Annotated in this window: 48 protein-coding genes (1 of these 48 only partly in view); 17 read left to right on the top strand and 31 right to left on the bottom strand. The window is 44.8% G+C overall.

Going from position 1 to position 43,043, the window contains the following annotated elements; genetic code table 11:
- The first annotated feature begins 164 nt into the window (after window positions 1–164).
- Window positions 165–929 (top strand): ferredoxin--NADP reductase, encoded by a 765-nt coding sequence (locus R7E00_RS15060; protein ID WP_005374935.1) that lies wholly within the window; start codon window positions 165–167, stop codon window positions 927–929.
- Window positions 930–1,109: 180 nt separating this feature from the next.
- The gene (locus tag R7E00_RS15055) at window positions 1,110–1,556 is read left to right on the top strand and encodes an RDD family protein (RefSeq protein WP_005374936.1); all 447 of its coding nucleotides are present in this window, start codon (window positions 1,110–1,112) and stop codon (window positions 1,554–1,556) included.
- A gap of 59 nt (window positions 1,557–1,615) precedes the next feature.
- Here the strand turns inward: R7E00_RS15055 and R7E00_RS15050 are convergent, their stop codons facing one another.
- From R7E00_RS15050 to R7E00_RS15005, 10 genes are all read right to left on the bottom strand, one after another.
- The gene (locus R7E00_RS15050; RefSeq protein WP_017634411.1) at window positions 1,616–2,287 is read right to left on the bottom strand and encodes a DUF2057 domain-containing protein; all 672 of its coding nucleotides are present in this window, start codon (window positions 2,285–2,287) and stop codon (window positions 1,616–1,618) included.
- 216 nt (window positions 2,288–2,503) lie between these two features.
- Window positions 2,504–3,652: an AI-2E family transporter gene (locus tag R7E00_RS15045; protein ID WP_054730104.1), complete on the bottom strand. Its 1,149-nt coding sequence runs from the start codon at window positions 3,650–3,652 to the stop codon at window positions 2,504–2,506.
- A complete protein-coding gene (locus tag R7E00_RS15040) occupies window positions 3,645–4,331 on the bottom strand; it encodes a potassium channel family protein (RefSeq protein WP_017634413.1) in 687 nt (228 codons plus the stop codon). Before R7E00_RS15040 ends, R7E00_RS15045 begins: the two co-directional genes overlap by 8 nt.
- Before the next feature lie 16 nt (window positions 4,332–4,347).
- Window positions 4,348–5,238, bottom strand: coding sequence for an HlyD family secretion protein (locus tag R7E00_RS15035; RefSeq protein ID WP_033906681.1), 891 nt, complete (start codon window positions 5,236–5,238; stop codon window positions 4,348–4,350).
- A 12-nt stretch (window positions 5,239–5,250) separates the two neighbouring features.
- On the bottom strand, window positions 5,251–5,454 hold the full coding sequence (locus R7E00_RS15030; protein ID WP_005374946.1) for a DUF1656 domain-containing protein: 204 nt from the start codon (window positions 5,452–5,454) through the stop codon (window positions 5,251–5,253).
- Window positions 5,454–7,097, bottom strand: coding sequence for a TolC family protein (locus R7E00_RS15025; RefSeq protein ID WP_054730103.1), 1,644 nt, complete (start codon window positions 7,095–7,097; stop codon window positions 5,454–5,456). The genes R7E00_RS15030 and R7E00_RS15025 overlap by 1 nt, the downstream gene beginning before the upstream one ends.
- Before the next feature lie 10 nt (window positions 7,098–7,107).
- Complete coding sequence (locus R7E00_RS15020; RefSeq protein ID WP_161440751.1) at window positions 7,108–9,282, bottom strand: FUSC family protein; 2,175 nt, start codon at window positions 9,280–9,282, stop codon at window positions 7,108–7,110.
- A gap of 388 nt (window positions 9,283–9,670) precedes the next feature.
- Entirely contained in the window at window positions 9,671–10,540 is an 870-nt protein-coding gene (locus R7E00_RS15015) for a DMT family transporter (RefSeq protein ID WP_161440752.1), read from the bottom strand.
- A 141-nt stretch (window positions 10,541–10,681) separates the two neighbouring features.
- Window positions 10,682–11,650 (bottom strand): HTH-type transcriptional regulator YidZ, encoded by a 969-nt coding sequence (gene yidZ / locus R7E00_RS15010; RefSeq protein WP_258458243.1) that lies wholly within the window; start codon window positions 11,648–11,650, stop codon window positions 10,682–10,684.
- Window positions 11,625–12,815, bottom strand: a complete 1,191-nt coding sequence (locus R7E00_RS15005) for an MFS transporter (protein ID WP_005374959.1) — start codon at window positions 12,813–12,815, stop codon at window positions 11,625–11,627. Before R7E00_RS15005 ends, yidZ begins: the two co-directional genes overlap by 26 nt.
- A 132-nt stretch (window positions 12,816–12,947) precedes the next feature.
- Between R7E00_RS15005 and R7E00_RS15000 the strand changes: the two genes are divergently transcribed.
- Together R7E00_RS15000 and R7E00_RS14995 are read left to right on the top strand one after the other, a co-directional pair.
- Window positions 12,948–13,418, top strand: a complete 471-nt coding sequence (locus R7E00_RS15000; RefSeq protein ID WP_064354947.1) for a GNAT family N-acetyltransferase — start codon at window positions 12,948–12,950, stop codon at window positions 13,416–13,418.
- Between the two features lie 80 nt (window positions 13,419–13,498).
- Complete coding sequence (locus tag R7E00_RS14995; protein ID WP_064354946.1) at window positions 13,499–13,957, top strand: GNAT family N-acetyltransferase; 459 nt, start codon at window positions 13,499–13,501, stop codon at window positions 13,955–13,957.
- A 34-nt stretch (window positions 13,958–13,991) separates the two neighbouring features.
- On the opposite strand, the gene R7E00_RS14990 is transcribed toward R7E00_RS14995, so the two are convergent.
- Window positions 13,992–14,504: a DUF2799 domain-containing protein gene (locus R7E00_RS14990; protein ID WP_064354945.1), complete on the bottom strand. Its 513-nt coding sequence runs from the start codon at window positions 14,502–14,504 to the stop codon at window positions 13,992–13,994.
- Window positions 14,505–14,764: 260 nt separating this feature from the next.
- Between R7E00_RS14990 and R7E00_RS14985 the strand changes: the two genes are divergently transcribed.
- The 4 genes from R7E00_RS14985 (at window position 14,765) to R7E00_RS25440 (ending at window position 18,481) form a co-directional block, all read left to right on the top strand.
- Complete coding sequence (locus R7E00_RS14985) at window positions 14,765–15,475, top strand: response regulator (protein ID WP_064354944.1); 711 nt, start codon at window positions 14,765–14,767, stop codon at window positions 15,473–15,475.
- On the top strand, window positions 15,475–16,917 hold the full coding sequence (gene creC / locus R7E00_RS14980) for a two-component system sensor histidine kinase CreC (RefSeq protein WP_258660363.1): 1,443 nt from the start codon (window positions 15,475–15,477) through the stop codon (window positions 16,915–16,917). The genes R7E00_RS14985 and creC overlap by 1 nt, the downstream gene beginning before the upstream one ends.
- A gap of 75 nt (window positions 16,918–16,992) precedes the next feature.
- Window positions 16,993–18,333: a cell envelope integrity protein CreD gene (creD, locus tag R7E00_RS14975; RefSeq protein WP_064369610.1), complete on the top strand. Its 1,341-nt coding sequence runs from the start codon at window positions 16,993–16,995 to the stop codon at window positions 18,331–18,333.
- Window positions 18,320–18,481 carry a hypothetical protein gene (locus R7E00_RS25440; protein WP_230818680.1) on the top strand — a complete coding sequence of 54 codons (162 nt, stop codon included), beginning with the start codon at window positions 18,320–18,322 and terminating at the stop codon, window positions 18,479–18,481. The genes creD and R7E00_RS25440 overlap by 14 nt, the downstream gene beginning before the upstream one ends.
- A 129-nt stretch (window positions 18,482–18,610) precedes the next feature.
- Here the strand turns inward: R7E00_RS25440 and R7E00_RS14965 are convergent, their stop codons facing one another.
- On the bottom strand, window positions 18,611–19,285 hold the full coding sequence (locus R7E00_RS14965) for a fructose-6-phosphate aldolase (protein WP_053304029.1): 675 nt from the start codon (window positions 19,283–19,285) through the stop codon (window positions 18,611–18,613).
- Window positions 19,286–19,539: 254 nt separating this feature from the next.
- On the opposite strand from R7E00_RS14965, the gene R7E00_RS14960 reads away from it, so the two are divergent.
- Together R7E00_RS14960 and R7E00_RS14955 are read left to right on the top strand one after the other, a co-directional pair.
- Window positions 19,540–20,481 (top strand): glycyl-radical enzyme activating protein, encoded by a 942-nt coding sequence (locus R7E00_RS14960; protein WP_064369611.1) that lies wholly within the window; start codon window positions 19,540–19,542, stop codon window positions 20,479–20,481.
- 2 nt (window positions 20,482–20,483) lie between these two features.
- Window positions 20,484–22,922 (top strand): formate C-acetyltransferase/glycerol dehydratase family glycyl radical enzyme, encoded by a 2,439-nt coding sequence (locus R7E00_RS14955; protein ID WP_213905478.1) that lies wholly within the window; start codon window positions 20,484–20,486, stop codon window positions 22,920–22,922.
- An 84-nt stretch (window positions 22,923–23,006) separates the two neighbouring features.
- Here the strand turns inward: R7E00_RS14955 and R7E00_RS14950 are convergent, their stop codons facing one another.
- The gene (locus R7E00_RS14950; protein WP_064369613.1) at window positions 23,007–23,552 is read right to left on the bottom strand and encodes a TetR/AcrR family transcriptional regulator; all 546 of its coding nucleotides are present in this window, start codon (window positions 23,550–23,552) and stop codon (window positions 23,007–23,009) included.
- A gap of 99 nt (window positions 23,553–23,651) precedes the next feature.
- Here R7E00_RS14950 and R7E00_RS14945 point away from each other — a divergent pair, with 99 nt between their 5' ends.
- From R7E00_RS14945 to R7E00_RS14930, 4 genes are all read left to right on the top strand, one after another.
- Complete coding sequence (locus R7E00_RS14945; protein ID WP_064369614.1) at window positions 23,652–24,125, top strand: HPP family protein; 474 nt, start codon at window positions 23,652–23,654, stop codon at window positions 24,123–24,125.
- Between the two features lie 138 nt (window positions 24,126–24,263).
- Window positions 24,264–24,479, top strand: a complete 216-nt coding sequence (locus tag R7E00_RS14940; RefSeq protein WP_054576599.1) for a TIGR02450 family Trp-rich protein — start codon at window positions 24,264–24,266, stop codon at window positions 24,477–24,479.
- A gap of 112 nt (window positions 24,480–24,591) precedes the next feature.
- Complete coding sequence (locus R7E00_RS14935) at window positions 24,592–24,969, top strand: PH domain-containing protein (protein WP_005386881.1); 378 nt, start codon at window positions 24,592–24,594, stop codon at window positions 24,967–24,969.
- A gap of 10 nt (window positions 24,970–24,979) precedes the next feature.
- Complete coding sequence (locus tag R7E00_RS14930; RefSeq protein ID WP_017634431.1) at window positions 24,980–25,198, top strand: DUF6500 family protein; 219 nt, start codon at window positions 24,980–24,982, stop codon at window positions 25,196–25,198.
- Here R7E00_RS14930 and R7E00_RS14925 read toward each other — a convergent pair.
- From R7E00_RS14925 to fliD, 9 genes are all read right to left on the bottom strand, one after another.
- Complete coding sequence (locus tag R7E00_RS14925) at window positions 25,195–25,482, bottom strand: hypothetical protein (protein WP_005375002.1); 288 nt, start codon at window positions 25,480–25,482, stop codon at window positions 25,195–25,197. The two genes, R7E00_RS14930 and R7E00_RS14925, sit on opposite strands and share 4 nt — an antisense overlap.
- A 77-nt stretch (window positions 25,483–25,559) precedes the next feature.
- A complete protein-coding gene (locus R7E00_RS14920) occupies window positions 25,560–26,555 on the bottom strand; it encodes a flagellar motor protein MotB (protein WP_005375003.1) in 996 nt (331 codons plus the stop codon).
- Window positions 26,555–27,412, bottom strand: a complete 858-nt coding sequence (gene motA / locus R7E00_RS14915) for a flagellar motor stator protein MotA (protein ID WP_005375006.1) — start codon at window positions 27,410–27,412, stop codon at window positions 26,555–26,557. Before motA ends, R7E00_RS14920 begins: the two co-directional genes overlap by 1 nt.
- A gap of 10 nt (window positions 27,413–27,422) precedes the next feature.
- On the bottom strand, window positions 27,423–28,151 hold the full coding sequence (locus R7E00_RS14910; RefSeq protein ID WP_005375008.1) for a FliA/WhiG family RNA polymerase sigma factor: 729 nt from the start codon (window positions 28,149–28,151) through the stop codon (window positions 27,423–27,425).
- Between the two features lie 12 nt (window positions 28,152–28,163).
- Window positions 28,164–28,664 carry a flagellar basal body-associated protein FliL gene (gene fliL, locus R7E00_RS14905; protein WP_005375011.1) on the bottom strand — a complete coding sequence of 167 codons (501 nt, stop codon included), beginning with the start codon at window positions 28,662–28,664 and terminating at the stop codon, window positions 28,164–28,166.
- Between the two features lie 22 nt (window positions 28,665–28,686).
- Window positions 28,687–29,760: a flagellar hook-length control protein FliK gene (locus tag R7E00_RS14900; RefSeq protein ID WP_213905476.1), complete on the bottom strand. Its 1,074-nt coding sequence runs from the start codon at window positions 29,758–29,760 to the stop codon at window positions 28,687–28,689.
- Window positions 29,757–30,077 (bottom strand): hypothetical protein, encoded by a 321-nt coding sequence (locus tag R7E00_RS14895; RefSeq protein ID WP_005375013.1) that lies wholly within the window; start codon window positions 30,075–30,077, stop codon window positions 29,757–29,759. The genes R7E00_RS14900 and R7E00_RS14895 overlap by 4 nt, the downstream gene beginning before the upstream one ends.
- Window positions 30,061–30,447 (bottom strand): flagellar export chaperone FliS, encoded by a 387-nt coding sequence (fliS, locus tag R7E00_RS14890; RefSeq protein WP_005375014.1) that lies wholly within the window; start codon window positions 30,445–30,447, stop codon window positions 30,061–30,063. Before fliS ends, R7E00_RS14895 begins: the two co-directional genes overlap by 17 nt.
- Before the next feature lie 32 nt (window positions 30,448–30,479).
- Entirely contained in the window at window positions 30,480–31,826 is a 1,347-nt protein-coding gene (fliD, locus tag R7E00_RS14885; protein ID WP_213905475.1) for a flagellar filament capping protein FliD, read from the bottom strand.
- A gap of 416 nt (window positions 31,827–32,242) precedes the next feature.
- Between fliD and R7E00_RS14880 the strand changes: the two genes are divergently transcribed.
- Window positions 32,243–32,530: a hypothetical protein gene (locus tag R7E00_RS14880; protein ID WP_005375016.1), complete on the top strand. Its 288-nt coding sequence runs from the start codon at window positions 32,243–32,245 to the stop codon at window positions 32,528–32,530.
- A gap of 70 nt (window positions 32,531–32,600) precedes the next feature.
- Here the strand turns inward: R7E00_RS14880 and lafA are convergent, their stop codons facing one another.
- The 9 genes from lafA to R7E00_RS14835 all read right to left on the bottom strand — a co-directional run bounded on the left by lafA (window position 32,601) and on the right by R7E00_RS14835 (window position 40,811).
- The gene (gene lafA / locus R7E00_RS14875) at window positions 32,601–33,452 is read right to left on the bottom strand and encodes a lateral flagellin LafA (RefSeq protein ID WP_005375019.1); all 852 of its coding nucleotides are present in this window, start codon (window positions 33,450–33,452) and stop codon (window positions 32,601–32,603) included.
- Between the two features lie 301 nt (window positions 33,453–33,753).
- Window positions 33,754–34,524, bottom strand: a complete 771-nt coding sequence (locus R7E00_RS14870; protein ID WP_005375023.1) for an EAL domain-containing protein — start codon at window positions 34,522–34,524, stop codon at window positions 33,754–33,756.
- A gap of 19 nt (window positions 34,525–34,543) precedes the next feature.
- Window positions 34,544–36,634: a flagellar biosynthesis protein FlhA gene (gene flhA / locus R7E00_RS14865; RefSeq protein ID WP_005375024.1), complete on the bottom strand. Its 2,091-nt coding sequence runs from the start codon at window positions 36,632–36,634 to the stop codon at window positions 34,544–34,546.
- 31 nt (window positions 36,635–36,665) lie between these two features.
- A complete protein-coding gene (flhB, locus tag R7E00_RS14860; RefSeq protein WP_005375025.1) occupies window positions 36,666–37,793 on the bottom strand; it encodes a flagellar biosynthesis protein FlhB in 1,128 nt (375 codons plus the stop codon).
- Window positions 37,790–38,566 carry a flagellar biosynthetic protein FliR gene (gene fliR / locus R7E00_RS14855; protein ID WP_005375027.1) on the bottom strand — a complete coding sequence of 259 codons (777 nt, stop codon included), beginning with the start codon at window positions 38,564–38,566 and terminating at the stop codon, window positions 37,790–37,792. Before fliR ends, flhB begins: the two co-directional genes overlap by 4 nt.
- Complete coding sequence (fliQ, locus tag R7E00_RS14850) at window positions 38,566–38,835, bottom strand: flagellar biosynthesis protein FliQ (protein WP_005375036.1); 270 nt, start codon at window positions 38,833–38,835, stop codon at window positions 38,566–38,568. The genes fliR and fliQ overlap by 1 nt, the downstream gene beginning before the upstream one ends.
- A 12-nt stretch (window positions 38,836–38,847) precedes the next feature.
- Window positions 38,848–39,606 carry a flagellar type III secretion system pore protein FliP gene (gene fliP, locus R7E00_RS14845; RefSeq protein ID WP_005375037.1) on the bottom strand — a complete coding sequence of 253 codons (759 nt, stop codon included), beginning with the start codon at window positions 39,604–39,606 and terminating at the stop codon, window positions 38,848–38,850.
- An 18-nt stretch (window positions 39,607–39,624) separates the two neighbouring features.
- Window positions 39,625–39,996, bottom strand: coding sequence for a flagellar motor switch protein FliN (gene fliN, locus R7E00_RS14840; protein WP_005375038.1), 372 nt, complete (start codon window positions 39,994–39,996; stop codon window positions 39,625–39,627).
- Entirely contained in the window at window positions 39,993–40,811 is an 819-nt protein-coding gene (locus R7E00_RS14835; RefSeq protein ID WP_005375039.1) for a FliM/FliN family flagellar motor switch protein, read from the bottom strand. Before R7E00_RS14835 ends, fliN begins: the two co-directional genes overlap by 4 nt.
- Window positions 40,812–41,190: 379 nt before the next feature.
- Between R7E00_RS14835 and R7E00_RS14830 the strand changes: the two genes are divergently transcribed.
- Together R7E00_RS14830 and R7E00_RS14825 are read left to right on the top strand one after the other, a co-directional pair.
- Window positions 41,191–42,210, top strand: a complete 1,020-nt coding sequence (locus tag R7E00_RS14830) for an OmpA family protein (RefSeq protein WP_238952459.1) — start codon at window positions 41,191–41,193, stop codon at window positions 42,208–42,210.
- Window positions 42,210–43,043 carry the 5' portion of a sigma-54 interaction domain-containing protein gene (locus R7E00_RS14825; RefSeq protein WP_031778880.1) on the top strand. 498 nt of this gene lie beyond the right edge of the window, so 834 of the gene's 1,332 nt are visible here — the first part of the coding sequence; the start codon lies at window positions 42,210–42,212; its stop codon lies beyond the right edge, outside the window. The genes R7E00_RS14830 and R7E00_RS14825 overlap by 1 nt, the downstream gene beginning before the upstream one ends.

Here is a 43,043-nt window from a genome sequence, read left to right as displayed (position 1 = left end):
CTTATCACTTTGAGCATTTATTCTAGATGTAATCATTTAATATGTAATAAAATTGTTTTTAAAATGTGAAATGAAATAGTGGTTTGATTATGTAAACTAGAAACTTTACATAATCGAGTTGAAGGCGTAAGTTTAACTAAGAGTAACCAGATAGGAGGTGTCTCATGATTGAACTCAAAGGTTTCAACCTCGCAAGAGTTGAGAAACGCATTGATTGGACAGGTGAGCTGTTCAGTTTGAGAATATCTGGCGCGCCTCTTTCATTTAAAGCTGGCCAATTCACCAAGCTTGCTTTGCTTGATGATGAAGGTAAGCCGATCAGCCGTGCTTACTCTGTGGTTAATGCGCCAAGCGAGCAATTCGATTGGTTGGAATTTCTAATAGTAGCCGACCCTCAAGGACAACTTTCTCCACGGCTCCAAAAGCTTAAATCTGGTGATAGCATTTATGTCGGTGCCACCGCACATGGCGATTTAATCCATGACTCTATTCCTAAACAGGCTCATGACCTGTGGCTGCTATCTACAGGTACGGGGATTGGACCGTTTTTGTCGCTGCTGGATGATATAAACCTACCGCCTCACAATGAGCGCATTGTGCTGGTTCATGCCGTTCGTTTCGAAAAAGATCTGGTTTATAAATACCTTATTGAACAGCTTCAGCAACGATATGAAGGCCGATTAAAGTATATACCGATAGTCAGCAGGGAAGTGGTTGACGGTAAATTACAAGGCCGAATTCCTGAACTCATCGAATCGGGTTTACTGTCCAACGCCGCTGATGCGCCATTCTCAGCTCAGCGTAGCTTTGTCATGATGTGTGGGAATCCACAAATGATCAAAGATACCGTGCCCGTTTTACAAGAGCTAGGCTTGGAAAAGTATCGCCATCAAACTGGGGGAAATATCATTTACGAACGTTACTGGTAGCGTTTTGTTAAATTGATACGGTTATGCTCAAGATGTAATGATTACTTTTGAGATACGATCGCGATTTAGTATGTTCTTAGTTGAATATTATGTTGGCAATACCTAAACTGCGCTCACCATTGCGCGTCTGTACACTCAGTCATTCTCGCTTAACCAATTACATTGAGGTGACTGAAGTCCATGTATGCTTTTATCGCGAGCAAGCAACAGAGAATCATTGCTGGTTTTATCGACCTGCTCTTTGCGATGGTGGTCGTGTTAATCATCGCATTGAGTATTAACTCTTTTCTTAACGACTTTCAGCTCTCTTTAGCAGATAACCTCACGCTTGTTCGTGAAACTCAGGCGTTTTACTTGCTTTCTTTACCAACGGTTTTAATGATCAACTGGAATGCATTGAGTCATGGGCAAACCATTGGTATGCGCATGATTGGTATTAAAGTTGTAATGAAAAATGATAGTAAGGCAACGAAAGTTACAGCAGGGTTAAGGCTTGTTATTAGCTACTTGCTGGAGATGCTCATTCCGGGGATCCCGTTGGTAAATTTGGCATTGTTGTTCTTTCATCCGGAGCGACGATTGTTGCATGACTTGATCGCCAATACTAAAGTTGTCCAAGCTTCCTAATTTTTGATCAAAAAAGCCACGTGAAGTGGCTTTTATAATATCGATAAAGTTAACCAGATTTACTGTTGATTAACATATTTCTTAAAGCGAGCTTTGGTTTCTGCGTCTGCTTTTTGGTACCAGAAGTGCAGCATCTCTTCAGCTGTCGAATCCGCTTTAACCGCAGTTGCTCTCACTTGCTTCATATCCGCAGGAACCTTTGCAGGAAGCGTGACTGGCTGCATGGTTGCTGCGCCAGCAAAAGCCACGGCTGCTGCACCGCCAGCTTGGTTATAATCTTCGATTTCACGTACGTAATCACGACCGATTTGCATACCCGGTTTGAGCAACTTGTCCTGGTCAACCGCGATTGCGTTGCCAGAATCATCAACCAGTTTCCAATCTAAGTCTTTGATCTTCTCTTCCGCATCACGTAGGTTGCGGTATTCTGGCATTTGTAGAGTGAGTTCGGCATTGGTCGCGTCAAATCGTGTAACGATAACATCGCTTTCAACACTTAAACGGTCATTACCTTGGTTGAAGTAAGGGGCGAAACGAAATACGACTTGGTTAAGGCCATCAGGTAACGTCAGTGTTCTTTCAGAGGCGAAAAAACCACCCGAAAGATCTGCTTTTTCACCGTTAGCCGCTAATACTGAAACGTTGTCAGGAACACTCACGGTTACATCTGCGAATGCCATGCCACTCATTGCGAGAGCAAGCGCACAAGTTAAAGGCTTGATCAATTTCATTGTTTTTATCCTAAGCAAATTAGTGGTCATCGAGAGTGCATCGTTCATTGCCCGATTGCAACTCCCAAGTGTAATAAGTATGAAAATTTAACAAGAACGTCATTTTTATCGCATTTATTACGACGAAACTGTGATCCAAATAGAATCAAACCGCTGAAATTCAGCGGTTTGATATTATAAGTTATAGATTAAATTTCTTTCTAACTTATTGATTTATTATATGCCTGCACCATGTCCAGATTCTGATTGGTCATCAGAAGCGTCTTGTTGTTCTGCCATTTCTTCTTGCTGTTGTGCTTTCTCAATGCTCAACCACCAAACAAATAACTCATACCAAATTGCTAGGATAACGGCACCTAAGAACAGACCAACGATGCCGTAGAAAAGCATACCACCGATGGCACCGAGCAGAATCACAGGCATTGGCACGTCGACGCCACGTCCCATCAACATTGGTTTGAACAGGTTTTCAGAAAGAGCCGCAACTACGACCCAAACAGTAAACATGGTTGCTGTTGAGGTGTCTTGGGTCATGTACATGAAGCCAATCACAGGTAGCACAGCGAGCAACGCCGGGAGCTGAGCGATACATAAGATCATTAGAAGCAGTGTGAGTAAACCTGCTGCCGGAACGCCAAATACGAAGAAACCAGCACCGATCAACAGTGCTTGAATCGCCGCTACACCGACTACGCCAAGCAGTACGCTTTTAATTGTCGCTGCGATAAGCGTGGTCCAGCTTTTTGCGTTTTCACCTGCGGTTCGAATCGCGATGGTTCTTAAGCCTGATGCCGCAGATTCAGAGTACGTCATGAAACCTGCTGCAATCGCAAGTGACAAGATTGAAAGCAGTAAACTTCCCAATACGCCCCCCAGTGTACCCAGTAAAGATGTGAGTCCTGCCTTTATTTGTGGCATAAAGGTTTGAATCGCTTGCTCAAGATTAGTAGCGAATAGGGTCCACACTTCGTAGAGCTTATCACCCACGATAGGCCAATCCGCTACGGAAGCTTTTGGCCCTGGTATTTTCACTTGTCCATTTTGTAGTACTTCAAGCGCGTGCGTTGCACCATCCACAATGGAGCCTGATACCATAACAAGTGGCGTGACAAGGAGGGCAATACCAAGTAAAGCAATGGTTGTGGCTGCCAAGCCTCTACGACCACCATATACACGCTGCAATTTTTGGGTAAGCGGCATTAAAGCGACGGCTATAATAGCGCCCCAAATAACCGGAAGGATGAAGGGTTTGATGATGTCGTACGTAAACATCAGCAAGACAAAGATCAAGCCAATGCGTATTGCCGATTCCACCATATTACTGATGAAAAGCTTACTGTCGATTTTTACCGATTGTTTATCCATTTTTGTTTACCTGATGATCAATGTTAGAACTGACGAGACTTGAAACAACAATCGCCATATAAAAAACACCTGTGATGGCCTCTAAATACACCACGACTTGAGCCAGTGGTGTTAGAGGACTAATGTCGCCATAACCGAGCGTGGTTAAGGTAACGAAACTGAAATACGCTGCATTGGAGAAGTTCTGCCCCCAAGAAATCGCTTCCATACCGGTAAAGGCTTCAGGCGAAAACTCAAGCAGAATGAGGTAGGCAATCGCCCACATCAGACCAAGCAGCAAGAAAAGCGCGACCGAGCCAATGACTTTGTTGCTGTTGACATGGCCGGTGAAAAGAATCTGTCTTGCGATGGATTTAAAAGTGCCGAAAAAGAACGCAAAGGTGAGGGCAAGCATCACCACATTCATCTCTCTGATGTCGAAAACGGTCTTGATCACAATCACAAGAACCCAAACACCAAACAGGCTATAGAGGAAACGAGACCAGGTTTTGTCAAAGCGAAGGCTCGCAAAACAGACGATAAACGTCAGAACCGTGAAAGCCTGAAGTATGTGTTCAATCGTCCCTTCACCTACGACTTGTGCCATCGCACTCCCTAGCAACAAAATCACTAGTGCTAAGGTTAGATAGAAGAAGTTGTTTTCTTCATTAATATTTTTGAGGTTTTTACCAATGACCATGGCTCTTCTCACTTAGTTATTGTTCACTTTCTGCGGATGACTCTTTCATCACCATGATGGACGCAGAAAGCCCGAATCGAAGATCAACATCTTCAGGAAGTTCTTGTAGGGAGATTCGCACCGGAATACGTTGTGCTAGGCGAATCCACTGAAAAACAGGGTTTACGTTTGGAAGAAGGTTGTAGCCGACCGTGCCGTCTTTGGGCGCAATCCCCCAACCAATCGAGTCAACCGTCGCGTCAATTGGCGTGTCTGGGTGTGACATCAAAGTGACACGCGCTTGGCTGCCAGGTTCGATTTGCGCAAGTTGGTTTTCACGGAAGAAACCAAATACCCAAAAGCTGTTTTTGTCGATCAGTGCGAGCAGTGGTTGGTTTGCGACCGCTTGCGTACCGTTTCTAATATCGAGGTTAGATACAAAACCATCGACGGTCGCATAAACTTTGGTAAAGCTGAGATTAAGGCGTGCTGATTTTAGTTGCTCTTCTGCAGATTTGATTTGCAGTAGCGACTCTTCGTAAGCGATTTCACGACGAATCAGATCCTTGTGAGAAACCGCGCCACGGTCTTTGGCACGAATGTCTTTTAAGCGGTCATATTCGATTTTTTTACCGCGAGAGCTAACAATGGAGCGCTCCAGTGCTACTTCGGCTTGAGATAACGCAACCTGGTAAGTCGCAGGGTCGATTTCAAACAGTAAATCCCCCGTTTTTACTTCTTGGTTGTCTTGCACCGCGACATTTACAATTGGGCCTGATACGCGAGGAGCCACTTTGATGACGTTAGCACGCACTTGCCCATCTCGTGTCCATGGGTTATTAAAGTATTCCTCAAACTTTTGATAGCCGAGCCAAGCTGCGCCACCAAGAATGACAAGATTGAGTGCGATTACGAATAGTTTTTTCATCTTGTTTGGCACCTAAAATTGAATATAAAAGCTGTCGATGGCCACCACATAACCGACCATGATGGCAATAAACGTCAGAGACGGAAAAGCGATGAAGCGAGACAAACGTGTCTTGTTCAATATCATCACCGTTATCCACGTGGCCGTGACGGCGAGAAAGAGCACGAGTAGCGTAGGAGAAAAGTAAACGTCTCCCCAAGAAAGTTCATGAGGCATTAGAGATCCTCCGTTTTGTTCTTATCGCCGTTTTCCGTCGGTGTTTCGATAGGCAAAGGCGGCAATACGCGGTTTTCTTCATTTAAATAACTTCCCCAGTCAGTGCGCTCTGTCATCTGCGTGGCAATCGATTCACTGATGAAAGGTTTGCCTGTTTGGGTTTGCCAGCCTCCACCGAGGGCTTTGTAGAGCGCGACAACTTGGTTCGCAACATTACCTTTGATCGTTGCGTAGCTGTCTTCTGCGCGGGTCATTTTTTCTACCGAGTTAAGCAGACGTTCGAATGAAATTTGTCCGTTTTCGTACTGTGTCATGGATATGTTGAACGCACGAATGGAAGAGTTGACCGATTGCAAGCGTAAATCTTTTTGCTGCAAATACAGGTCATATGCTTCGATTGCATTGGTGACTTCATTAACGGCTTGCAGTACCTTTTTGTTGTAGTTCGTCAGCGTTTCTTGGAAGCGAGCATCTTCGAAACGAATGTTATTTTTCACGCGTCCGTATTGGAAAATGTTCCAACTGAACGTTGGGCCAATCACCATGGTGAGCGAATCGCTAAAACTGAAACTGCTGCCATCGGGAACCGTACTGTCGATACCGATGGAACCGAACAACGAAAAGCTTGGGTACAGAGCGGTTTCTGCCACGCCAATCTGCGCACTTTGCGCGCGAGCTTGCATCTCAGAGACTTGCAAATCCGGACGTCGCATCACTAAGTTAGCATCCACTAATGTATCCAAAAGCGGTGGACGTGGCACAATGGAACGCTCGTCGGTGCCCGATAGCGCCGATTTTCTGCCCGTCGCTTTGAACTGGGCTTCGTACTCAGCGATTTGCTTGTGCATCCCATCCGACTGTAGCAGTCGATCTACTTCTTCTGGTAACAGACCCAGTAGCAAAGCCAACACAGTACGTGATTGCTTCATTGCCACTTCGAGGCTCGGTAACGCTGCTTTGGTGGTGTAGAGTTGGTTTTTAGCTTGTTGAACGTCCAATTCTGTAACGTTGCCAGAGTCGAACTGCACCTGAGTAATACGTACGACACGCTCTTGAATCTCGATATTGCGGCGAGACAGCAAAATACGTTCTTGGAATGTGCGATAGTTGATGTAATTGCGCGCCACTTCGGCGGTTATGGTGACCATGATGTCGTGATACGATGCGATGGATGCGTAGTAACCCGCTTCTGCCGACTCAATACCGCGAGCATACTTGCCCCAAACATCCATTTCCCAAGCAGCATCAAACGACAAAGTGGCGTTATTCACGCCCTGATCATTTACGTAGGCACGCGCTAGGTTTCCTGACACGCTTTGAACTTGTGGGTATTGCAAGCCAGTCGAAATACCAAGCAATGAACGTGCTTGGACAATTCGTAGCCCTGCGGCTTCTAAATCGAGGTTTTGTTTGCTCGCCAACTCAACTAGCTGATTAAGAGTTGAGTCATTAAATTGCTGCCACCATTGTTGTAGCTGTTGCTCTGATTGCTGCGTATCTTTGGCTGCTTTTTGCACCGACCAGTCACTTGGCAGTGGCGCCTGCTTTGGATGAACATAATCTGGTCCTACCGTGGTACACGCACTGAGTCCGAGCAAAGAAAGTATGGCGAGGCTTGGTTTGGTTAGTTTTGGAAGCATCATATCCCCACCTTTAAAAACGCTTCTGTTGTAAGTTCACCCAATCGATATCCTCGTAGGTTTGCTTGCAATGCTTGATTGCTTCGAACACGTTCCGTTTTAAATTCAGCAAGATATAAAAACCGGCTATCTCTGAATAAGCGTAGTCAGATAAATCCAACTCACTAAAAAAATCTTCCAGTTTATCTTCGAATGTTTGGTAATCCTGACTGTATTGGTCGAATACGGAGTCGAGTTCTTGTGTTGCTTGATGGCTGGCTAAAGCGCCTGCCATCAAAGGAATGATGGAATCGCGGTGTTGTTGACGAAGCTGAGTAATCAGCGGATTGGCCATCAACTTTTTCTCGGCGGCCATTAAGATGTTGATGTGATTACTGAGTACATCACACGCTTTGCTAAACGCGCCAATCGCTTCTGGCGTGGTTTTATCAAAGTGTTTGTGGTTGATTTTCGAACCCCAGACTTTGAGCTTTTTCGATGAGACATTGAGCGTCACCAAGTGCAAGGCCCGTTTGAGCGGCGTAATAACCGAGCTGGACTGCTGTTGATAGGTAGTGAACAGCTCTCGGGTATGTCGGAAGTAGCGTTCTTTTATGGTCAAAAAGAGGTGTTCTGGTCGTGAGCTAAACGGGAAGTAGTGCGCGAAAATAATCATGAACACCACCATGTAGAACAACAGCATGATCGTCATGAGGATCCCGAAGTGATAAAACATGTTGTTGTCTAAACCAAGAACAAACAAGCCAATCATATAGAAAATCGTCACTGGCCCGTTAAACAGATAAAAGCCGATAAAGGTGTAGATAAAGATGAACAGGCCAAGTTCTAACCCGAGATCCAATTGCGGAAGAATGAAGACGTAAGAAGGCACCGCGAACAAGAAGCCGAAAGTGAACAGCACAAGCAACAAAATTGGGTGCACAGGCACGAACGACAGCAAAGACATAAACATGGTCGAGAAGACCACGAATGAATAGCCGCCTGGTGGATTGAAATAAATCCAAATCAGTCCAGCAACCCAATAAGTGACAAAGGTTTTGACCGCGGTTTTAAAGTTTTCTGCGTCCCACCATAGAAACTTGCCTTTCGGTTTCGGCAGTGGCACGTCAAAGGAGACATTGTTCGTCACAGAGTCAATACAGCTAATGCTCTCCGCTAAACGCGACAAGTTTTGATGCATCAGTTCCAATAGGTGACCAAGCGTAAGCGCAGAGCCTTTCTCTAGGTGAGCTGCGTCTTCAAGCAACGCTTGGTTGTATTTGACTTTGAGTTCCTGGGCACGATAAGCGGGTTCTTTTTCGTCCCAGACTTGTTGGCAGGTATCAAATAGCGCGTCAATTTCCGCCACGGCTTGATCAAAGTTGCTGATGCTTTCACGGTCTTGCTGGTGGCTAAAGTGGCTGTGCGCCGCGACGGTCAATTGTTGCGTTACCTGCTTGTTCAAATGAACTGCCAAGCGCCACTCTTTCATGTAGGCCGACACGTCACTGCATTCCACACTGACCGTGGCAAAACGCTGTTCGAGCGCATTTTGAGCGGCAAACATCTGTTCGATGAGAGTGTCCACGCTAGGTTGTGGCTCTTCCGCTTCTGGATTTTCTTCTCCGCCTTCTTGAGGAGAGATTTGCCCTGCCGATTTTTGCTCGAAATTTTGCAAGATAGCGGTGAACAACGCGCGTTGTGCTTGGTTGAGTTGTTCGATGGGCTGTCTTAGGTTTTGTTCTGTTTTGGTCGGGAATAAGAAAGTTCCCACGAGTGTGTAAACCACCACCCCAAACACCGTCATATAGGCGCGGTCAACGCCATAAAGGAACGCACCTTCTGCGTCACCGCCATTGGACATCATCAACGTCATCACACCGGTCAGCATGAGTAGCGTAGGATCTTTTTGATAGGCATTACGGAAGTAAAAAATGAATGAGACCACAACCGACACGCTCAGCATGTACAGCAAGCGATCTTGAGCAAACAACCCCACCAGTAACAAGCCAACCACGGCACCAACCAATGTACCTAACACGCGTAAGGTACCTTTGGCGAGGGATTCACGACGACTGCCTGTGGATGCAATCAGCATCACTGTGGTTGCGGCCGTCGATGCTTGCGGCCAACCCATGGCAAACGGGATCAGATAAGCCAGAGTTAGGCTAAGCGATACTTTAATAGCGAATTTTATTTTGTCGTTCATAGTGTCAAAGTTTGCTCAGGCTTATCGTTATAAGTTGATGAATTTCTTATATGAATAATCAGAATCTTGTTCTGAATAAATTCGGGGGGCGGAATATAGCGGGTGAAAAAGTGTGCTTTGTAAACCCTTTGTCAAAACAAAAAGTGCGTATTTGGCTTGATCTCGTGCTAGCCCTTGGCGTTATTGGTGAAACGCCTAAAACGAGCAAATTCGCGATCTGTGATGATTCTCACTTTTGAAACAAAATCGCTGCATTGTGTGAGCCAATTCTCACCTTATATTCTTCGCCTGGTACCAAAGCAGACCACTTGTACCATCTGCAATGAGCTTTACTGCTTTAAAAAGCATAGATGATGAATGGGTATTTGAGAGGGAAAGTTATTACTTTTTATCGGCTTGCCGATTGTTCGTTTGTTTTTTTGGATCGAGATAAAAAAACCAAAGCGATCCCACCAAGAATGATGCCGCTGGTTAAAAGAGTATGCAGTGAAAGAGGCTCGTGGAGTACGATGCTGCCGAGTAGTAAAGCAATGGCTGGCACGGAAAGTTGGCTGACGGCGGCTTGAAGTAAAGAGAGCTTACGTACGACTTGGTACCAAAGTGTATAACCAAGGCCAGAGGCAATGGCACCAGATGCGATAGCGAGCAACACTCCGCTCAAAGAAAGGTGGATTGAGGACAAGATTAATGGCGAAAGGAGCACGCCAATTATTGATGCTGCGATGAATCCCCACGTGATTCCACTACTTGGAGAAGGCGCTTGTTTACCGAGCGCAGTAAACGCAGCCCAACAAACGCCAGAAATCAACATGAGAAGTGCAGAGCTAATATCGGGGCGCGTGGCAGATGGCAACATCAACCAAACAAATCCAACAATTGAAAGGCCGATACCGATGATTTCGAGAAACTGAAAGCGCTCACCTTGCCACCAATAGATTGCCAGTAACGTAAGTTGCACGGCACCAAACAAAAGCAAAGCACCTGTTCCTGTCGCCAGTTGTAAGTACGCGAAAGAGAAAAGGGCAGCGTAACCAAATAACGCCACGCCAGCAAAAAAGCGAAAGCGAGACGTTGGCCGATCGGTTTTCCACTGACCTCTCACGACAAGCAATGCGATTAAGATAACAGCGCCAGATATCAATCGAACGAGAGTGAAGCTTCCTGCATCAATTAACCCTTCGGCCAATGCAAGTCGGCACAATAATGAATTGGCAGCGAACGCCAGCATTGCAATGGCAGTGAGTAAAAAGGTCGACATCCTTGATCCTTAGCGTGTAAATGAACAGCTAGTGTAGATCCAAAAGAACATTTTTATTAGTTGATAAAGTGATTAGTTATAGCTATCAGAGCAAGAAAGTCATTAAAAATAACCAGAGAAAACCTGACCTTAGCCTGAGTCTTACTGTGGTTGGGAAGGTTGTTTGTACAATGACTTAATGGTGTTTTTCAACCATAGCAATTTGGGATTGTACGCATTGCGTTTATGCCAAATCATGGTAAATGGAATCAGTAACTTGTCTTGTTGAACTTGGTCTAATGGAATTGGCAAGCACACCAAATCGAGATGCAGCTTTTCTGTGTAACTTTTGCAATAGTGCGGCGCGGTGGTGATCATGTCATGCGTCGGCTGCGCTGCCATAAAAAGGGATTGCTCAAAGTTGGACATCGTCAGCCCGATAGAGCGCTGTAGCCCTAGTTCCGTTAATACTTCATCCAACGCCCAAGTTTCACTTTTTTCCCAAACAATATTGATGTGTTGGTAGCTCAGAAAGGTCTCGAGATTCCACTCTTGCTGTAATGCCGGGTGATCTTTATGCAAATACACCATCGGCAGGTCATAAAATAGAATCTCAAAATCCAAGAAATACGGCAGAAGATCCAACGACTCTTTCGATCTCGGGTGACTTTCTCGGCCGTTAAAACCGATATCCGCCTCGCCTCGAATGATGGCGTCGAGTGAATCGTAATCCCAGTTACTGGTTTTTACTTTCGCTTCAGGGTATCGCTGGTGGATAGCGACGATGAGTCTGTCCAACACCGTGAGCACTAATGGCGACTCAATCGTGATATCAAAACGCACTCCTTTAGGCGTAATATCGCTGCGTTTTTCTGCAATCTGGCTGCCAATTTGCAGCCATTCTGCAAGATCTTGCTCCATGCTTTGCGCCAAAGGCGTTGGCGCAAGACCTTTAGGTGTTTTGACAAACAAAGGATCATCGAACCAATGACGAAGTTTGTTGAGCGACTTACTTACGGTAGAGGGCGTAACGTTCAGCTTTTTTGAGGCTTTCGAGACGCTTTGTTCTTGCAGCAATAATTGCAGAGTGAACAGTAAGTTTAAGTCAAGTCGCGCTAGGGATTTCTTCATAATGGGTATCGTGAACAGGCTTTGGAATCAATAGTATTAGAGCAAGGCTGATTACGCTACCTAACACTAAGATAAACACCAACATATTCAGAGCACTAACGCCGATGAAACCCATAAACCAAATATAGAACGCTGAACTACAAACTTGAGCAATGCCCAGTAACGAGCTCGCCACGCCAGCTTGTTGAGAGAATGGGCTGAGCGCTTGGCTCATGGCCACGCCAAAGCCACAAGCGAAGCCAGCGCAAATCAGCCCAAGTCCGAATACATAGTAAAGAGATTGTCCATCATGGAAATGGGCAGCACTGAGCACGATGGCTGCGCAAGCGAGCAATACTTGAGAGGTGATCATTAAGGTTCGCTGCTTAAAAATCCCCAATGCCAATGGCGCCGAGAACGAAATCAACATACTGATCGTCGCAGTCCCTGCCATGATGGAAGAATAGCCGCCGCGATCAAAACCAAGCATGCTCATCACGACAATTGGTGAAGCGTTAACAAAGGTCAGAATGGTGGTCACTCCAAGCGCAGTAATGATCAGCCTACTGATAAAAAATCGCTCGAAGAAAGTCTCTTGATGGCTCTCTGGCGCTGTCTGTTCTTCACGTTGTTGGCTGGGTAGTGATTCCTTGAGAACAAAAATGGCCAATACACTGACGAGAATGCCCATTCCTGCCATCGTGGTAAACAAACTCGGCCAAGGAAATTTCAGCATAATCAAGTGACCAATCACGGGGGCGATCACTGGAATGATACAGGTGATGCCATTGAGCATCGACAATACTTTCGCGCGGCGTTCATCGTCTAACGTGTCGCGTAAAATCGCGAATGCGACGACATAGCAAGATCCAGCCCCGATGCCTTGGCAAAAGCGAGCAATCAAAAAAGTGTTTGGGTGCTCAGCCATCCCGCCGAGAAAGGATGCGAGCACGAAGATCATCGCGCCGACGACGGCAACAGGTTTTCGTCCCACAGAGTCTGCAATTTTCCCCGCGAATAACATGGTGGTAGCCATGCCAGCTAAATAGATCGAAAACGCAATATGCAACTGAGATTCACTGGCATTGAGATCTGACGCAATTTGAGGCAAACCAACAAGATACAAATCAATGGCAGTAGGGTAGAGTAAAACGAGTGCAAAACTACAAAGTAAAAAACGGGACATGGAAACCTCTCTATCGAATGGTGAGGATAATAGAGTGCTAAACGTTTGCCTGCGAGTGGGAAATACGACACTAGGTATTTCTATTTACGACATACCCTGTATGAATTGAGCATAAAAACAACAAGGAAGATTATGATTACTATTGAAAAGTATTCGCCTGAGCGACATAAACAAACTTGCGAACTTAGCGTGCTAGAAGAGCAATCGCAGTTTACGGTCGCGGATGTGGGTGAAATGCTTACATGTCTTGAACCTACAGAACTTCCGCATCTGATTTTGGCAGACGATGACGTGGTTGGCTTTTTTCTATTTGATGCAGCTTACAGCGAGAAATACGATTTTTGCCCGAAAAACAGTTTAGGCGTGCGTGCTTTGCTGGTGGATCATCGCCATCAAGGTAAAGGCATCGCCAAGCAAGCAATTCGCTTGTTTGGGGACTTTGTTAAATTGCACTATCCAACGTTTGAGTTTCTCTACCTAACGGTTAACTGCCGAAATGTGCCAGCTTATCAGTGTTACCTCAAAGCTGGTTTTGAAGATACTCATGAGCTCTATCATGGTGGTCCAGTTGGACCCCAACACATCATGCGTCAGGCGCTGTAAAAAGGGCTTAGTAAAGATTGTATCCACTCAGCTTTTGCAATAAATTCGATGCAATTAAATGAATAAATCAAGGAAGATATGTGAAGATTGAAGTCGATAATTTAGAAAGACCAGAAGTCATCGCGCTGTTAGAAGAACACTTACAAGATATGTATGCCACGTCACCGCCAGAGAGCGTACATGCGTTAGACCTGGATAAACTAAAACTACCAGCCGTAACGTTCTGGACTGGATGGAAAGATGAGCAGCTGTTGGGGTGTGCTGCGATTAAAGAGTTGGATGGCCAACACGCGGAGCTGAAATCCATGCGCACCACGCCAGCGGCAAGAAACCAAGGAGTGGCATCTCAATTATTGATTCATGTGATTGAGCAAGCGAAGCAAAAAGGCTTGCAGCGCTTGAGTTTAGAAACGGGCTCGATGGAATTTTTTAAACCTGCGCGCCTGTTGTATGAAAAGCATGGCTTTGTGTACTGCGAGCCGTTTGGGGATTACGAACTCGATCCGAACAGTCAATTCATGACCCTAGAACTGAGCTAGGGCCATGAATTTTTAGAAGCTAAATCCAATCGATTTAGAAATTCAGATTCAAGTTGATGGTTGGCGACAACAGGTCTGAACGCTCGTCAGCCAATCGCTTTCTCTTCTCTTTCAGACGTTTGGCATTGTCTTTGTCTGGGTTGCCATCAAGTTGATTATCGATGACGGAGATTTCAGTATCGATTTCTTGGATGCGTTGCTGGCGTTGATATTCTTGATGACCTAACTGGTAGTTTTCAATGAACTCTTTGCTGCTGCACACGCCGTAATATTCTTTGCCTTCGATACCGACAGTGTAACCATTGTCTGGTGAGCAATATAGGATAGTGCCTTTATCAAAGCCTTCTTTCCATTTCGCTCGGTCTGGTGTCACACCCGCTTCACCACAGTCTTCGGTATAGCTATTGATAACGTTTGGATCGTTGCCGTCTCGGCCATCTTGATAACCTACCTTGTACCAGTTCGCCGTCTTGCACTCATCCGGAGACATGCTGGCGCAACCAGAGAGCAAAGTGAGTAAAGCTAGGGGGATTAGCGCTCTTTTCATCAGTTACTGTCCTTTAAACAAAATCGAATTGATAACTCGAGTGTAAAATGAACACTGTTCATATCAATGGTTGAAATCATTGTATTCACAATTGTAGTGACTCATCAGTGTGAGTGATAAGTCCACCACGCTGAATGAGAGGGTGTTTGATTAATATTATTCACGGATTTTGCCTTTGTGGTATCAATCCGATAGCCTTTGCGCCAAAGTAAGTGAACAAGATGTGCATCTAAACAAGTATCGTCAGTGAGGTTAGAACATTGAGCGACCAATCAACCGTCGTCATTATTGAGGATGAATCTGCCATCGCAGAGAACCTGATTCATGTATTAGAGATGGATGGCTACCACGCAGAGTGGTTTGTAACGGCAGGAGAGGGCTTGGCCTTTTTGCAGCATAACTCTGCAGCGTTACTTGTGTTAGACGTAGGCTTACCGGATGGCAATGGTTTTGAATTATGTAAAACCATCCGTGAGTTTTCTGATATTCCCATTATCTTTCTCACCGCAAGAAGCGATGAAATTGACCGCGTAGTCGGCTTGGAGATTGGCGCGGATGATTACGTGACTAAGCCATTCAGCCCGCGTGAAATGTTGGCTCGCATTAAACTTCGAATCAAAGCTAAAGCGCCAATGATGGAGCACAAACCAGAGCCTGTAGCTGTTCCAGAACAACCTCATTTGAACCATGATTTAGTCGCGCAAAACTTCGATTATGGTGTTGGCGGGCAAATGCTTGGGTTAACTGCGGTGGAGTTCAAGATCCTCGATAAACTGATTTCTGTCTCTTCCAATGTATTGAGCCGAGAGCAGCTCATGGTCGCGGCAGACATGGCGCCAGAGGCCGCATACGAGCGCAATATCGATACTCATATCAAAGCTATTCGCCATAAGTTGAAGCCGTTTGGGATGTCTGAACGCATCTGTACCAAGCGTGGCTTTGGTTACTTCTACTGCATTAAAGGTGAATGATGAATCGCTGGCCGAAGATCCCTCTTGGACTCAGACTGTTTTTTCTCTACTTCATCTTAGTCGGGATGACGGCTTACATGGTGAGCAAAACTGTCGTCCAAGAACTTAAGCCAACCGTGCGTCAAACCACTGAAGAGACGCTGGTGGATATGGCGAACTTGCTCGCGGTATTGGCAGAAGAGGACGTTGCAAACGGAAAGTTGTCTGAGAGTCGCTTCTCCAAACTGCTAGCGGCTTATGGGCAGCGAGAACCTCAAGCGCGCATTTGGGAAATTGGCAAAAAAGCGATTAACCATCGAATTTACATCACCGACAAACAAGGCATTGTGATTGCGGATTCTTGGCAGCAAGATGTTGGCAAAGACTATTCGCAATGGAACGATGTGTATCTCACGTTGCGTGGTCAATACGGTGCGCGCAGTACCATCGAAGACCCGAAAGATCCGCTCTCAACCGTTATGCACGTTGCTGCACCCATTTATCACAAAGGCGAAATCATTGGCAGCGTGACGGTGGCAAAATCCAATCGCTCAGTACAACCCTTCATCGATCTTTCTAAACGCAATGTGCTGTTTTGGATGGTGTGGATGAGTGGTTTAGTGCTATTGGCAGGGGCATTGTTTGCTTGGCGAATTCACTCGGCACTGAACAAGCTGGAAGATTACGCAACCAAAATGGGTGAAGGTGAAAAGGTCTCTAAGCCGACATTTCGTATCTTTTATGAGTACGGCACGCTAAGTGATGCATTAGAGAAAATGCGCAATCAGCTCGATGGTAAACAGTATGTGGAAGAGTACGTACAGACGCTGACTCATGAGCTGAAAAGTCCGTTATCAGCAATTAAAGGCGCGAGTGAAATATTGCAAATGCCATTGCCTGAAGAAAAGGTCACGCGCTTTGCTGGCAACATTGAGCGAGAAAGCGATCGCATGCAGTCATTGATTGATAAGTTGCTAGAACTGGCTCGTCTTGAAAAGCGCCCTGAACTAGAACAAGTCGAAGCTATCTCGCTAAAACAAATGGTCAATGAAGTGGTTGAATCGGCGGATGCGCGTTTGAGTGCTAAGTCTGTGATTGCCAACACTCAAATTGATGAACATTTCACCGTGCTTGGTGATGCCTTCTTGCTGAAACAAGCCGTTTTTAACTTGATGGACAATGCGCTGGATTTTGTTGATTCGGAGGGATGCATTGAATGGAAAGCTGAGGTCGCGAAAGAGAAAGTGTGCTTGTCGATTTTCAATTCAGGTCCTCACATTCCCGACTATGCAATGCCTCGTTTAACCGAGCGCTTCTACTCCCTCGCTCGGGAAAATGGTGTTAAGAGCACTGGGCTCGGGCTGAATTTTGTTGAGCAAGTGATCAAACTGCACAAGGGTAAGTTGCAAGTCGAAAACGTCGATTCTGGCGTGAAAGTGACGCTGGTTTTACCAACTCCATAGAAACTCCACATTAGCTCCATTCGTTCTCCAAATTGCTGATTTAGATTACTCCCATCAGCAAATGGAGAATGAAACATGAAAAAGATCCTCAATAACCAACTCGGCACGAAGTTCGCCTTCGTGCTGTTTTTGTTTGTTTTACTGCAAATCCCGCTTTCAATGGTCACAGGGCTGATCTCAGAACGCTCATATCGCCAAGATGAAGTCAGAAATGACATCGCACGCAGCAGCAGTGGCGAACAGCGCATCATTGGTCCATTCATCATGGTTAACTACACCGAAACCAGTTACCGAGATGACAAAGTACAGATTAAAGAGCGCCGTAAATTCCTTCTACCCAGCACTTTTGATATGAGCGCGAATCTGGACAGTTTTGAAAAGTACCGAGGCATTTACCGTGCGCGTTTATACAAAGCACAAGTGGCACTGAAAGGCACTTTTGATGCAGACGATCTCGCGGCGTTGCAGGGGCTTGATATTGACAACATGAGCCTAGTCGTTGGCATTGAAGACAGCCGTGGATTGATTCGTTTGGATGACATGACCATGGCGAGCTCTGATATCGAAGTCGCACCGGGAACGGGGTTAAATCAGTTACCACAAGGCCTCCACAGTGATCTGACACTTGCAGACCTAAACCCAGCACAACCTTTGGCATTCGATCTTAACTTCTTGCTACAAGGGATGGGGCAGCTTCAAGTCACACCAATTGGCAGTCAAACAAAGGTTGAACTCTCTTCAACTTGGGCACATCCAAGCTTTATCGGTGATTACTTACCGGTGTCATCAGAAGTATCTGAAGATGGATTTAACGCGCAATGGGCGAGCAACAACTTCTCAACCAATATCGCGCAGCTGTTCCAAAGCTGTTTGTCATCGAATCACGCTTGTCACGAGCTTGAACAGCGACAAATGGGCGTAGATTTGATTGACCCCGTTGATCACTATTTGAAGTCTCACCGAGCTGTGAACTATTCACTGTTGGTTATCACATTAGTATTTGCGAGTTTCTTCTTACTGGAGTTGTTCCAAGCGCGTCCGGTGCACCCTGTGCAATACGGCTTTATTGGTCTGGCTTTAGCACTTTTCTATCTGTTGCTGATTTCGATGAGTGAACACCTCGGCTTTAACTGGGCGTATGTGGTGTCAGCAGTTGCATCGACGGGGCTTTTAAGTGTGTACGTGAGCGGTATGTTGAGCAACACCAAGCACGGCGCGATATTCGGAGCGTGTTTGCTCACTCTCTACGGATTACTGTTTGGCTTGCTACAAGCAGAGAGTTACGCATTGGTCATGGGGACATTACTGTGTTTTGCGATTTTGAGCTTCACTATGGTCATTACACGCAACATCGACTGGTACGCACGAAATAAGAAAGCAGAAGAAAGCGCAAAGGCGAATCATGAAGATGTTTAAACGAGCAATTCTCACTGGTCAGCCAAGCGAAATGATGGAAGAGACGTCCGCTATCCACCTGCGATTCTCTGCATCCGCCATTCCAAACGAGGTATTCGTAAGAGGATCAAAATCAGTTTACTCAAGCGCGTGTACCTTTGGTCACTGACTAATAGAGAACTGCTGTAAACCTCACCTCTTTATATGAAATACAAAAGGGAATCTTAAACTCACCGACGCACAGGGTGAGTTAAGATTCCCTTTATTATTCATTGAGACGTCTAGCTGCTACTTTTAATTAGCTTTCAAATGAAAGTTTCTCGCCGAACGTCTCTTTCCAGTCTTTATCGAACTGTTCAACCGCCGGTTTTACTGCTGGATGTGCGAACATTTGTGCCGCCACATCAGTTGGCAATGTAATGGCTTCGATGCCCAGTTTCATCACCTCCATCGCTTGTTGAGTATTCTTGAAACTGGCTGCCAAAATCTTCGCTGGTAGTTGGTTTTGATCGAGCAACAATTGAAGATCCGCGACCACTTCAACACCGTTGCCGTTCATCGTATCAATGCGGTTTACGTAAGGTGCTAGGTAGTCTGCACCGCACAGTGCTGCAAGGAAACCTTGTTGAGCTGAATAGATAGCGGTAGCAAGAACCTGAATTCCCTCTTTTTTCATTAGCTTAATTGCAGCTAAGCCTGTTTCTGTTGCTGGCACTTTTACCACCATGTCGTAAGGCAATTCATTCAATTGGCGTGCTTCTGCCACCATGCCTTCGACGGTTGAACTCACTACTTGAGCGTGAAAGCGAGGTGTCCCGCCAAGTGCTTCTTGCATGCCTGCTAGGGTTTCATTCAGTCCCTGTTTTGACTTCGCCAAAATGCTTGGGTTTGTCGTCACGCCTTTTAGCGGTAGGCACTGGTTAAAGCGTTTTACTTCTGCCACATCAGCAGTATCTAAATAAAGTTCGATCATGGTTTCTACCTTAAACAAAATCTTCGTTTTGATGATGGGATCACTATAGATCTGACAATCGAACGAGATCTTGTTTTTGATCAATTGAAATTTCATTTGAAACTATAATAATTTCATTAAATGAAAGTTAAGTGAAACTTGTAAACGCTCAAATCAAGCTTTCAGTTCGAACAAAGAAAAGCCGCTGATAAAACTTAACCAGCAAGAAACGGATTAAGTACACAGCGGTAGCACAGACCAAGAGGCAAGCAGAGATGTATTTCAATATCCAACGATTCTCTACCCATGATGGCGATGGCATTCGTTCCATTCTTTTTCTTAAAGGATGCAGCTTGTCTTGCCCTTGGTGTCAAAACCCAGAAAGCCGCAGCGAAAAGCATTCACTGTTGTTTGATCAGCGAAGCTGCATGGAAGATTGCCAGCTGTGCGTTTCTGCTTATCAAGCTACAACTCAATCTACTGCGGGTAGTGAAACGGTGAACGATGGTATTCAACGCATCGACAACCAGATCATCATCAATCGCAAAGCCATCAAAGAAGACCAACTGATCGCGCTGCGAAACGTCTGTCCTACGCAAGCACTGACCGTCTGCGGTGAAGAAGCAAAATCAGACATGCTGTTCGACACCTTGATGAAGGACAAACCTTTCTACGACCAAAGCCAAGGTGGCGTGACCTTCTCCGGTGGTGAGCCTCTCATGCAAGCGGATTTGGTGGCAGAACTCGCGCAGCGTCTGCATGACAACCAAGTCTCTACCGCTATTGAATCGTGCATGCATGTGCCGTGGAAGTACGTCGAAAAAGCCGCGCCGCATATTGATTGCTGGTTGGCGGATTTAAAACATACCGACGAAGAAAAGTTTCTTAGCTGGGCGAAAGGTTCACTAAAACGCATCAAAGACAATTTCCGAAAACTGGCACCTATCGCGAAACGCATTGTGATTCGCGTTCCCGTTGTGCCGGGGTTCAATGACACCATCGAAGAGTTGAAAGACATCATCGATTTTGCGGCTTCACTAGAGAGCTGCCAAGAACTTCACTTGCTGCCGTACCACACGCTCGGCATCAATAAATACCGTTTGCTCGATATGCCTTACGAGTGTTCTGACAAGCCATTAAACAAACCAGAACTGCTAGAAAGCGCCATGCAATACGCAAGCGAAAACACCCAACTTAACGTGATTGTAAGAGGTTAACTATGGACCTGAATTACCTTCCTGAGCGTATCAAAGCGCACAAATCGGCACTGGTAAATATCGTAACGCCACCTGTCTGTACCGAGCGTGCAGAGGCATACACTCGTGCTTATCAAGCGAACGAAGACAAACCTGTAATTGTCCAACGTGCGCTAGCACTGCAAGAGCACTTACGCACTCGTACGATTTGGATTAAGCATGATGAGTTAATCGTCGGTAACCAAGCGAGCAAAGTACGCGCTGCGCCTATTTTCCCGGAATACACTGTACGTTGGATTGAAGCGGAAATTGATGAGCTAGCCGACCGTCCTGGTGCAGGCTTTGCGGTCACTGAAGAAGATAAACAAAGCATCCACAGCATCACACCGTACTGGCGTGGCAAAACCGTTCAAGACCGTTGTTATGGCTTGTTTACTGATGAGCAGCAAGAAATCTTAGCCAGCACCATCATTAAAGCCGAAGGCAACATGACTTCGGGTGACGCGCACCTTGCGGTGGACAACGAGAAAATCTTGAAGCTAGGCATGAACGGTTTGTTAGAGGATGTTCGTCAGCACCGTGCTAACAATGATGTTTCGACCTTTGAAGGCTTGAAGAAAGAGCAGTTCTACAAATCGGTCGAAATCGTACTGCTTGCGATTCAAGATCACATAGTGAGCTACGCTGAATTGGCGTCAAAAATGGCGCTAGAAGAGACGCGCCCCCTGCGCAAAGCTGAATTAGAAAGCATTGCTGCAAACTGTTGTCATGTAGCAAGCCACGCACCAGAAAACTTCTGGCAAGCACTGCAATTGAGCTACTTTGTTCAGTTGATGCTACAAATCGAATCGAATGGTCACTCGGTTTCTTTCGGTCGTATGGACCAATTCCTAAACGAATTTTATGTTCGCGATATCGAAAACGGCGCGATTGAAAAAGACTTTGCACTAGAGCTATTACAAAGCTGCTGGTTGAAGCTGCTTGAAGTAAACAAGATTCGCTCTGGCGCGCACTCAAAAGCCTCCGCAGGTTCTCCGTTGTATCAAAACGTGTGTATCGGCGGTCAGAAGTTGAATGACAAGGGTGAGCCTGAAGACGCAGTGAATCCACTTTCTTGGGCGATTCTCGAATCTTGTGGTCAGTTGCGTTCGACGCAACCTAACTTGAGTGTGCGTTACCATGAGGGTTTGAACCAAGAATTCCTGATGGGCTGTATCGAGGTGATTAAGTGCGGCTTCGGTATGCCTGCGTTCAACAACGATGAGATTGTCATCCCTGAATTCATCAAGCTTGGCGTAGAGAAAGAAGACGCTTACAACTACGCATCTATCGGCTGTATCGAGACGGCGGTTCCGGGCAAATGGGGTTACCGTTGTACGGGCATGAGCTTCATTAACTTCGCTCGTATCTTGCTTGCCTCATTGAACGAAGGTGTGGATGCAACAACGGGTAAAGCTTTCTTGCCGCACGATAAGTCATTAGCAAAAGGCAACTTTGAGAACTTTGAGCAAGTGACAGCTTCTTGGGCAGAGCAAATCCGCTACTACACCCGTAAATCGATTGAGATTGATACGGTAGTCGACAGCGTACTTGAACAGCAAGCACAAGACATCTTCTGTTCAACGCTGGTGGATGACTGTTTGGCTCGTGGTAAAACTGTGAAAGAAGGCGGTGCGAAATACGACTGGGTATCTGGCTTGCAAGTCGGTATCGCAAACTTGGGCAACAGCCTAGCCGCCATCAAGCACCTTGTTTTCGATGATGCGCAAATCACCCAGCCCCTTATCTCACAACAACAGCTAGCAAAAGCATTGGCTGAAGATTTCGATGGCATGGAGAACGAACAGCTTCGCCAACGTCTTATCAACTTTGCACCAAAATACGGTAACGATGATGATGCAGTAGACCAACTACTGGCAGACGCTTACCAAGTGTACATTGATGAGCTAGAGCAGTTCGTTAATACGCGTCATGGGCGTGGTCCAATTGGCGGAGGTTACTACGCAGGTACATCAAGTATCTCGGCAAACGTCCCATTCGGTGCTTCAACCATGGCAACGCCAGATGGTCGTAAAGCGAAAACGCCGTTAGCTGAAGGTGCAAGCCCGTCATCTGGCTCAGACCGTTTAGGTCCAACGGCTGTGTACAACTCGGTTGGTAAGATTCAAGCGAATAAGATCCTTGGTGGCGTGCTGCTTAACCAGAAGTTAAGCCCGGCAGCGGTTGAGTCTGAAGGGGATAAGCTCAAGCTTTCTATGTTGATTCGCACCTTCTTCAACCACCACAAAGGTTGGCACGTGCAGTACAACATCGTCTCTCGTGAGACCTTGCTAGCTGCGAAGAAGAACCCTGAACAATATCGTGATCTTGTTGTGCGAGTCGCAGGCTACTCAGCCTTCTTCACTGCACTATCACCAGATGCGCAAGACGACATCATCGCACGTACTGAGCACGAACTGTAAGTACACTCACTAAGTAAAACAAAAGGCACCGATTGGTGCCTTTCGTTTGAATACTTAATCCGCAAATGACTATACCTGACCGCATTACAGCTTGTGCAAAATGGTCACGCATTTTTTCGTGACGTTGTCGTACTCTTTCGTCATGTAAGCGGTAGTGATCGCGCCCTCTTTCATGATGCAAATGGCATCGAGTAATGCAGCGTTGTCTGATTTGAGATAGCGTTGAATTAGCTCTCTGACTTGCTGCTTATGGTAGCGGCAATACGTTGCGATCTCGCCACTGTCGTCACTGAATTCCGCGGACGTATTGATGAAAAAGCAACCGCGAAACTCGCCCAATTTTTCTTCAGAGCCATGAAACCAGCCGTTGAGTGCAGTAAATAACTGATCGATCACCTCCGCGCACGTTTGTGCTGAAGAAAGCTTTTCCTCCAACCATTCCATAAATATTTGGTGGCGTTGTTCTAATGCGGCGATGATAAGCGCTTCTTTGCTCTCAAAATGGTTATATAGCGTGCGTTTAGCCACGCCGGAAACATTGAGAACTTCATTGATGCCAATAGAGTTGATGCCTTGTTTGTAAAACAGTGACAAAGCTGTGTCGATCAATAACTGTTTCTTTTTGTTCATAACTACGTCCTCAAAAAGTTCCATAAACACATATTGACAAAGGTAGACAGGTTTGTCTATTTTATTTTGTAGACAATTTGGTCTACTTTTGAGGTGTTTATGAATAATTTAATTTTATCGTTGGTTGCCGGACTTGGCGCTACGCTGGCTATTGGTGTGTTGTCTTACGCCGAGGTATCTCTTACTGAGGTAGTACTCCTGATGGCACCATTTGGTGCTACCGCAGTACTGGTGTTTGGGGTGCCAGGCAGCCCTCTTGCTCAACCCAAAAACGTGATCATTGGTCACTTCATCACGGCCTCTATCGGTATTGCGTTTAGCCAGTATGTTGACGTCACGCCGGTCACGCTCGCGATTGCGACGGGGCTGGGTGTGTCTGCGATGCTGATTACGAAGACCACTCATCCACCTGCGGGTGCAAATCCAATTTTGATCATGGCGTCTGGGCAGGGATGGAGTTTTCTCTTCACGCCTGTCCTGATTGGCGCGATAGTGATTGTTCTGGTCGGTAAAGGGTTACAGTTGCTACAAAGTCAGTACTTAAATCCTCGATTGAATGGTCAGAAGACCTAGTCGGATTGTAGTTAGAGCCGCGAAAGGGAGTGATCTCTTTTGCGGTTTTATCTTTTGTCGGTTTGCAAAAACAAAATCTGATTCTCTCTTGGTATTCAGTCGTATACATCAACATGGTAGTTAAATTGGTACAATGCGATGAACAGAATCCACCCTAAGAAACTATTGCACAGTAAATGGACGGCAATTTCACCTAAAAACAAAGAGAAGCATTTTGTCGTGACGGAAATGGAACTAGATGAAGATGGTAACGTTGTGAGATGTGTCATCGAGGCAGTCATGAGTAAACGCGACCAAGAGATGAACTGGCAAGACCTAAAAGACTCTGAGCAATGGATGCAAGGGTGGAAGTGAGTGACGCTTCGTTGTTGGGCGAATCAAGCAGAAACGTGCGTTGCGAGTAGGCAAAAGTGGTGCTATCTGATACGTTGATAATTCGTTCTAACGCCCACTCAAAGGATTAATTATGATTGATTTCGACAATTCCTCTGTATTTAAGCTTAAGCCGATTGACGTTTCTAATGCCAGAGAAGACTTCCTTAAGTTCTTGATTGATGGTGAGACTATTTTCGCTGCTTTTAAAACAGTTCGTGACCAAGTGGTGTTTACGAACAAGCGAGTGATAGCGGCAAATGTGCAAGGGATTACCGGCTCAAAAGTGGATTACACTTCTTTGCCTTACAGTAAGATCAATGCATTTTCTATCGAGACCTCTGGTACTTTTGATTTGGATTGTGAAATCGAGTTCTTCATGAGTGAGGTGGGAAGAGTGCGTTTTGAAATTAAAGGCTCGTTTGATTTGATTTCTTTCAACCGTATGGTTAGTGAGTATGTACTAGGTTAAGGGGTTAGAAATGAGAGCTTCGCTGAGAGACAAAATTATAGAGGTCTGTGACAAAAAGATCGCGAGTAAAGGTGAATTGGTTGGTCTCTCATTTTATGCGTTTTTCGCTAATAAAAATGACGACCCAGAGCTGTTGATGGAAGCGGCTACGTGGTGGATTCAGACTCATCAGCTCGACCACTTCGAAAAAGCAGTAAAAATAAAATCAATGGTCGAGTCGGGGAGCTAAATTAAAAAAAAGAAGTAAAGAAAGCAGACAAATGCTAATAACGTTGCGGACAAAACAGGGTAGATAATGTAAGAGTCCTGCTTGTTGGTTCGTTGAAAACATAGCGAAACAAGTAAGACGTTATAAACAACAAGTAACAAGCTGATCATGGTTCCGCTGTTTAGTGTCATACTTGATAGCTGAGTTAAGAAAAACGCCAATAAAAGGTAATCGAAGACAATGAGCCATAAAAAGGCTTTCTTCAGTAAGTCGCTTTTTCTTTTTTCGGATGATGTTATGTGCATATAGAACTCAACTAAAAAGTCACAGTAACAGAGGCTTTGGTTAGAGAGGTCACCATCAGAGTGGTGACCTTTTAAGATTATAATTCTTGAATTTTTACTTCGCTGGTGGCGGTATCGCCGGAGTAATTGATGACTTCTTGACGAATGACTGGTTGGTTAAATTCAGCCTTATCTTTCGCTTTTTGCAGTTCACTTTCTTGGTGGTTGCCAAAAAGGGTTTCAAGCACTTTAGCGGCAGGAGTCGTTAAAACAAACAGCTCAATACGACGGTTTTCGCTAGAATCTGGCTCATCAGGATTAAGCAGCGCTCTATCTGACATACCCGTTACCTGCATTACTCTATCGTCCGGCATACCGCCTTCAACTAACGTATTTCTTGCTACGTCTGCTCGAGAGGCTGATAACGCCCAGTTAGATTGACGACCAAAACGCTTTTTAAATGGAATTGCATCTGTGTGTCCGCTGATGATCAGAGGGTTGTTAACACGATGAAATACAGGTGCTAGTGCGAGCAGTAAATCTTCAAAAAAAGGAGTAAGTTCTGCACCACCACGGCTGAACATATGCTGTTTGTAATCATCTTGAAGGACGATACGCAAACCTTGTGGTGTCACCGTGACGTTTACATTTCCCTGCGCATTAATTTGGGCAGTCATTTGCTCAATTACTTTTGCTAGTGCGGCAAGTTGCTCTTGAGTATCGAAGTTACCAGGAATCAAAGAATCAATTTCTGGTCCATCCCCATCACCTTTAAAGTAAGAGCTTACTACATGGTTGGAGTTGTGTTTACTTGGCACAGAAGAGTCCTGTGCCAAGTCGATAGGAGAAATACTTTGTGACGTATCAAATGGGTTGCCGTAACTCTTGTCGAATACGCTTGAACTATGCAAGTGGGCAACAATCGCTTTACGCTCTTCTTTGTCTACCACCTGCATAACCCAAAGTACAAGAAACAGCGCCATTAGGGCGATCATGAAGTCAGCAAACGCGACTTTCCACGCGCCGCCATGAGACGACTCATCATGGCTGTATACTTTGGCACGTTTGAACACTACATGCTCTTGTTTTTGCATTATCCCTCCTGTTCAGCTAACCACTTCTCCATTTGGTTGAATGTTGGTTTGATGTCTAGCTGAATATGTTTACGACCAGCGTCAATGGCGAGCAATGTCGGCTTTTTCGCTACGTAGGCAACCAAGGTTGCACGAACGCACTCAAAAGCAGTCATATTACGTTTTACTCGCTGAGCCATGGCGTTACTTAGTGGATCTAAGCCACAGTAACAACCGAAAATACCAATGAATGTACCAACGAGAGCTGCCGCAACGTGATAACCAATCATAGCGATTGAGCCATCAATAGCTTGCATGGTGATAATGATGCCACCAACTGCTGCAAGAATACCGAAGCCAGGTAGTGCTTCAGCTGTACGCTGTAGTGAGCGTGAAGGTAAAAGCATTTCGTTCTGTATTGCTTCGATTTCTTGCTCTAGCAGTCCCTCTAATTCATGAGGCGACATCTGTCCCATTGCCATTAAACGTAAATTGTCAGTAATGAAAGAAATTAGGCGATGATCTTCTGCGATCGTCGGGTAAGCGAGGAACATAGAGCTTTGCTCCGGAGCCTCAATATGAGAATCCAGAAACTTGTATCCGCGGTTTCTCGCTGTCTCTAGCAAGTTGTTGAGTAGTGCCATTAATTCCATGTAGTACTCATGCTCTTCTGTTGGACCTTTAATGGTCGCTGGCACTTGGCGACGCATTTCTTTCAGTACATGAGGCGGATTACCGATGATCAAAGAACCAGCAGCGGCGCCAATAATGATAAGGAATTCGGCTGGCTGCCAGATAGCACCTAAGCTACCACCGGCCCACATATATCCACCGAAGACGCACACCAGGATAGTGAGCACTCCAAAAAACTTTTGCATCTTGTGACTCCTAAGAGGACATTAATTGGTTGAGTTGTTTCAGCGCTTGTTTGTGAAGCTGACATATACGAGGTGGTGTCAGATCCAATACCAGAGCTATTTCGTGTAAGTTGAGTTCATGTTGATAGAACAGAGTCAGGAGCAGTTGATCGCGCTTAGGTAACTTACCCAAAGCACTGTCTAAACTACGACGAATATGTTCATGTTCCATGCCATCGTATTGCCCGCCAATGTAGCTATCACCGCTGCTCTCCATCAGTTGGTCAAGGCTTTGCATCTCGCCTGCGAGAGCGGCATTTTGGCGGTTGTAATAATCTTGCTCATTCGTCCCTAAAGCCTGGATGATTTCGGCATCCGTTGGCATTCGACCTAACGTTCGAGTGAGATCTCGAGTCACGTCGTTGAGCTCGTGGGCTTGTTGACGAGTCTTACGTGAACGCCAATCTAGTCGGCGTAATTCGTCTAAAATAGCTCCCCGAACTCGACAAACGGCGAAAGCAGGAAAGTGAGGATCGTCAACATCGCCATATCGGCGTCCAGCCTCGACTAGAGCGATAAGGCCTATCTGCTGCATATCTTCAATACTACAGTGAGAAGTGGCATGAACGCGCAGCTGGTTAACTACGCGTTTTACCATGACCTGATGACGTTGTAGCAATGCGTTTTCATCAATTGGTCGTGACGGTGTTGTCACTTCCTCTTCTGTGGTGTAAGTGTCTTGTACATTCATGTCTAACATGGTTGTGCTCCGTTATTGCACAACATATTTAGTCAACAAAACATCGTCGATTTCTCGGACGATGTCTGTTTTAGCAAAAGCGAGTAGAAGCGTTTGCTTCACTTCGTCTTGCAGAATATCGATGGCACCCGCTTGCTGTAACTGATCAAACGTTTTGTCGCTAAACAGTTTTAATAGAGAGTTTTGTACCATAGGCATGTATTCATCGATCTCTTTGATACGCTCTGGACGGCGTGTCTCAATTGCCAGTTCTAGCATCACAAAGTGAGTCTGTTTCTTGCCTTTAACGGTCAAAACGACTTTGTCCAAAGGATGGAAGCTAGGACCTTTACTTGTCGGTTGTTCTGTGACCAAAAAAGACAGTGGAGAGTCTTCGATCAGTGAACCAGAGTCAGGTGACTCTTGAGCGTGTTTGTTTAAGTACCAGATTCCGCCCATAATTGTGACGGCCGAAACGAGGGCACTGGTGATGATCATGGCGATAAACAGGGCGATCATTTGTTGTTTGGTCATAACCTTTTTCCTCGAAGATTCACTAAGCTTGAGTGCTTAGCCAGTGTTCTGAATAGTTAGTTGTTGTCGTGGTTTGGAATGCACCAGATTCTCGTGCGGCGAAAATATTGGCGTCTTCTTCGTTTGCATGTGGGTCATTTCGACCTTGGTTTTGATCAGAGCCAACATTGACATCGACATGAACGAAGTTTTGCTCTTGTAACTCAGTACGCAATCGTTCCGAAACTTGCATTAAAGCTTCTCGTGTTGCTGCGGCATTGGCGTTGATGTGGACACTCAATCGGTCACCTTCAACACGTACAAGTAAATCCAATTTCCCTAAGTCTGGTGGGTCTAGGCGGATTTTTGCTTCTTGTACATTTTGTTGAGCTTGGAGCGTCACGCGATCATGTAAAACTTGCATCATTTGCTCGCCCCACTTTCCGGCAGTGGTATCAACACGCACTGCTGCCCACTCAGAGCCTTGAGCTTGAACATGACTCGTCGCAACCGGTGAATGTGCAGATTGTGTTGTAGGAGCTTGTGCTTGAAGTAGAGATGCGGTTGGTTGCCCTTGAACAGGTTGATTCAAAAGAGTTTGAAACTCAGCACCGGAGATAGGCAAACGCAAACTCGATGAAGTCGGCAGACTTTGCTTCACATCTTGTTTTGATGATGTGTTTAACATAGCGTTAGACGAATCTTGAGTAACAGACTTAACTTCGCTCGCAGTCATTAAAGATGACGCTTTTCCTAGTTTCTCAGCCTGCTTCTCTGCCATGGTAATCATACCCTGGGTTAAAGCTTGAGCTTGCGCTGCAAGATCAGTCGATTCTGTTAACCCTAGTGTACTGGTCAAGTTGGCATCCGGATCTGAAGCTGAGCGGTCATCAGTATCAAAACCATGACTTTGTACTTTGTTTGCGCTGTTCAAAGTAGAGGCCGTAAGGTGAAAACTCGGTACCGCTGACGCAGAGTTAAAGTCTTGCTCACCATTCTGCTTGTTCCCTGATTTAAAACCATGAGAAAAGCCGTGTACCGAGTTCGCTTGCTTGATGTGACCCTCATTGTTAGCTGGCGAATTACCCGAGTGCTGAGTTGAAGAAGGTATGATCATTGAGTTAGCTCCATGGTCATTGCTAATTGATAGGCCATAGCGCGTTCTTGATGGTCATTGACCATGTTCATCTCTTTTTTCAACTCGTTGGTCGACTTCTCTAATACTGCGAAGGCATTAGCGTGCACTGTTTTCGCTCGCTGGATTTCAGGTGCAAGCTTAGGATCTTTCAAAAAAGGCTTGTGACTGATCAAAAGCTCTCGCAACTGCAAGTCGTACCGCTTGAGCGCATGCCAATCGGCCGTTTTTGCGGCGAACTGGATGAGCTGAGATAAATGACGGAATCGCTCTGGCGATACTTTATGCTTGTTGTCCAAAATTCATCCAACCTTCACGAATGTTACCCATTACACGCTCAACGTTAACCAAGCGATTTGCATCGTTTTGCACGCTAGCGTAATAAAGTTCGACTTGGCAGAAGTCATACAGCTGGCGTAGGTTTTCCGCAATTTCACCGCCGTTTTCATCATCTAAAGCACTTGTTAGTCCAATCAAGATGTTCATGCATTTGTTGATTCCATTCCCTTTCTCGGCCAAACGATTTGCGGCTAGGTGGCCGCGAATACGTTCAACTTCATCGAGTAGGCCATCGATTAACATGATGACCAATTGGTGTGGATTTGCTGCTGCCGCTTGAGCGTCGAGATCGACTTGTTGGTACGAATCGTAACCAGAATCCATAAGCATGAATATTTCTCCTAAATTTGGAACCAAATGTCTTATTTTTGAGCATTAAACATGGACATGGTTTGGTTCATTTGGGTCATAATTGAATTCATTTGAGTGAATTGTTTGAGATAGCGGTTGTACGACATTTCGTACTTACGCTCTAAATTGGTTTGTTTATCTTTGATTCGGTCTAAGCTTGACTGTATTGCGTCTTTACGCGTGCTGAAGGTACCTGATGAGAACTTCAAGAAAGGCTCTACCATCGCGTCAAGAGAATCTAGCAAAGCGTCATCCCCATTAAACAACGCCTCTAAGCCTGCGCTGTTTGTTTGTTGAGCTTCTTTGAACTTTTCTTGATCAACTTTCATTTTACCGTTGCGGTCTAGGCTCACGCCGATTTCGCTTAGGCGCATACCATTGTGTTCACCTCGGATTAACCCCGTTAACTGACTCTCAATAGAACGCAATGTCGAGTCGCTAGCGAGCACGCCGCGTTTCTGATCTTCGCCGCCAATTTGGGTGTACTGATCGATAGTCGAAACAAGGGCATTGTAGGTTTCCACAAACTTATCTAGTTGTTCTTTAGTGCCTTCGCTATCAGCTCCAATTTTTAAACCGATTGGCGCATCTCCCGCGGCTTGCGGTTTAGATACGGTAATGTCAACACCGTCGATGACACCTTCAAAAGTATTACTTGCGTTGGTTAGTTTCAGGCCTGAGTCTTTTGCACCTAGCCACATAACCGCATCTTGTGGAGCGTTAATTTGCTTGAGGTTGGTGAAGGCGTCTTCAAACCACGCTTGGCCAGTACCCGATGCAGATACGTTGATCTTATTTTCGACACCAGTCTCAGTGCTCGATAGCATAAAGTGTGTTTGACCATTCGAGCGAACTAGAGTGGCGTTAACGCCAGGGTTATCCGTGTGATTGTTAATCGCACTGGCTAAATCACTGATCGTTGCAGTTCCGTCACCATTAACATCAACGGAGGACAAGTCTAGAGTCATTGTTTCACCGTTGATGGTGAATTCTAAAGATCCAGTTGTTGGTACTTCTGTCGTTGCCTCAAGGTCTACAGGCATTCCTGTAGATACTTGATGTGCTGTTGCCACTTTTTCTACAAAAATCTGATAGTTACCCGTTAGCGCTTTAGCATCCGCGTTTGCAGTAAAGTTACCTTCTTGAGAGAGTGTCGCACTGTTTTTGATGATGCTGTTTGTGCTGTTATTCATCTCTTTCATTGCAGTACGAAAATCACGTAGTGCGCTTTCAACTTTATTAAAAGCTGACAGTTGTGACTGGTACACATTAGCTTGCGCTTGGTAACGGTTTTTGAATGGGTTTGTGTCCAATTGTGCGAATTGGGTTGCCATTTTTACTGGGTCTAAAGAACTCATGAGGTGTGCTCCTCTCATCTCTTATTGGCTTGAATACTTTGAATGCTACGCCTTAGTTTAATTATCAGTGGCAAGATGCGTGCCGTATATTAAATTCAATTAAAACAAAGGTTTAGAGCTATTTTGTTTTCTTGGGAGGAAGTGGTGTTTCCACCTTGTTTGTTCCGCCTTCCTCCATGGAAAAAGTAATTTCCTTATAAGAAAAGGCGACCTAAACAAAGAAAATATTTAATTGTATTGACGGTTCTAATTAGGAGAGATGTTTTAATTAGACGTTATATTCAGCCTTTACTTCAGCTTGATTCAGATAATTCTTACAGAGTACATTAATTACGTTCTGATATTATTTTTGATAGTGTGACGTGCAAGTGTTCTCACTAAAAATTAAATTTTTTACGTTTCAAAGAATGTCAGTTATGAATGAATTTGCGTTACGATTGATGAAGTGTGCTCGTGCATATGAAGAGTTCATTAACAAAAAACTATTAAGTAAACAGAGCATCAATTCTGATGAGATAGCTAGTATCTTAAAGGAAGCTAAGTTCAATTTCCCTGAACTTAGAGATAGTAAAATAGGAAGCAAATTAGAGACGATAGAATTAGAACTGTTTAATAAGGTTTTATTTAATATTATGTTGAAATTCGGATTCAGAGTGCCTGAATCTCACAAAGATAATACGAGCTCTATTTATATTCGTAGATAAAAATAAAGCCTTCCATAGGAAGGCTTTATAATTAAGACGATTTAAATTAAGCGCACTATTAACTAAGTAATTAGCGTAGTAGTGACATTGCCATGCTTGGAAGCTGGTTAGTTTGAGACAGAACAGTTGTACCTGCTTGCATCAACATTTGGTTCTTAGTCATGTTTGAAGACTCTACTGCAAAGTCTGTATCCATGATACGACCTTTAGATGCTGTAACGTTTTCTACCATGTTACCAAGGTTAGCCATAGTGTGCTCAAGACGGTTGATGTTCGCACCGAAGTCTGCACGAGAGCTACCAATTTTTTCTACTAGACCGTCAGCGCCGCTGATTTTGTCTAGTGCTGCTTTTGCTTTAGTCGCGTCATCGATACCATCTGTAATTGCTGCATCAGCAAGAATAGTAGTGATTTCACCGATACCTGCGCTTGCGCTTACAGTCAATGTTTCAGCAGAAGATGCACCGATTTGGAATGTTACGTCACCTGCACCGAAGCCGCCGCCTTTAAGAAGGTTTTGACCACCGAACTTAGTGTTGTCTACGATGTTGTTTAGTTCTGCAGTAAGCTGTGTGAACTCTTTGTTAAGAGACGCACGGTCTGTTGCACTGTTTGAACCGTTCAACGATTGTGTAGCAAGGTCGTTCATACGGTAAACGATGTTTGTCATTTCATCCATCGCACCTTCAGCAGTTTGCATCATAGAGATGCCGTCTTGTGCGTTACGCATTGCTACTGACATGCCGCGTGTTTGCGCTTCTAGACGGTTAGCAATTTGAAGACCAGCAGCGTCATCAGCAGCTGAGTTCACACGGTAGCCTGTGCTTAGACGTTCCATTGCTGTGTTTAGAAGTCCGCTTGTTGTGTTCATTGTGTTTTGAGTTACAAGCGAAGCGTAGTTAGTGTGCATTGATAAAGCCATCTTAGTCTCCTTAGTTAGTCACTATATCTTTCAGGCCTCGGGATATTCCCTTGTCACTAACTAGAGGCGGTCGGTCGGCTTTAATGATTAATTTGAAAATTAAAAAATTTCTAAAAAAGATAAAAATTGATGATTTTTAGTGATTTGTATTCCATGAAAACCGGGAAAATCATCATATAAGCCTAAATTTTTTAGTTAAGTTAAAGAAACTATTGCCCAATGATCTTGTGGTTATCCGTTATAAATAAAAAAACAGCACGAATAAATCGTGCTGTTTTAAATATAAATGGTTGAGTTTCAACTATTCCTCATCAAAAGACTGAAAGGAGAGAGAGGTTGGGATATCGCTGAAATAACCAAAATAATAACTGGCACCCAATAAACGATAGCGGTTAAGTTCCGTTTGACTCGCTACACGTCCGGCAACCCAAGTATATTTATGCTTTCTTAAGAACTTAGCAATAGGTAGGAAAGCGTGTCTTTCTTCTTTATCCTCTAGTGTGACTGACAATTTGATCATATCGGGACTAAAGTCTGCGACGCGCTCGAAGTTCACTTGCGATGTCGCGACTTCAAACCAAAGTGAATATGCATTCTCTTTTAACTTTTTGGTGAGTGTGGCGACTTTATCACGATCACATAACGTTTCATCAGCTTGAAGAGAAGGAATCACATGTTGAAAAGCAGAAGAGTGGAATTGAATCGTCTGTTCGAGGAAATAAACCCCAGGCTCCCACAGTAATGCATCCACGCGAATCGGCACGACAACATTACTAATCAAGTCGTGATGAAAGGCTTCTAACTGAAATTGTGTTTGTCTTAGTGCAAGGTAAAGACTGAACAAATCCAGGCAGTACTGCATTTGTTCAGAGAGTTTGAATTGATAGACACTTTGTTCTCCACGCATACCAAATCTCAACGTCAGGTGTTGGAATTCTACTTCTCCTGATTGAGCTTCCCTAATTGCTTGGCATGCGTGTTGGACATCATTGTGTTTTAAAGCATCAAAGACTAATTGATCGTCATCCGTGACGATATGTTGTACTGCGAGACCAACCAAATGTTCGTACATCGCATGTGTTGAAATAAGATTAACCAAGGTTTCCTACCACATTGATTTGTTTGTTTTCTGGGATTTCGTTGTAAGACAATACTGCCAGCCCTTGTGTAAATGTACGAGCGTAACGCGCTAGAAGAGGGCGCAGCTGTGGCATAACGAGAAGGATCGGAGGTAGCCCCTGTTGCTTAAGCTGTTGTCTGATCAATGGCAAGTTTTGTTGGAACTGACCAAGAATGTTTGGCTCAATTGGGAAGCTATCTAGTGTTACCGTACCAGAAGATTGTGCTTGTTGCAGTGAAGTTAGTAGCATTTGTTCTAGCTCATCAGACAGTGCGTAGACATTTAACTCGTTCTTTTGTCCTGCAATTAAGTTAACAAGCGTACGCTTTAGTGCACAGCGCACATCAGATGCAAGTAGGATCGGGTCCTTTGTATTTTCCGCGGATTCCAACATTGTGTTGGCAATCGTGCGAATATCTTTTAGTGGCACTTGGTCTAATAAAAGCTGACGATATACTTTCAGCTGCTGCGCTGGATTAAGTGCTGCTGCTAATGCTTCTGCTAGTTTCGGGGCTTGTTGTGTCAAACGCTGGGTTATTGCTTCCACATCGTCGTGCGTAAACAATTCTGCAAGGTTTGTCTTCATGATTTTACTAATATGAGTGGCAATAACAGTGCCATCATCGACAACTTGGTAACCCATATTAAGTGCTTTTGCTTTATCTTGATGCTCAATCCACACAGCTGGCAACTGATAAGCAGGATCGCTACCCAAAATGCCATCTACCTCACCGTAAGTTTCGCCAACCGCTATCGCCATTAAACGCTCTGGTTCAATAAAGCCTTGCTCAATGACTTCGCCATTTAGAGAAATTGTGTATTGGTTTGGCTTAAGGCTCAGGTTGTCACGAATACGAACTTCAGGTAATAAAAAGCCAACTTGTTCAGAAAGGTTTCGACGCACACCGCGAATTCGTTGTGATAAGGGTGCCCCTTGTTCTTTGTTGACTAGATGGACGAGTCGGTAACCAAGCGCAAGTGATAATGTTTGGACGTGAGGAATATCATCCCATGTCAGCGGTGTATCATCGTCTTGCATTGCTTGTGAAAGTGCTTCGACCTCTTCGATCTGGGAGTCTTGCACTGGCTTCTTGGTTTGACGCCACCCTGCGAACGCTAATGCGCCAGCAAACGCAAAAAAGGCTAGGTGTGGCATACCCGGTACCATACCGATTACCGCCATAATACCTGCGACAGTAAATAGCGTTGCAGGAGTTGCCAGTAATTGCTTTTGCATGGTTTCCGACATGCCATTATCGCTATCATTAATTCGCGTAACGATAATCGCGGCAGCCGTTGCCAATAGTAGTGAAGGAATTTGAGCAACTAGACCATCACCGATTGTGAGTAGGGCATAAGTTTTAAAGGCGTCAGACGCAGCGAGTCCATGCTCGAAGACACCAATACTGATACCACCAATGATATTGATAAACAGAATCAACAAACCTGCGATGGCATCGCCACGCACAAACTTTGATGCACCATCCATCGAACCATGAAAATCGGCTTCGTTGGCGACTTCTTTACGGCGTAAGCGAGCCGTTTCCTGATCGATAAGGCCAGCGTTTAAGTCGGCATCAATTGCCATTTGTTTGCCTGGTAAAGCATCCAACGTAAAGCGGGCTGAAACCTCAGAAATACGTTCACCACCTTTGGTGATTACGACGAAGTTGATGATCATCAAGATGACGAAAACCACCATACCAACGACGTAGTTACCGCCAATGACGACTTCACCGAATGCTTGAATGACCTTACCCGCTGCGTCACCACCATTATGTCCTTCTAGGAGTACAATTCGCGTAGAAGCCACGTTCAATGTGAGACGTAATAATGTTGCGACCAGCAAAATAGTTGGAAAAACAGAGAAATCTAATGGTCGCTTTGCGGTTGTGCTGACCAGCAATACTAGGATTGCTAAGACGATATTAAAGGTAAACAGCGCATCCAGTAGCAGAGGAGGCAAAGGAAGAATCACCATTGCTAATATCATTAGCAAGACGATTGGAATGCCAACGTAGCCTTTGGTTGATGTTTGAAGTTGTTTTAACCGGTTAAGCATACTTTCGTGTCCTTGGATAAACGCGGGTTAATCAGTGCTGCAAATGTTTTGGAATCGAAAAATGAGGTAAAGGAATTGGCTCTTTTCCCTCACCTTTACGAAAGGCTTTCAATTGCAAAACGTAAGTAAGAATATGTGCCACTGCGATGTACAGTTGGCTTGGGATTGCTTGTTCAATCGCCGTCGTGTGATAAATCGAACGGGTAAGTGGCGGGGAGTTAATGATTTCCACTTTGTTTTCTCGGGCGATCCGTTGAATGTGCATAGCAGTTTCGTCTACGCCTTTTGCGACGACAAAGGGCGCGTCAGAAAGCGAAGGCTCGTATTTCAGTGCGACTGCGTAGTGCGTTGGGTTTGTGATGATCACGTCAGCCGTCGGCACCATTTTATCGATCTTACGGCGCGCAAACTGTTGCTGTATTTGACGAATACGTTGCTTTACTTCCGGACGACCTTCATTATTTTTAAATTCCTCTTTCAATTCTTGTTTCGTCATGCGGAGTTCTTTTAGGTGTTCCCAACGCTGATAAGGAATGTCGATAACCCCAAATAACAACAATGCAAAGCCCATTAAGAGTAAGCCTTCAAACAGAATTGACATTACTAGAGAAAAACCTTGGCTGAGCGGGAGATTTTGCATGCCAAGTAATGGCTGTAAGTGGTTGTCTAAGTAGCCATATAAGATGCCGAAGATGACCGCTACTTTGAACGTCGACTTTAAGAGCTCAACCACTGAGCGGGTCGAAAAAATGCGCTTTATCCCGCTCAAAGGATTAATTTTGCTGAGCTTTGGCATTACGTTCGCGGGACGGAACATCCAGCCGCCTAGCACAAGGCTACTACCACAGGTCACGATAATAATGACGGTAAACAATGGTAATAGCATGTCTATGATGACCGCTAAACTTTGTCCCAATTGCTCGACAAGTTGTTTAGGATTTTCTAGGTCGGCTCGCGTCAGCATCATGTTGTAGCGAAAGATACCCGACATGCTTTCCCAAATACTATTAAGCTGAGAGTAAAAGTAGAGCGCCACCGCTAGAAATATCACCGCAGTAGTAAACTCTTTCGCGCGAGGAATTTGTCCTTCCTGGCGGGCTTTCTTTACCTTCTGCGGTGAGGCTTTTTCAGTTTTGTCTTGAGAAGATTGATCGCTCATGCTCCCCCCAACATAAAGTTACTCAAGTGTCTAATGGTGTCGTGAACGAGCGCCGTGTAGCGACCAGGAACACCAGAAACTGAGATTAATACGCTGAATAGACCCAGCAGCATCGTCATAGGAAAACCTAACGCATAGACATTAAGTGATGGTGCGGCTCGGTTCATTACACCAAAACTGATGTTGGCTAGAAGCATGGAAACAATAGCGGGCAAAGCCAAAGCGAGTGAAGAGGCAAACATCCAACCGAAAATGTTGACAACACCTTGCAGAGAAAGCGATGTGATACCAGATCCGACTGGCCAAACAACAAAGCTTTGAATCACGATATCTATGACGAGTAAGTGTCCTTCTAGCGCGAGGAACAACAAGGTTGAGAAAATCAGAAATATGCGTCCCAAAATGGCGACAGAAAGCCCGTTAATAGGATCATTCATCATCGCCATACCTAAGCCCATTTGCAGAGAAATCACCTGGCCAAGCATGGTGAAAACGTTAAAGAGCATGTGCAAAATTAACCCAAACATTACTCCCCAAATAGCTTGCTCAAAAGCAAGGAACAGGGAAGTCATAGAGAATAACTCGACTTGTGGCATGGGTGGCATTAACGGTCCAGTAATGACAACGATCGAGAGGGCCAGTAAAGTACGAACCCAAACAGGAATAATCGCATCACCAAAGAAAGGCATTGAAATAAATACGGCTCCCACACGAAAAAACGGCCACCAGAGTTGACCGAGTATCGCCGAGAGCTCTGCAAATGTGATGGCCATTAGCCAATCATCCCTGGTATGTTGTGGAACAAGAAATCAAACAGTTCCATGATCTTACGTAGCATCCAGTGACCTGCAAAAATCACCATTAATAAGGTAACGAGCAAACGTGGCAAAAAGCTGAGTGTTTGCTCGTTGATTTGTGTGGCAGCCTGAAATACGGCGATACACAAACCGACAATTAAGCCTGGAACAACCAATACGGCAACCATCAAAATGATCAGCCATACTGCATCGGAAAATAACGTTACGGTTAGTTCTGGGGTCATAACTGCTCCTAGTTAACCGAAGCTGGCAGATAAGGTGCCAACTGTCATTGCCCAACCATCCACGAGTACAAATACCACCAACTTAAAGGGAAGTGAGACAATCAAAGGTGATAGCATCATCATACCCATTGCCATCAGGACACTGGCGACAACCAAGTCGATGACCAAAAACGGGATGAAAAGCATAAAACCAATTTGGAAGGCGGTTTTCAGTTCACTAATGACAAATGCAGGCAAGACAACGGCAAATGAAATATCCTCAACGTTTTGGTCGAGAGGCTCATTGGCAATACGTAACATTTGTTCAAGAGAGCTTTGGTGCGTCTGTGCCAACATGAACTCTCTCACTGGTTTCTCTGCAACAGAAAAAGCCTGTATTAGCGTGATTTCGCCGTTGTCGTATGGCTGAAACGCATTTTCATAAATATCGCTCCAGACAGGGCGCATAATCAGTAACGTCAATGCGAGAGCGATCCCGACCAACACTCTGTTAGGTGGGCTTTGTTGAAGACCAAGAGCTTGGCGCAAAATCGCAAGGACAACGACAATTCGAGTAAAGCTCGTCGCCATCAAAATAAATGCTGGAAGAAAACTGAGCGCCGTCATCAACAACAGAATTTGCAGTTTAACGCTGTATTCTTGTTGTGTGTCGCCATCAGAAACGGACAAGATAGTTAAGCCGTTGTCAGCCGCCATTGTTGGGAAAGCAAACAAAAGTGACACCAATACCAAAAGAGGTAACCAACGGTGCCAAGCGCTCAGATTTTTCATTGTGATGCCTACCTAAGATTATTGACCAACGCCACTCAATGCAGAGTCATGTACATCGATCAGACGAAGTCCATACTTATCATTGACAACGACAACTTCAGCGTGGCCCATAAGAGAACCGTTTACTTTCACGTCTAAAGGCTCGCCATTGAGCTTTTCCAACTCGATAACCGTGCCTTCACCCGCTTTCATTAAGTCCCCAAGTGGGATCTCCTTACTCGCAACTTCCAGCGTGACTGTGACAGGAATGCTTTTGAAAAAGCTAAGGTCACGTTCCGCAGTGGCTGGTTCTTGTTGGAGCGTATCTTCGGCTTCAAAGTCTTCTAATTGAAAATCATCAAAGTTCAGTTCTTCTGCGTCGAATGCATTAGTTTCTAGCGCTTCGCTCATCGCTGCGGTTCCTTATCAGGGTTAAAGATCAAAACAAGTTGGCCGTCTTGCTCGGCAATACGACCTGTAAATAGAGATTGGTTGCCAATGCTTACTGGAACCGTGTTAAGAAGCTCAATAGGTAAAATATCGTTGGGTTGTAAGCCAACCACATCACTTAAAGGCATCTTCTTTTTACTTAGAACAACGTTCAGTCGAACGGGGGTCGTCTCTAAAGAACGACAGAAAGGTTGAAACAAATCGGTATCAGGTTGCAGTTCAAGCTGCTCGATCAGCGTTTGAATAAGATGACCATCTAGCTTGAGATGAATTGAGCCTTGATGATCGTCAAACGCAATGTTTAATTGAACGTTAATGCCAATTCCTCTAGGGGTCTCATACTCACCCGTGTCCCACATTTCACCAGGAGCAAGCCAACCGATGATGATTCGACTGATGCGCTCTTGTAAACGTAAGTCACTGGCCGTCAGAGTAGCGGCTGAACGCTCTGCACTTGCACCATAAAATCTATCAGCCAACTTTATTAGCGTGTGAGGGTTACCATGGATGAATACCATGCCGCCTTCCTGATGTTGATAGGTCGACGTTTGCTCTTTGTCCATCTCAACCGATGTAAAGCGGTGCAAGTCTACTGAGGTTAAGCTAGCTTCCACTTTTCCTGTGCTGAGCCAATTTTGTAATTCAGTCGTAAGGTTTGAGCAAGATTCTGAAATTAAATTATCGAGCTTCTCACGAATGATATGAATAGGTTTGCCTAATAATTCTACATCAAGTAGTTGACTATCAGAAATAGGCTCGCTAACTCTATTTTCCATTTATATTTTACCGTGCGTTAACAATCGAAAGTGTTTTAACTTAATGGCGTGTAGTCTACACAGAAATTTTAATGATCTTTTAGCTCCAAACTCTAAGATTGTGACTTTAGTTCACATGTTGCTTTGTTCATATAGTCATAATCTTTTAATGAAATTTAAAAAGAGTTAGTTTTCTTTATAAATCGCTTAATAAATAAAATAACAATGTTGAGCGTTTTAGTTGTTATAGATTTTTTAAATTGCCTTTATGGCGTAACAACAATTTCAAATAAATAAATTATAAAATACTGTTTTTTATGCTTAAAGCTTCCGTTGGAGGCTAAGCGTGCTCTCTTGAGCGTTTTGTAACCAATTTTAATATTCAGAATAGGTAATTAAAATGATTAGCTATGCCAGTTCTCTCGGCTTGGTGGCATATTTAATTAAACGGTTTAAGTCATGGGAATGTAAGATATACATGAATCATGTCCGTTTGATAATTTGTAACACAATTATTGTTATCAGTTTTATTTTTTCAAAAGTGTCATATTCAGAAGAAGTCTTAACAATCCCTATGGACCTCTCTAAATGGACATATGAGGGAAATAAATTCAAATGCAACTTGTTGCAATCAAATAAAGACTATGGGAAGTTTTATTTCCTAGCGGAACCTAATAATAAATTCTATTTTATTTCCGATATGGAATATGAAAACAATAAATGGAAAACGATTGCTTTAACAACTCAAAATGCTCCTTGGGGTGATGAGCTTTATAGAAAAGAATTTGGTTCCCTTGAATTTACTAAGCCGTCTCAGCGTTTCATCTTTAATAAAGGCGCTGAAGAATTCATGGATTCAATTGCTTCGGGTAGTTGGGTGACGCTGTCACTTAAAGGAAGTAATGCTTCCTCTGTTTCAGAGATTGTGATTCCTACTCTTCAAATTCAAAACGCATTGAAATCATTTAATGCGTGTCGCGCGCGATTGCCTAAATTGTCTTTTTCAGAGGCAAGGGATATGGCGCTCTCATTTGAGTTTGGTCAGAAGACGTTAAGTCGTGGACAGAAAGCAACACTAGAAGCGCTGTATAGCTATGTATCTGTGGATGATCGAGTGACCAAAATCCTCATCGACGGTCACACCGATAACGTTGGTTCAAGTTTAACGAACCTTTCTGTGTCACGTACTCGAGCAGAGCAAGTCACCAATGCTTTGATTGAGCTTGGGGTCGACGAGTCGATGATCGAAACACGAGCTCATGGTTCACGTTACCCAATTGCCAGCAATAACTCGGTTAATGGCCAAGCAAAAAACCGACGTGTCACCCTGCGTTTAGTGAGGGACAACGAGTATACGGCTACGAAACACCACCCAGATCTACAATCACAAAATCAACAAACGAAAGTTAAGGTTCAATGATGACGAAAACGAAAATTTTGTTGGTTGAGCCAAATGAAGCTCTTGCTCAACCAGTATTGGATGTGTTGCAAAATGCAGGTTACACCGCGAAACACACTCGTACTGGTCGAGGCGCTTTGCTTGAAGAGCGAGCAGAAATCACTTTAGTGAGCTCTACGCTGCCGGATATGTGTGTTCGTGAGTTTGTCGCGTGTCACCAAAAGCAGCGAAATTCGGGTGTTGTTATTGCGATTGTCGACCAAGAACAAGGCATCTTGGCTGCTGAGACGATGAAAGCGGGCGCTACTGATTATCTATTACGCCCATTTGAATCTAATCAGTTGGTTAATCTGCTTAAACGTGTTGAAGCGTTAGGTAAGCCAATGGCCAACATTGTTGCAGAGTCTTGGAGAAGCAAACAAGTTCTACAATTGGCGCATCGTGCAGCATGTACTAACGCGAGTGTGCTTATTACAGGTGAATCGGGAACGGGTAAAGAAGTGCTGGCGCGATATGTGCATGAGCACTCTCCGCGTATCAATGGTCCATTTGTGGCGGTTAACTGTGCCGCCATTCCAGAGTCAATGTTAGAGGCTGTGCTATTCGGTCATGTAAAAGGCGCGTTCACCGGAGCGACAAATTCTCAAAGCGGTAAGTTTGAAGAAGCAAATGGCGGGACGATTCTGCTTGACGAGATTGGTGAAATGTCACCTGCGGTTCAAGCGAAATTGTTACGCGTCCTTCAAGAGCGTGAAGTAGAACGTGTTGGTAGCCATAAAGCCGTTCAGCTCGATATTCGTGTTATTGCGGCAACCAACAAAGACTTACGTGAGGAAGTTCAAAAAGGCACGTTC

This window comes from Vibrio sp. Vb1755 (assembly GCF_033338635.1).
In the GTDB taxonomy this organism is placed as follows: Bacteria; Pseudomonadota; Gammaproteobacteria; order Enterobacterales; family Vibrionaceae; genus Vibrio; species Vibrio alginolyticus.
Note: the sequence above shows the minus strand (reverse complement) of the source record. Positions and strands in the feature narration are given on the sequence as shown.

Excerpts from the sequence above, each read along its gene's own strand:
- R7E00_RS15060 (WP_005374935.1), top strand. The coding sequence starts at position 165 with ATGATTGAACTCAAAGGTTTCAACCTCGCAAGAGTTGAGAAACGCATT.
- R7E00_RS15055 (WP_005374936.1), top strand. The coding sequence starts at position 1,110 with ATGTATGCTTTTATCGCGAGCAAGCAACAGAGAATCATTGCTGGTTTT.
- R7E00_RS15050 (WP_017634411.1), bottom strand. The coding sequence starts at position 2,287 with ATGAAATTGATCAAGCCTTTAACTTGTGCGCTTGCTCTCGCAATGAGT.
- R7E00_RS15045 (WP_054730104.1), bottom strand. The coding sequence starts at position 3,652 with ATGGATAAACAATCGGTAAAAATCGACAGTAAGCTTTTCATCAGTAAT.
- R7E00_RS15040 (WP_017634413.1), bottom strand. The coding sequence starts at position 4,331 with ATGGTCATTGGTAAAAACCTCAAAAATATTAATGAAGAAAACAACTTC.
- R7E00_RS15035 (WP_033906681.1), bottom strand. The coding sequence starts at position 5,238 with ATGAAAAAACTATTCGTAATCGCACTCAATCTTGTCATTCTTGGTGGC.
- R7E00_RS15030 (WP_005374946.1), bottom strand. The coding sequence starts at position 5,454 with ATGCCTCATGAACTTTCTTGGGGAGACGTTTACTTTTCTCCTACGCTA.
- R7E00_RS15025 (WP_054730103.1), bottom strand. The coding sequence starts at position 7,097 with ATGATGCTTCCAAAACTAACCAAACCAAGCCTCGCCATACTTTCTTTG.
- R7E00_RS15020 (WP_161440751.1), bottom strand. The coding sequence starts at position 9,282 with ATGAACGACAAAATAAAATTCGCTATTAAAGTATCGCTTAGCCTAACT.
- R7E00_RS15015 (WP_161440752.1), bottom strand. The coding sequence starts at position 10,540 with ATGTCGACCTTTTTACTCACTGCCATTGCAATGCTGGCGTTCGCTGCC.
- yidZ (WP_258458243.1), bottom strand. The coding sequence starts at position 11,650 with ATGAAGAAATCCCTAGCGCGACTTGACTTAAACTTACTGTTCACTCTG.
- R7E00_RS15005 (WP_005374959.1), bottom strand. The coding sequence starts at position 12,815 with ATGTCCCGTTTTTTACTTTGTAGTTTTGCACTCGTTTTACTCTACCCT.
- R7E00_RS15000 (WP_064354947.1), top strand. The coding sequence starts at position 12,948 with ATGATTACTATTGAAAAGTATTCGCCTGAGCGACATAAACAAACTTGC.
- R7E00_RS14990 (WP_064354945.1), bottom strand. The coding sequence starts at position 14,504 with ATGAAAAGAGCGCTAATCCCCCTAGCTTTACTCACTTTGCTCTCTGGT.
- creC (WP_258660363.1), top strand. The coding sequence starts at position 15,475 with ATGAATCGCTGGCCGAAGATCCCTCTTGGACTCAGACTGTTTTTTCTC.
- creD (WP_064369610.1), top strand. The coding sequence starts at position 16,993 with ATGAAAAAGATCCTCAATAACCAACTCGGCACGAAGTTCGCCTTCGTG.
- R7E00_RS25440 (WP_230818680.1), top strand. The coding sequence starts at position 18,320 with ATGAAGATGTTTAAACGAGCAATTCTCACTGGTCAGCCAAGCGAAATG.
- R7E00_RS14965 (WP_053304029.1), bottom strand. The coding sequence starts at position 19,285 with ATGATCGAACTTTATTTAGATACTGCTGATGTGGCAGAAGTAAAACGC.
- R7E00_RS14960 (WP_064369611.1), top strand. The coding sequence starts at position 19,540 with ATGTATTTCAATATCCAACGATTCTCTACCCATGATGGCGATGGCATT.
- R7E00_RS14955 (WP_213905478.1), top strand. The coding sequence starts at position 20,484 with ATGGACCTGAATTACCTTCCTGAGCGTATCAAAGCGCACAAATCGGCA.
- R7E00_RS14950 (WP_064369613.1), bottom strand. The coding sequence starts at position 23,552 with ATGAACAAAAAGAAACAGTTATTGATCGACACAGCTTTGTCACTGTTT.
- R7E00_RS14945 (WP_064369614.1), top strand. The coding sequence starts at position 23,652 with ATGAATAATTTAATTTTATCGTTGGTTGCCGGACTTGGCGCTACGCTG.
- R7E00_RS14940 (WP_054576599.1), top strand. The coding sequence starts at position 24,264 with ATGAACAGAATCCACCCTAAGAAACTATTGCACAGTAAATGGACGGCA.
- R7E00_RS14935 (WP_005386881.1), top strand. The coding sequence starts at position 24,592 with ATGATTGATTTCGACAATTCCTCTGTATTTAAGCTTAAGCCGATTGAC.
- R7E00_RS14930 (WP_017634431.1), top strand. The coding sequence starts at position 24,980 with ATGAGAGCTTCGCTGAGAGACAAAATTATAGAGGTCTGTGACAAAAAG.
- R7E00_RS14925 (WP_005375002.1), bottom strand. The coding sequence starts at position 25,482 with ATGCACATAACATCATCCGAAAAAAGAAAAAGCGACTTACTGAAGAAA.
- R7E00_RS14920 (WP_005375003.1), bottom strand. The coding sequence starts at position 26,555 with ATGCAAAAACAAGAGCATGTAGTGTTCAAACGTGCCAAAGTATACAGC.
- motA (WP_005375006.1), bottom strand. The coding sequence starts at position 27,412 with ATGCAAAAGTTTTTTGGAGTGCTCACTATCCTGGTGTGCGTCTTCGGT.
- R7E00_RS14910 (WP_005375008.1), bottom strand. The coding sequence starts at position 28,151 with ATGTTAGACATGAATGTACAAGACACTTACACCACAGAAGAGGAAGTG.
- fliL (WP_005375011.1), bottom strand. The coding sequence starts at position 28,664 with ATGACCAAACAACAAATGATCGCCCTGTTTATCGCCATGATCATCACC.
- R7E00_RS14900 (WP_213905476.1), bottom strand. The coding sequence starts at position 29,760 with ATGATCATACCTTCTTCAACTCAGCACTCGGGTAATTCGCCAGCTAAC.
- fliS (WP_005375014.1), bottom strand. The coding sequence starts at position 30,447 with ATGCTTATGGATTCTGGTTACGATTCGTACCAACAAGTCGATCTCGAC.
- fliD (WP_213905475.1), bottom strand. The coding sequence starts at position 31,826 with ATGAGTTCTTTAGACCCAGTAAAAATGGCAACCCAATTCGCACAATTG.
- R7E00_RS14880 (WP_005375016.1), top strand. The coding sequence starts at position 32,243 with ATGAATGAATTTGCGTTACGATTGATGAAGTGTGCTCGTGCATATGAA.
- lafA (WP_005375019.1), bottom strand. The coding sequence starts at position 33,452 with ATGGCTTTATCAATGCACACTAACTACGCTTCGCTTGTAACTCAAAAC.
- R7E00_RS14870 (WP_005375023.1), bottom strand. The coding sequence starts at position 34,524 with ATGTACGAACATTTGGTTGGTCTCGCAGTACAACATATCGTCACGGAT.
- flhA (WP_005375024.1), bottom strand. The coding sequence starts at position 36,634 with ATGCTTAACCGGTTAAAACAACTTCAAACATCAACCAAAGGCTACGTT.
- flhB (WP_005375025.1), bottom strand. The coding sequence starts at position 37,793 with ATGAGCGATCAATCTTCTCAAGACAAAACTGAAAAAGCCTCACCGCAG.
- fliR (WP_005375027.1), bottom strand. The coding sequence starts at position 38,566 with ATGGCCATCACATTTGCAGAGCTCTCGGCGATACTCGGTCAACTCTGG.
- fliQ (WP_005375036.1), bottom strand. The coding sequence starts at position 38,835 with ATGACCCCAGAACTAACCGTAACGTTATTTTCCGATGCAGTATGGCTG.
- fliP (WP_005375037.1), bottom strand. The coding sequence starts at position 39,606 with ATGAAAAATCTGAGCGCTTGGCACCGTTGGTTACCTCTTTTGGTATTG.
- fliN (WP_005375038.1), bottom strand. The coding sequence starts at position 39,996 with ATGAGCGAAGCGCTAGAAACTAATGCATTCGACGCAGAAGAACTGAAC.
- R7E00_RS14835 (WP_005375039.1), bottom strand. The coding sequence starts at position 40,811 with ATGGAAAATAGAGTTAGCGAGCCTATTTCTGATAGTCAACTACTTGAT.
- R7E00_RS14830 (WP_238952459.1), top strand. The coding sequence starts at position 41,191 with ATGATTAGCTATGCCAGTTCTCTCGGCTTGGTGGCATATTTAATTAAA.